The 49,363-nt window shown below is 70.0% G+C and carries 42 protein-coding genes and 2 pseudogenes; 18 read left to right on the forward strand and 26 right to left on the reverse strand.

What is annotated here, in order from left to right:
* Positions 1–3,508: nSTAND1 domain-containing NTPase (locus tag ACFPZ3_RS10085; protein ID WP_379513727.1), on the reverse strand; the 3,508-nt coding region annotated here is incomplete at its 3' end.
* Between the two features lie 365 nt (positions 3,509–3,873).
* On the opposite strand from ACFPZ3_RS10085, the gene rox reads away from it, so the two are divergent.
* Entirely contained in the window at positions 3,874–5,412 is a 1,539-nt protein-coding gene (rox, locus tag ACFPZ3_RS10090) for a rifampin monooxygenase (RefSeq protein WP_379513728.1), read from the forward strand.
* A gap of 114 nt (positions 5,413–5,526) precedes the next feature.
* Here rox and ACFPZ3_RS10095 read toward each other — a convergent pair whose 3' ends face one another.
* The 3 genes from ACFPZ3_RS10095 to ACFPZ3_RS10105 all read right to left on the reverse strand — a co-directional run bounded on the left by ACFPZ3_RS10095 (position 5,527) and on the right by ACFPZ3_RS10105 (position 10,798).
* On the reverse strand, positions 5,527–6,084 hold the full coding sequence (locus ACFPZ3_RS10095; RefSeq protein WP_379513729.1) for a dihydrofolate reductase family protein: 558 nt from the start codon (positions 6,082–6,084) through the stop codon (positions 5,527–5,529).
* A gap of 47 nt (positions 6,085–6,131) precedes the next feature.
* Entirely contained in the window at positions 6,132–7,088 is a 957-nt protein-coding gene (locus tag ACFPZ3_RS10100; RefSeq protein ID WP_379513730.1) for a sigma-70 family RNA polymerase sigma factor, read from the reverse strand.
* A 110-nt stretch (positions 7,089–7,198) separates the two neighbouring features.
* Entirely contained in the window at positions 7,199–10,798 is a 3,600-nt protein-coding gene (locus ACFPZ3_RS10105; RefSeq protein ID WP_379513731.1) for an nSTAND1 domain-containing NTPase, read from the reverse strand.
* Between the two features lie 549 nt (positions 10,799–11,347).
* On the opposite strand from ACFPZ3_RS10105, the gene ACFPZ3_RS10110 reads away from it, so the two are divergent.
* Together ACFPZ3_RS10110 and ACFPZ3_RS10115 are read left to right on the forward strand one after the other, a co-directional pair.
* Positions 11,348–11,671, forward strand: coding sequence for a hypothetical protein (locus ACFPZ3_RS10110; RefSeq protein WP_379513732.1), 324 nt, complete (start codon positions 11,348–11,350; stop codon positions 11,669–11,671).
* An 82-nt stretch (positions 11,672–11,753) separates the two neighbouring features.
* On the forward strand, positions 11,754–12,167 hold the full coding sequence (locus ACFPZ3_RS10115) for a hypothetical protein (protein WP_379513733.1): 414 nt from the start codon (positions 11,754–11,756) through the stop codon (positions 12,165–12,167).
* 188 nt (positions 12,168–12,355) lie between these two features.
* Here ACFPZ3_RS10115 and ACFPZ3_RS10120 read toward each other — a convergent pair whose 3' ends face one another.
* On the reverse strand, positions 12,356–12,568 hold the full coding sequence (locus ACFPZ3_RS10120) for a hypothetical protein (protein ID WP_379513734.1): 213 nt from the start codon (positions 12,566–12,568) through the stop codon (positions 12,356–12,358).
* 509 nt (positions 12,569–13,077) lie between these two features.
* Here ACFPZ3_RS10120 and ACFPZ3_RS10125 point away from each other — a divergent pair.
* A complete protein-coding gene (locus tag ACFPZ3_RS10125) occupies positions 13,078–15,018 on the forward strand; it encodes an ABC transporter ATP-binding protein (RefSeq protein ID WP_379513735.1) in 1,941 nt (646 codons plus the stop codon).
* A complete protein-coding gene (locus ACFPZ3_RS10130; RefSeq protein ID WP_379513736.1) occupies positions 15,018–16,916 on the forward strand; it encodes an ABC transporter ATP-binding protein in 1,899 nt (632 codons plus the stop codon). Before ACFPZ3_RS10125 ends, ACFPZ3_RS10130 begins: the two co-directional genes overlap by 1 nt.
* Before the next feature lie 69 nt (positions 16,917–16,985).
* On the opposite strand, the gene ACFPZ3_RS10135 is transcribed toward ACFPZ3_RS10130, so the two are convergent.
* Positions 16,986–17,672 (reverse strand): alpha/beta fold hydrolase, encoded by a 687-nt coding sequence (locus ACFPZ3_RS10135; RefSeq protein WP_379513737.1) that lies wholly within the window; start codon positions 17,670–17,672, stop codon positions 16,986–16,988.
* A 485-nt stretch (positions 17,673–18,157) separates the two neighbouring features.
* Positions 18,158–19,072, reverse strand: a complete 915-nt coding sequence (locus ACFPZ3_RS10140; protein WP_379513738.1) for an alpha/beta hydrolase — start codon at positions 19,070–19,072, stop codon at positions 18,158–18,160.
* A gap of 110 nt (positions 19,073–19,182) precedes the next feature.
* Between ACFPZ3_RS10140 and ACFPZ3_RS10145 the strand changes: the two genes are divergently transcribed.
* Entirely contained in the window at positions 19,183–19,599 is a 417-nt protein-coding gene (locus ACFPZ3_RS10145; protein ID WP_379513739.1) for a MarR family winged helix-turn-helix transcriptional regulator, read from the forward strand.
* Positions 19,600–19,626: 27 nt separating this feature from the next.
* On the opposite strand, the pseudogene ACFPZ3_RS10150 reads toward ACFPZ3_RS10145, so the two are convergent.
* Both ACFPZ3_RS10150 and ACFPZ3_RS10155 read right to left on the reverse strand, forming a co-directional pair.
* A pseudogene (locus tag ACFPZ3_RS10150) lies at positions 19,627–19,737 on the reverse strand (aldehyde dehydrogenase family protein); the annotation flags it as partial.
* Between the two features lie 155 nt (positions 19,738–19,892).
* The gene (locus ACFPZ3_RS10155; protein WP_379513740.1) at positions 19,893–20,327 is read right to left on the reverse strand and encodes a hypothetical protein; all 435 of its coding nucleotides are present in this window, start codon (positions 20,325–20,327) and stop codon (positions 19,893–19,895) included.
* Between the two features lie 200 nt (positions 20,328–20,527).
* On the opposite strand from ACFPZ3_RS10155, the gene ACFPZ3_RS10160 reads away from it, so the two are divergent.
* Positions 20,528–20,803, forward strand: a complete 276-nt coding sequence (locus tag ACFPZ3_RS10160) for an MmyB family transcriptional regulator (RefSeq protein WP_379513741.1) — start codon at positions 20,528–20,530, stop codon at positions 20,801–20,803.
* Positions 20,804–20,879: 76 nt separating this feature from the next.
* Here ACFPZ3_RS10160 and ACFPZ3_RS10165 read toward each other — a convergent pair whose 3' ends face one another.
* Positions 20,880–21,452, reverse strand: coding sequence for an SbtR family transcriptional regulator (locus ACFPZ3_RS10165; protein WP_379513742.1), 573 nt, complete (start codon positions 21,450–21,452; stop codon positions 20,880–20,882).
* A 158-nt stretch (positions 21,453–21,610) separates the two neighbouring features.
* Here ACFPZ3_RS10165 and ACFPZ3_RS10170 point away from each other — a divergent pair, with 158 nt between their 5' ends.
* The 3 genes and pseudogenes from ACFPZ3_RS10170 (at position 21,611) to ACFPZ3_RS10180 (ending at position 23,224) form a co-directional block, all read left to right on the forward strand.
* Complete coding sequence (locus tag ACFPZ3_RS10170; RefSeq protein WP_379513743.1) at positions 21,611–21,973, forward strand: ester cyclase; 363 nt, start codon at positions 21,611–21,613, stop codon at positions 21,971–21,973.
* 50 nt (positions 21,974–22,023) lie between these two features.
* Positions 22,024–22,719: pseudogene (locus tag ACFPZ3_RS10175) on the forward strand (WD40 repeat domain-containing protein); the annotation flags it as partial.
* Between the two features lie 55 nt (positions 22,720–22,774).
* The gene (locus ACFPZ3_RS10180) at positions 22,775–23,224 is read left to right on the forward strand and encodes a WD40 repeat domain-containing protein (protein ID WP_379513744.1); all 450 of its coding nucleotides are present in this window, start codon (positions 22,775–22,777) and stop codon (positions 23,222–23,224) included.
* A 132-nt stretch (positions 23,225–23,356) separates the two neighbouring features.
* On the opposite strand, the gene ACFPZ3_RS10185 is transcribed toward ACFPZ3_RS10180, so the two are convergent.
* A complete protein-coding gene (locus ACFPZ3_RS10185; RefSeq protein WP_379513745.1) occupies positions 23,357–24,544 on the reverse strand; it encodes an FAD-dependent oxidoreductase in 1,188 nt (395 codons plus the stop codon).
* Between the two features lie 53 nt (positions 24,545–24,597).
* On the opposite strand from ACFPZ3_RS10185, the gene ACFPZ3_RS10190 reads away from it, so the two are divergent.
* Positions 24,598–25,290: a TetR/AcrR family transcriptional regulator gene (locus ACFPZ3_RS10190; RefSeq protein ID WP_379513746.1), complete on the forward strand. Its 693-nt coding sequence runs from the start codon at positions 24,598–24,600 to the stop codon at positions 25,288–25,290.
* A 102-nt stretch (positions 25,291–25,392) separates the two neighbouring features.
* Here ACFPZ3_RS10190 and ACFPZ3_RS10195 read toward each other — a convergent pair whose 3' ends face one another.
* Complete coding sequence (locus tag ACFPZ3_RS10195) at positions 25,393–26,295, reverse strand: helix-turn-helix transcriptional regulator (protein WP_379513747.1); 903 nt, start codon at positions 26,293–26,295, stop codon at positions 25,393–25,395.
* Positions 26,296–26,487: 192 nt separating this feature from the next.
* On the opposite strand from ACFPZ3_RS10195, the gene ACFPZ3_RS10200 reads away from it, so the two are divergent.
* Together ACFPZ3_RS10200 and ACFPZ3_RS10205 are read left to right on the forward strand one after the other, a co-directional pair.
* Positions 26,488–27,327 (forward strand): SDR family NAD(P)-dependent oxidoreductase, encoded by an 840-nt coding sequence (locus ACFPZ3_RS10200; protein ID WP_379513748.1) that lies wholly within the window; start codon positions 26,488–26,490, stop codon positions 27,325–27,327.
* Positions 27,328–27,599: 272 nt separating this feature from the next.
* The gene (locus tag ACFPZ3_RS10205; protein WP_379513749.1) at positions 27,600–28,034 is read left to right on the forward strand and encodes a hypothetical protein; all 435 of its coding nucleotides are present in this window, start codon (positions 27,600–27,602) and stop codon (positions 28,032–28,034) included.
* Positions 28,035–28,362: 328 nt separating this feature from the next.
* Here the strand turns inward: ACFPZ3_RS10205 and ACFPZ3_RS10210 are convergent, their stop codons facing one another.
* The 3 genes from ACFPZ3_RS10210 to ACFPZ3_RS10220 form a co-directional block, all read right to left on the reverse strand.
* Positions 28,363–29,235: an aminoglycoside phosphotransferase family protein gene (locus ACFPZ3_RS10210; RefSeq protein WP_379513750.1), complete on the reverse strand. Its 873-nt coding sequence runs from the start codon at positions 29,233–29,235 to the stop codon at positions 28,363–28,365.
* A gap of 66 nt (positions 29,236–29,301) precedes the next feature.
* Positions 29,302–30,513: an SGNH/GDSL hydrolase family protein gene (locus ACFPZ3_RS10215; protein WP_379513751.1), complete on the reverse strand. Its 1,212-nt coding sequence runs from the start codon at positions 30,511–30,513 to the stop codon at positions 29,302–29,304.
* Positions 30,514–30,524: 11 nt separating this feature from the next.
* A complete protein-coding gene (locus ACFPZ3_RS10220; RefSeq protein WP_379513752.1) occupies positions 30,525–31,070 on the reverse strand; it encodes a YceI family protein in 546 nt (181 codons plus the stop codon).
* Between the two features lie 96 nt (positions 31,071–31,166).
* Here ACFPZ3_RS10220 and ACFPZ3_RS10225 point away from each other — a divergent pair, with 96 nt between their 5' ends.
* Positions 31,167–31,643 carry a MarR family winged helix-turn-helix transcriptional regulator gene (locus tag ACFPZ3_RS10225; protein ID WP_379513753.1) on the forward strand — a complete coding sequence of 159 codons (477 nt, stop codon included), beginning with the start codon at positions 31,167–31,169 and terminating at the stop codon, positions 31,641–31,643.
* A gap of 16 nt (positions 31,644–31,659) precedes the next feature.
* Here ACFPZ3_RS10225 and ACFPZ3_RS10230 read toward each other — a convergent pair whose 3' ends face one another.
* Positions 31,660–32,907 carry a GNAT family N-acetyltransferase gene (locus ACFPZ3_RS10230; RefSeq protein WP_379513754.1) on the reverse strand — a complete coding sequence of 416 codons (1,248 nt, stop codon included), beginning with the start codon at positions 32,905–32,907 and terminating at the stop codon, positions 31,660–31,662.
* A 67-nt stretch (positions 32,908–32,974) separates the two neighbouring features.
* Here ACFPZ3_RS10230 and ACFPZ3_RS10235 point away from each other — a divergent pair, with 67 nt between their 5' ends.
* From ACFPZ3_RS10235 to ACFPZ3_RS10245, 3 genes are all read left to right on the forward strand, one after another.
* Positions 32,975–35,725, forward strand: a complete 2,751-nt coding sequence (locus tag ACFPZ3_RS10235; RefSeq protein WP_379513755.1) for a helix-turn-helix transcriptional regulator — start codon at positions 32,975–32,977, stop codon at positions 35,723–35,725.
* A gap of 77 nt (positions 35,726–35,802) precedes the next feature.
* Positions 35,803–36,651, forward strand: coding sequence for an oxidoreductase (locus ACFPZ3_RS10240; RefSeq protein ID WP_379513756.1), 849 nt, complete (start codon positions 35,803–35,805; stop codon positions 36,649–36,651).
* Positions 36,651–37,265 (forward strand): TetR/AcrR family transcriptional regulator, encoded by a 615-nt coding sequence (locus ACFPZ3_RS10245; RefSeq protein ID WP_379513757.1) that lies wholly within the window; start codon positions 36,651–36,653, stop codon positions 37,263–37,265. Before ACFPZ3_RS10240 ends, ACFPZ3_RS10245 begins: the two co-directional genes overlap by 1 nt.
* Before the next feature lie 48 nt (positions 37,266–37,313).
* Here the strand turns inward: ACFPZ3_RS10245 and ACFPZ3_RS10250 are convergent, their stop codons facing one another.
* The gene (locus ACFPZ3_RS10250; protein WP_379513758.1) at positions 37,314–38,462 is read right to left on the reverse strand and encodes an MFS transporter; all 1,149 of its coding nucleotides are present in this window, start codon (positions 38,460–38,462) and stop codon (positions 37,314–37,316) included.
* 287 nt (positions 38,463–38,749) lie between these two features.
* Between ACFPZ3_RS10250 and ACFPZ3_RS10255 the strand changes: the two genes are divergently transcribed.
* On the forward strand, positions 38,750–39,094 hold the full coding sequence (locus tag ACFPZ3_RS10255; RefSeq protein ID WP_379513759.1) for a DUF1622 domain-containing protein: 345 nt from the start codon (positions 38,750–38,752) through the stop codon (positions 39,092–39,094).
* 50 nt (positions 39,095–39,144) lie between these two features.
* On the opposite strand, the gene ACFPZ3_RS10260 is transcribed toward ACFPZ3_RS10255, so the two are convergent.
* The 9 genes from ACFPZ3_RS10260 to ACFPZ3_RS10300 all read right to left on the reverse strand — a co-directional run.
* Positions 39,145–40,347 carry a hypothetical protein gene (locus ACFPZ3_RS10260; RefSeq protein WP_379513760.1) on the reverse strand — a complete coding sequence of 401 codons (1,203 nt, stop codon included), beginning with the start codon at positions 40,345–40,347 and terminating at the stop codon, positions 39,145–39,147.
* 95 nt (positions 40,348–40,442) lie between these two features.
* Positions 40,443–41,078: a DUF1345 domain-containing protein gene (locus ACFPZ3_RS10265; RefSeq protein WP_379513761.1), complete on the reverse strand. Its 636-nt coding sequence runs from the start codon at positions 41,076–41,078 to the stop codon at positions 40,443–40,445.
* A gap of 166 nt (positions 41,079–41,244) precedes the next feature.
* On the reverse strand, positions 41,245–42,054 hold the full coding sequence (locus tag ACFPZ3_RS10270) for a family 1 encapsulin nanocompartment shell protein (protein ID WP_379513762.1): 810 nt from the start codon (positions 42,052–42,054) through the stop codon (positions 41,245–41,247).
* A gap of 2 nt (positions 42,055–42,056) precedes the next feature.
* Positions 42,057–43,070 (reverse strand): Dyp-type peroxidase, encoded by a 1,014-nt coding sequence (locus ACFPZ3_RS10275; RefSeq protein WP_379513763.1) that lies wholly within the window; start codon positions 43,068–43,070, stop codon positions 42,057–42,059.
* 84 nt (positions 43,071–43,154) lie between these two features.
* Positions 43,155–43,874 (reverse strand): VOC family protein, encoded by a 720-nt coding sequence (locus tag ACFPZ3_RS10280; protein ID WP_379513764.1) that lies wholly within the window; start codon positions 43,872–43,874, stop codon positions 43,155–43,157.
* A gap of 57 nt (positions 43,875–43,931) precedes the next feature.
* Complete coding sequence (locus ACFPZ3_RS10285; protein ID WP_379513765.1) at positions 43,932–46,271, reverse strand: FdhF/YdeP family oxidoreductase; 2,340 nt, start codon at positions 46,269–46,271, stop codon at positions 43,932–43,934.
* A 27-nt stretch (positions 46,272–46,298) separates the two neighbouring features.
* Positions 46,299–46,814 (reverse strand): SRPBCC family protein, encoded by a 516-nt coding sequence (locus ACFPZ3_RS10290; protein WP_379513766.1) that lies wholly within the window; start codon positions 46,812–46,814, stop codon positions 46,299–46,301.
* 107 nt (positions 46,815–46,921) lie between these two features.
* Positions 46,922–48,418, reverse strand: a complete 1,497-nt coding sequence (locus tag ACFPZ3_RS10295; protein ID WP_379513767.1) for a sodium:solute symporter family protein — start codon at positions 48,416–48,418, stop codon at positions 46,922–46,924.
* A gap of 92 nt (positions 48,419–48,510) precedes the next feature.
* Positions 48,511–49,363, reverse strand: an 853-nt coding sequence (locus ACFPZ3_RS10300) for a hypothetical protein (protein WP_379513768.1), incomplete at its 5' end; no start/stop codon positions are given.

Raw genomic sequence — 49,363 nt, forward strand, 5'->3', positions numbered from 1 at the left:
CGACGTCCCACAGTCGCAGCGTGCCGTCGCCGGTGCCGACCGCGAGCATCGACTCGTCAGGGGAGAACGCCAGCGCGGTGACCGCCCTGCGCCGACCCGAACCGCCCGTGGCGGACGCGCCGAGCACGCCGACGCGGCGCTTGACGGCACCGTCCCAAAGGACGGTCTTGCCCGAGTCGTCGCCCGCGGCCAGGTAACGGCCGCCGGGGCTGAACGCCTGCGCCTGACCGGGGCCGGGACTGGTCGAGGGAGGATTCTTCGCTCCCGTCCGCACATCCACGACATCGCCGATCGACGTGACGGCGAGCCGCCGGCCGGGGTGGAGGGCGAGCCGGTGCGCGGTGACGCCGGGCAGCGTCCTGGTGACAGTGCGGGTGCGCAGGTCCCAGATCTTCGCCGCCCCCAGCTCGGGTCCCTGGGCGACCAGCAGCGAGGTGTCGTCAGGAGCGAAGGCGATCGCTCCGGGCATCGCCAGTCCCCGCTCACTTTCCCCATCCTTGACCACGAGCGTGTCCGTGGTGCGTCCGCCGGCCACGTCCCACAGCGAAACCCGGACCGGCAGCTCGGGGTGATCTGTCGGGGCGGCGCCGAAGGCGAGCGTCCGCCCGTCCGAGGCGAAGGCCAGCAGGACCGAGCAGCTCGGCATGTCCGGCGGATGCGGGCAGGGGATCTGCGGCAGATCGACGCGCGGCCCGCCGGACAGCGGCCGGTGCAGCCGCAGCCGCACGCCCTGCGGCTCCTTGAGCTCGTACGCGAGCGCCAGCAGGTCACCGTCCGGGCTGAACACGGCCTTGTGGATCACGTCCTCCTCCCACCGGGAGGTGAGGGCCGGGCCCGCGTCGAGCGTGCGCACGGTGGCCGGCCAGGCCCTGCCGGTGCCGCTCAGGTACCGGATACGGCCGGCCCGCGGGTCGACGCGGAGATCGGCCACCTGCTCGCCCATGAGGGAATGCCGGACGACGGGCTGCTCGGGCCACGAGACCCGCCACACCAGCAGGTCGAGCCCGTCGGCGGCGGCCAGGAACGTCCCGTCGGCGCTGAACCCGATCTCCTTGACGTCCCGCTGGGCGATGGACGCCACTTCCGCGCCCGACGCGAGGTCCCACAGGCGGACCGCCTCCTCGGAGACGACCGCGAGGCGCCGGCCGTCCGGGGTGAAGCGCACGAGCTCGTACTGGCACTGCCGCCGGTTCACGACTGGCGCCCAGGGCGTGTCCATCCTGCGGCGGGCCCGCACGTCCCACACCTGCAACCGCTGCCCGGGAACGCACAGCGTCAGGTACCGGTCGTCCGGGCTGAGGGTGGCGTCCGGAAAGCCCGCATCGGTGTAATCCCGCTTCTCGCCCTGGCCGCGCAGCATGGCAGGCCCGATGTCCCACGTCGACATCAGCGTCGACGGCGCCTTCCGGGGAACTCTCACCTCCAGGAGTTCCCGCCGCCGGGCGAGATCCCACACCAGGATCCGGTACGTCGAGCCGGCGGCGTTGTAGCCGATGGCGCCGCGCCCGCTCACCCCCATCTCGAATCCGTCCTTCGCCGGCCCCAGCTCCCTGTCGTCGTGGCGGCCCGCGACCAGGTCCCACGACGACACCGCCAGGTCCTGACCCCACATGGGCAGCGTCCACGCGTCCCCCTTCCGTACCCCCACCAGCTCGTGGCCGTCCCCCAGCCCCGGCCAGAGCGCCGTCCTGCGGTGGGTGTCCAGGTCCCAGGTGGAGACCTGGCCGGCGCCCACGCTCACCAGGGTGCGGCCGTCGGCGCTGAGGTAGCGCATGGTGCCGGGCTCGCCGTCAGGGTCCATGAAGACGTCCTGCTGCCGTTGCTCGCCCGCCGCGAGCAGGGCCGAGCGGGTCTCGGGCAGGTCGGCCACCCGCCAGGCGGCCAGGCTGAGGCGCATCGCCGTGACCGGGTCGGTCTCGCGCAGGCTCTCCGCGACGCCGATGGCGCGGCGGGCGTCGGCCTCGCGCTGGCGGGTCCGGCTGGTCGTGTTCTGCTGCCAGGCCAGCAGGCCCGCCACCAGCGTCAGGGCGAGCAGCCCCGAGATCGCCGCCCTCCGCCGCGTACGGGAGCGCCGCTCGCCGTCCCTGGCGGCGACGCCGGCGGCGAGGAACTCGCGTTCCAGCGGAGTGAGCTCTTCCGCGGCGGTGAACTGCTCACAGGCGGCCGCCAGGCGCGCCCCGCGATACAGGCCGCCCGGGTCGCGATCGTGATCCCGCCAGGCGGTGGCCGCCTCGGTCAGGCGGCGCTGCAGCCGGATCCGCTCGCGGTCCTCCTCGATCCAGCCGCGTAACCGGGGCCAGGCCGTGAGCAGCGCCTCGTGCGCCAGATCCACCTGATCCTCGCCGAGGGTGACCAGGCGGGCCTCGGCCAGCCGTTCCAGCAGGGGTTGCGCGTCCTCGGTGGCCAGTTCCGCGCGATCGGCGGGACGGCGGGTGTCCTGGGCGTCATCGCCGGGGTTGACCAGGCGCAGCAGCAGGTGACGCAGCCGCTCCTGCTGCCGGGCGGTGAGCCCGGCGTAAAGGTCTTCCGAGGTACGGGCGATCGAGCCGTGGATGCCGCCGGAGGCCTCGTACGCGGCCAGGGCCAAGGTCCTGCTCCGGCGCCGCCGCCACGTCTCCAGCAGGGCGTGCGACATGAGCGGCAGGCCGCCGGGCTCCCCCTCGACCTCGGCGATGATCCGCGCCGTGAGCTCCCGCTCCACGACCAGACCGGCGCCGGCGGCCGGCCTGATGATCGCCTCCCGCAGCTCGGCGGCGCTCATGGGGCTCACCAGCACGGTGGCGTCGCGCGCCGCCTCGGCCAGCGCCCCGTGCCCGGCGCAGTGTCCGAAGAAGTCGGCCCGCACGGCGAGCACCACCCGTGACCCGCTCTCGTCCCGCGCGCGCTCCAGCAGGGCGTCGATGAACGCGCCGCGCGCCACCGGATCGACGCACAGCGTGAACACCTCCTCGAACTGATCCACGATGATCAGCTCCGCGCCGGGAAGCTCCCGCGGGGGCCTGGCGCCGGGCGTCAGCACCCGGATCGAACCGCCCAGGTACGGCACCAGCCCCGCGCGCAGCACCGAGGACTTGCCGCTCCCTGACGCCCCGGCCAGCAGCACCAGCCGATGGGCCCGGCTCAGCCCGGCCAGCCGCTCGACGAGCGCCGTACGGCCGAAGAAGCGCCCGTGATCCTCCACCTCGAACCGCGCCAGCCCCGGATACGGCGCCGGCGCGTCGTCCTGCTCGGCCGCCCTCTCCAGGGCCTCCCGGTCGGCGGCCTGCCAGCGGGCCCGCCACTCCTCGGCGTCGCCGCCGCACGCCTCGACGTAGGCCAGGGCCACGGGCAGCGACGGCAGCCGGTCACCGGCGGCTGCCTGCGCCAGGGTCGCGGGTGAATAGTGCGCGCGCCTGGCCATCGCCCGGTAGGTCAGGCCGCCCGCGTCCTGCCGGAGCTTGCGCAGCTCGGAGGCGAAGCGGGCGACGGGTCCCACCAGCGGATCCAGCGGCTGCTCACGACGTCCCAAGATTGCCCCCGATCAGTTGATCACGTCCGTGTCAGATACGGAGTGACCACACAGCCGAATACGGACCTCCCATGATCTGAAATTTCCCGGCATCTCACGAACTGGCAGAAGTCTCCACCAGCGCCACTCCGGATTCGCCCTGCAACCGCACGGGCCCGTTCGGAGTGATCACGTGGCCGGTAAAGGATTGGACGGGATGATGCCCGGGCTTGTAGCTTGCAGTTGATCGTGACACCGCCCGAGGAGGTGAGCCCCATGAACGCTGTATCGATGTGGGTGCTCCCCCTTGCCGTCACGGTCGGGCGATCGACGTAGGTGTCGCCGGGAGCGCCTCGCCAACAAGGCACTCCCGAAAGGCAACACCTATGCACTCTCAGCAGGTCACCGCCGAGCCGCCGTCGAACGACAGGGCCGAGCGTGACTCCACGGTGGGCGACGTCCCCGGAGTTCTCCGGTCACCGGCCGATCGCGCGTCCCGCACCTTCGATGTGATCATTGCCGGGTGCGGGCCGACCGGTGCGATGCTGGCCGCCGAGCTGCGGCTGCACGATGTGCGGGTACTCGTTCTGGAAAAGGAGACCGAGCCCAAGTCGTTCGTCCGCATAGTCGGTCTGCATATTCGCAGTCTCGAGCTGATGGCGATGCGCGGACTGCTGGATCGCGTTCTCCGGCATGGTAGACAGCGTCCGGCCGCCGGCTTCTTCGCCGCCATCCCCAAACCCGCGCCCAAGGGCCTGGATTCCGCGCACGCCTATCTGCTGGGCATCCCGCAGCCGGTCATCGAGCGTCTGCTCGAAGAACGTGCGATCGAACTGGGCGCGCAGGTCCGGCACGGTTGCGCGGTCGCCGGTTTCGAGCAGGGCGACGAGGGTGTGACCGTCGAGCTGGCCGACGGGGAACAACTGCGTTCGCGCTACCTCGTCGGCTGTGACGGCGCGCGCAGCACGGTGCGCAAGCTGCTCGGCGTCGGCTTCCCCGGCGAGCCCTCGCGGATCGAGACGCTGATGGGCGAGATGGAAGTGGGTGTACCGCAGGAGGAGATCGCCGCCAAGGTGGCCGAGCTCCGCGAGACCCACCAGCCATTCTGGCTCCGGCCCTTCGGTGAAGGGGTCCACAGCGTCGTGGTCCCCGCCGCGGGAGTCAGCGACCGCGCGGAACCGCCCACCCTCGAGGATTTCAAACAACAGTTGCGCGCCATCGCCGGAACCGATTTCGGCGTGCACTCCCCGCGCTGGATGTCCCGCTTCGGGGATGCCACCCGGCTGGCCGAACGTTATCGGGTCGGGCGGGTGCTGCTGGCCGGCGATGCGGCACACATCCATCCACCCACCGGCGGGCAGGGCCTCAACCTGGGCGTTCAGGACGCATTCAACCTCGGCTGGAAACTGGCCGCACAGATCCGCGGCTGGGCCCCGGAAACACTGCTGGACACCTACCAGGCCGAACGTCATCCGGTCGCCGCGGACGTGCTGGACAACACCCGCGCCCAGATGGAACTGCAGTCCACCGAACCGGGCCCGCGGGCCGTGCGCAGGCTGCTCACCGAACTGATGGACTTCGAGGAGGTGAACCGCCATCTGATCGAGAAGATCACCGCGATCGGCATCCGCTACGACTTCGGCGACGGCCCCGACCTGCTCGGCCGCCGCCTGCGCGACATCGACGTGAAACAGGGCAACCTCTACGGTCTGCTGCATCGCGGCCGCGGCCTGCTGCTGGACCGCACCGAACGCCTGACCGCCGGCGGCTGGTCAGACCGGGTCGATCACCTCGCGGATCCCACTGCGGAACTGGATGTTCCGTGCGTCCTGCTACGCCCTGACGGCCACGTCGCCTGGATCGGCGACGATCAGCAGGACCTGGACGTCCACCTCTCCCGCTGGTTCGGCGAGCCCGCCAACTGATTTCGCCTGAGCAGCGGCGGGCACGGTTTTCCAAGATCGAAAGGCCCGGCCTAGACCGGCCATCGGAAAACCGTGCCCGTGTCGCCGCCACGCATCAAGGCCAGGAAACCACAGTCATCGTGCCTCCCGCCCATACCGGGTCAGGACGGCGGCGCCGGCCGGTTCGGCCGACAGGCACTCCAGGTAAGCGGGTGGCCCACCCGCGGGAAAAAGCCGATCGCCGGAGCCGAGGATGGTGGGGAAGGTCAGCAGCCGGTATTCGTCGATCAGGTCCTCGGCCATCAGCGCATGGACGACGCTCAGGCTTCCGGTGATGACCACATCCCGCTGCTCGCGCTTGACGGCGTCGATGAGGTCGTCGTCGATGACCTGCGAGTTGGCCCAGGCTGAGGTGTCGATCAGCGTGCGGGAGGCGACCAGTTTCGGCACGGCGTTCATCCGCGAGGAGAACGGATCGTCGCGGCCCGGCCAGAGCCGGGAGAACAGCTGCCAAGTGCTCCGTCCCAGCAGCATGACGCCGTCGTCGAGGACGCTGCCGAGCCGGAACTTGTCCCCGGCGACCGTTTCGGGCCCGTGCCGGAACGCCCAGCCCCCGGCCGGTGTGCCGGCGGAGCCGTCCGGGTCGGACACGATCCCGTCCAGGGTGATGAACTCGATGACGATGACGCTCACGATGGGTGTCCCTTTCGTTCGATGCTCACCCGTACGTACCGGCGGCATCAGCCGGACTCATCGCAACCCGTCGAACATGTTGAAAAAATCTCCTGGGACAGGCCGAACGCCTCGAACACGCCGGGATCGGCGAAGACGACATTGCGCGCGATCCGGCCGCCGGTGACCGTGAAGACCTGCAGCGTGTGCAGACGATGCCCGCCACCGGGCTCAGGGGCGTACGCGGCCAGCGCGGGCTGGCCGTTGGCGGTGAGGCGCCTGAGGCTCCAGCCGGTCCCGCGCATGTCGAACACGCGACGCATGAACAGGCCGTAGTCGTGGCTCCCCCGGTACCACAGCGGCACGGGCGGCATCTCCAGGACGGCGTCGTCGGTGAGGAGCCGCACGAGTGCGGGGACGTCGGCCGTCTCGAACGCCCGCATGTACCGCTCGATCACCTCGCGCACCTTCGGGTCGTCCGGCTCGCCGACCTCGCTGACGTCCGTGGCCTCGCCCGCTTCGGCGAGGGCGGCGCGGGCCCGCTGCAGGGCGCTGTTGACGGCCGCAACCGTGGTGCTGAGCTGGACGGCCACCTCGGCGGCGCTGAATTCCAGAACCTCGCGCAGCACGAGCACGGCCCGCTGTCGCGGCGGCAGCGTCTGCATCGCCGCCACCAGCGCGAGCCGCATGTCGGCCCGTACCCCCACCTCGAACCGGGCGTCGGGAAACGGCTGCAGCCAGGGAATGTCGAAGGCCGGTGCGAGCGGCGCCCCGGGATCATCACTGGGCGTGCCCAGCCCGGACGGCAACGGCCGCCGCGCGCGGCCCTCCAGCGCGGTCAGGCAGACGTTTGTCGCGATCCGATACAGCCAGGTCCGCAACGACGCACGGGTGGTGTCGTACCGATCCCGGGCCTTCCACGCCCGCAGCATCGTCTCCTGCACATGGTCCTCAGCCTCGTGGAACGAACCCACCATCCGATAGCAGCACGCCACCAACTCGGCTCGATATGGCTCGAAATCCACCGCCCCATCATGGCGCACGCGACATCCCAACACGTCTGCGGGTGCGGATCACCCGGCCGAGGTCCTCGATGGCGCGGTAGGTCCGGAGCCTGGTGGTGGCCGTACTGTGATCAGTTTTTCGCCAGGCGCCGATCGACGCGGGCGAGCAGGTCGCCGACCGGCTCACAAGCGGTGCAGCGCCACAGGCGCACGGTGCCGTCCCCGTGCGCGGTGGCCAGCAGGCTGCCCTCGCGGGAGAACTCGATGCCCTCCACGGTGGCGGCGAAGCCGCCCACCGTCACGGGAGGGGTGGCCACGTCGGTGCGCCAGATGCGGGCGGTCCCGTCGTGCCCGGTTCCGGCCACCCAGCGGCCGTCGGGGCTGAAGGCGACGGACCACACCATGTTCTGGTGGCCGCGCAGCACCAGGGGCTCTCCTCCCCCGGCCATGGGCCAGACCCTGACGGTGCCGTCGGTGCCCGCGCTGGCCAGGCGCCGCCCGTCCGGACTGAACGCGACCGCCCATACGAGGCCCTGGTGGCCGCGCAGGATCAACGGGGGCACGTCACGGTGAGCGTCCCAGATCCGTACGGTGCCGTCTTGACCGCCGGTGGCCACCCGGCGGCCGTCCGGGTTGAAGGCGACGTAGCGGATCTGCTTGGGGTCCGCCCGCCGTACCAGCGGGAGCCGCGTGCCCGTGAGGTCCCAGATGCGCAGCGTGCCATCGAGGCCGGCGCTGGCCAGCCACCGGCCGTCCGGGCTGAAGGCGACGCTCCACGCCACACCCTCGTGGCCACGCAGCGCCGCGGGCTTCGCGCCACCGCCGGCGTCCACGACCTGTATCGTGCCGTCCGCACCGGCACTGGCCACGCGCTGCCCGTCACCGCTCACGGCCAGGCCCACCACCTCGTCATCGTGCCGGGTCAGCACGTGGTGCGTGCCGGCCGGCCAGTCCCAGCTCCGTACGGTGCCGTCCACACCGCCGCTGAACACCCGCCGCCCTTCGGGGGCGAACGCCGCCACCCACACCTCCTTCTCATGGCCGCGCAGCACCGAGACAAGACCCATGCCTCCCGGATCCCACACGCGGAGCGTTCCGTCGTCGCCCGCGGACACCAGCCTGGTCCCGTCGGCGCTGAACGCCGCGCCCCACACGACCCGTTCGTGGCCGCGCAGCACGAGCGGATCCCCGCTCCCCGTGGGGGACCAGACGCGGATCGTGGCGTCGTCGCTCGTGGTGGCCAGCCGGTGCCCGTCATGGCTGAAGGCCAGCCCCTCCACCGTGCCCTGGTGCCCGTGCAGCACGACGGGCGGCGTGGTCCCGTTGGCCTGCCACACACGGGCCGTGCCGTCGATGCTCACGCTCGCGAGCAGCCGCCCGTCGGGGCTGAACGCCACATTCTTGATCGCCGCCGTGTGCCCGCGCAGGACTCGGGGCTCGCCCCGTCCCGTCACGTCCCACAGGCGAATGGTCGCGTCATGGCCACCGCTGGCCAGTGTCCGCCCGTCCGGGCTGAACACCACGCTCGTGCTCTCCCCCTCGTGTCCGCGCAGGATCCGTGGGGTGCCCGCGCCGCCGGCGTCCCAGAGCCGGACCGTGCCGTCCTGACCCGCGCTGGCCAGACGTCGCCCGTCGGGGCTGAACGCCACGTTCCACACCGGGCCTTCGTGCCCGGTGAGGATCACGGGCGGGGCGCCGCCGGGCAGGGCCCAGATCCGGATCGTCGCATCGGTGCCCGGGACCGCCAGCGACCGCCCGTCCGGGCTGAACTTCGGGCTCAACGCCTCGCCACGATGCCCCCGGAACACGATCGGCTGCCCAGTAGACAGGCCGCCCGGGCTCCACGGCCAGACCCGGACCAGACCGTCGGCCGAGCTCGCGGCCAGACGGGTGCCGTCCGCGCTGAGGGCCACGCCCATCGCGCGTCCCAGCCCGGGAATCGTCGTCAGGAGGTGGTCTTCGACGATGCCCTGCCGCAGGACCGACTCGGCTTCGACCGTCGGCCACAGCCCGTACGCCCGTCGCGCGAGGCGCAGCCCGCGCTCGGGGTTCAGCTCCAGCTCGGCGCGCGCCTCGGCCGCGAGCTGGCGAGACAGTGCCACGTCACGCTGCTCCCGGGCCTGGCCGCCCTGGAACACGGCGACCGCGGCCAGCACGCTGACCACCACGGTCGTCACGACGAGCGCCGTCCCTGCCAGGCGGGTGCGCCGGCGCCGTCCGGCGGACTCGGCCGCCTCGCGGCGACTGCCCGCGTCGAGAAAATCACGTTCGAGGTCGTTGAGCGTTTCCACTGGATGCTCGTGTGAGCTGGAAAGGCGCGTCCCGCGATACAGGAACGCCTCGTCCCGGCCGTGCTCGTCCCACTCGGCGGCGGCCTCGGCGAGCCGCCGCTGGGCGTTGAGCCGCTCGCGGTCCTCCTCCAGCCAGGTGCGTAATCGGGGCCAGCCCCGGATCAGTGCCTCGTGCGCGATCGTCACGGTGCTCTGCTCGGCCACGACCAGCCGTGCCGCGATCAGCGTGTCCAGCACCTCGGCCGTGCGCCACCCCCGCCGGCTCGCCTCGAGCTCCGCGCGGGACGCTCGCCTGCGGGTGTCCTCGGTTCCGTCTCCTGGCATGGTCAACCGCAGGAACACGCCCCTGGCGATGCCCTGTCCGGCCGGGTCGAGCTCGCCGTGGACACGCTCGGCGGTCTGCGAGATCGCGCCGCGCAGACCGCCCGTCGCCCGGAACGCGGCCACGGTGAGCGAGGCTCCGGTACGGTGCCGCCAGGTCTCCAGAAGGGCGTGCGAGACCAGCGACAGCGCACCCACCTGCCCGCGCGCGTCGTCCACGATCAGATCCACCAGTTCGGTGTCGACCTTCACCCCCGCGTGCTGGGCAGGGCCGGTGATGACGGCGCGCAGATCGTCCTCCTCCATCGGCCCGATCAGCACCTGGTTGTCCTGTAACGCGGACACAAGTGCGGGATAAAGAGCGCAGTGACCGTAGAAGTCGGCCCGCACGCCCAGCACGACGTGCACCTGCGGTTCACGAGCGGCGGCCAGGAGCGCGACGACGAAACCGTGGCGCTCGCGCTCGTCATGGCAGAGGGTGAACGTCTCCTCGAACTGGTCGACGATGATCGCCAGGTGGCCTCCGTCCGCTCCGCTGCTCAGCATCTGGGCACACAGCGTGGGGATGGCGTCCGGGGAGGCGGCGAGCGCCTCGTGGACCGGGCCGGCCGCGATGCCCTGCGCATTCGCCAGCTGGATGGACAGGCGTCGGAGCGGCTGCTCGCCGGGGGTGAGGAAGATCACCAGCCATTCACCGCCGTCCCCGCCGGCGCCGGCTTCGCTGAGGGCCGGCAGCAGCCCCGCCCGCAGGACCGACGATTTCCCCGCTCCCGAGGGGCCGAACAACGCGAGAAAAGCGGAGCCGGCCAGTCGTTCGCGTAATTGGCGTATCAGACGTTCGCGTCCGAAGAACAGGGGCGCATCCTCCGGCCCGAACGGCGCCAATCCCCGATAAGGGGCCGTGTCTTCTCCCGGGGCGCCATCGGCCGGAGCGAGTGCGCCCATCAGGGCATGCCATCGGTTTTCCCACTCGTCGCGATCGCCGTCGCACGCCTCCACGTATGCGAGTGTGACCGCGAGACTCGGAACCACCACTCCCCCGGCCGCCTCCGACAGGGCCGTCACCGAGAAATGCGCGCGCCTGGCCAGCTGTCGATAACTGGGTTTTCCCGCCTTCACCCTCAGATTCCTGAGTTCGAACGCGAACCGATGAAGCGGATTGTTCTCCGGATCCAGCACACGCTCAGGACGTCCCATTGCCCTCGTCTTCCGGTGACAGTGAAGGTCAACGCCGTTACGAACTGCTATCAGAAAATTGCGTGCCGTGAGACAAGCTTGATCAGCATGCTGACGCCTGCACCCTGGCCCGTCAAATCATCAGACACACGGGGTTCTGGACAACATCTCGGGAGCGATCCTGCCCCAGGTCACGCTCCTTGGCCGGGCTGCGCGTTGTTTGTCCAGTCGATCTGCCCTCGCTGGACAACCAGGGGGTCCACTACAACAGGGATCGAGCCGGCGGAGCGGGGCAAGCCCAGCGATCCTCGGCTCGACCGGCCCGCACGACAGAGCGCGGTCCCTGACCCGCCGTCCCAAGAAAACCTACAGGACCTGCCGGCATCGTCAGCGAATTGTTCGTCCAGTCGTCCGCCATCCGCTGAACGACCGTCAGGGCGACAGCACAGTGAAAGCGCAGCAACGAATTCCACGACTCGGGAAAGAGGAGAAATGCGCAGACGAAACATCGCCCCGGCCCTCCTGACGCTGGCTCTCGGCGCGGCGACACTGGCCCTGGCCGCCCCGCCCGCCCAGGCGGCCACCGCCGCCGCCCCGCAGACGGTCACCCTTTCAGCCGCCTTATTAGCGAACAACTGCGGCTTCCGCACCTCGGCATACCCCAACAGTTACTGGGTCGCGAGCATTGCGGACTCGCAGTGCCGGGACTGCCCGCAGTGGGCGCAGGCCTACGAAATCCTCAATCCCTCCCGCGACTACTACTGCACCTACAACCCGAGCAACAGGCTGGTCGATCTGCACTGGCGACGCGGGTAAAGCGCACCTGCCGTTGTCGCCGCGATCTGAATGCTTCGCAGCACACGCCCACAGCGGATTTCACCACCGGATAGGGAGAGACATGATCATCCGATCAGTCCGGCGCCTCGCCGCCGTCACTGGGGCCTGCCTCCTGGGGGTCACACTGCTGACCGCGACCCCCGCGCATGCCGGCGTCCTCGGGGACGTCCGCAACGACCTGCCGTCCAGTTACACGGTCAAGATCGGCACGTTCGGCGGCGGCACGAGTACGTGCAAGACGTGGAACGCCGGATCACAACGCTGCTACCACTGGTGGCTGCCCAGCGGACGGGACGACGACGGGATCCGGCCCGGCATGGACACCGACGGCTTCATGGTCGAGCAACCCGTGCTCGTCGTACTGAGGACCGGGGTCGGGATCCACGTCGCCGCCTTCTCCTGGACGAAGATCAGCGACCTGGAGAGCGTCCGGTGTTCGCTGAGCCCGAGCGCGTCCTGTGTGATCAGTAGCTGACGCCGGCGGCTGCTGCCGACCAACCCGCACTTAAGGGGGCCAGTTCGGCCACCCCTGAGGCTTCGACGAAAGGCACCCATCGGACCGACGCGGCGCAGGCCCAAGCACTGCTGCGCCGGGTGCCGGTTTCTCCCAGTCGATGCCGGTGTCCTTGGTGCCGGGCGGCCGCCCGACACCAAGGACGGTCATCACCGCGGAGTGAGCAGCATGAGGCCGACCGCGTTCTTGGTCAGTCGCACCCGCTGCACCACCTTGGCCACCGGCGTGTCGGTGGTGGTGTCCAGTTCGCGGGCGAAGCTGGTGGTGCCGTTGTAGTGGTAGTTGTCGTGTGTGGCGTCGACCAGCCAGCGCTCGATCCTGACCCGCCTGCCGGAGAACAGCTCCGAGGGCAGATTCTCCACCGTGAGCGTGGTGTCGCGTAGACGTCACCACCCGTCTCGGCCTGGTAGTTCCAGTACATGACGGCCACCCGGCCGGAGTCGGCGTGCGCGAGGGCCGCCAGGCCGATTCCGTCGGTCTGGGCGGCTCCGGGACTGATCCGCATGTCGAGCCGCTCACCGTCCAGGCTGGGCTTGAGCATGCCCAGCATCACCACGACGTGGCCGAACGGCAGGCGGACACCGTCCAGGCCCTCTCCAGCAGCGTGGTGCGCACGATCTCCTCCCACAGCGCCGGGGTCTTGGCGACGCCGGGCGAGCTGATGATCAAATGCAGTCGGCTGCAGCTCACCCACCCAGATCGGGCCGTAAACACGAGCACGACCGCTGGTATACAACGGAGACCCTTTAGGGCTTATGTGGGCTGAACCTTAATGGATTGATCTTGGGTTTTCTGGGCCGATACGGTCGGGGCGCAGTGTTCGTGGCCGACAACAGCGTGGAGAACAGCCTGGTGAAGCCCTTCGGCTCCATTGCCCACCGACCGGAGTTCATCGCGTCGCGCGACTTCACCCCGGCCCGCGACCGTCGACACTCCACAACGCATGACTGAGCGGACGGTGCAGTCGGCCCCCAAGAACGTGACCATACGGTCGCTGAGGCGGCTACGGCCGTACTTGCGATCACATCGCTGGAAGCTTCGGACTGCAACGGCGCTTGCCGCACTGGCCTCCATCCTCGCGCTGGCGATGCCCCAGGTCCTCAAGTGGATCGTCGACGGCCCGGTGGCGCACCGCGAACCGTCGCAGGTGGTTCTCGGCGGCCTGGCATTGCTGCTTTTGGGAGTTACCGAGGCGCTGATCTTCGGTGTCCGGCGGCGGCTGATGGCCGCGCCCCTGGCCGACATCGAAGCGGGTATGCGCGCCGACTTCCATCGGCACACGCAGTGGCTGCCGATCGCGTCCCACGACGGCTGGCCCAGCGGGCAGCTGTTGTCCCGGGGGACTACAGACCTCCAGGTCATCCACACGTTCGTGTCCGGGCCGCGGACTTTCCTGCCGGTCCACGCGGCCACGCTCGGCATCGGCGCGGCGATTCTGATCTCCCAGCAGTGGCTGCTCGCCGTCATCGTGCTGGCGCCGATCCCCCTGCTGATCATCCTTTCCTACCGATTCGAATCCAGCTACGCGGAGGCGACCCGCCGGGCACAGGATCTGTCGGGTGATCTGACCACGGCAGTCCTCGAATCGGTGGCGGGCATCCGGGTGATCAAAGGCTTCCGCCGGAGCGAGGACTTGATCAACCGGTTCCGCAACCAGGTGCGGGGGGTACGTGAGGCCGAATTGCACAAGGCACGCCTGCTCGGCGACGCCTCGGCGCTCATCACCGCGCTGCAGGGGCTCGCGACGGCGTGCGCCCTGGTGCTGGGTGCGATCCAGGTCGCGCACGGGCACCTGTCGACCGGGTCGCTGGTGGCCTTTCTGGGGACCGCCGCCGTCTTGGGGCCAGCGGTCGGGCAGACAGGGCCGTTACTGGCCGGGTGCTACGACGGGGCAGCGGCCGCGAACCGGTTCTTCGAGGTGCTCGACGAACCGGTCGTGACCGAGACAAGACTTGAGATCGCTACAGCGGACAGGGCGGCCGATACCGGATCCAGCACTGACCCGCCCACCGCCACCGAACCTGACGACACACCCCGACGCCGAACCCAGGGTCCGGCCGAACTCGTCCTCGACGGAGTCTGCTTCCGCTATCCCGACGCCGCCCCTGACGGCCCGCCGGCCCTGAGTGACATCAATCTGCGGATCGCGCCCGGCGAGACGCTGGCCGTGGTCGGGGCTACCGGAAGTGGGAAGACCACGCTCGCCTCCCTGATCCCGCGGCTGTATGACCCCCTCGAAGGCCGCATCATGCTCGACGGCGTCGAGACCGCCAGTATGTCTCGCGCCGAGCTGCGCTCCATGGTGGCCATCGCGTTCGACGAGCCGGTCCTGTTCTCCGGGACCGTCATGGACAACGTCCTCATGGGAGCCGAGGCCGACGCTTCGGAGCTCGACAGCGCCCTGCGGTCCGCCCACGCCGACGAGTTCGTGTACGGGCTCGCCGAGGGCATCCGGACTCGGGTCGGGGAGAAGGGCATGTCATTGTCCGGTGGCCAGCGGCAACGGATTGCCCTGGCGCGGGTGATGGTCCGCCGCCCCCGGGTCGTCGTACTCGATGATCCGCTGTCGGCGCTGGACATGCGCACCGAGGCCCAGATCCAGGATGCGCTGCGGGAGGTGCTGGCCTCGACGACGGCTCTGGTGATCGCGCATCGGCCGTCGAGCGTACTGCTGGCCGACCGGGTCGCGATGCTGGCCGGCGGCCGGGTCGTCGCCGTCGGCACCCACGAGGAACTCCTGCGAACCAGCCCGGAGTACGCCGCGCTGATGACACCGATCGAGACGGCGGCCGATCGGGAGGAAGGGCCCTGATGCGCCCATCGACACCCTCACCGACACCCTCATCGACACCCGAGTCGGCGCGGCCACAGCTCGATGACTCCCCGATCGGCCCCGAGGACCCGGACGCGCTCGCCGCCGCGGCCGACTCCACCGGCGAACCGGTAGAGGCGTCGAAGGGCGCGTCGCGCCGGCTGCTGCGCTCGGTGCTGGGACCGAACATCCGGCGCCTGTGGCTGGCCGTGGTGGTCGTTCTGCTCCAGCAAGCGGCCGCGCTGGCCGGGCCGGTGTTCGTCACCGTCACCATCAACCGGGCGATCCCGGCACTGGGCGCCCATGACGCGGTGCCCCTGGTTGTCGTCGCCGTCGCCTACGGGTGCTGCGTCATCGTCGCCGCCGTCCTGCAGAACATGTTCATCCGGTTGTCCGTCACGGTTGGGCAGATCGTGGTCACCGGGCTCCGCACGCGCCTGTTTGCCCATATTCAGGCGCAGAGCGTGGAGTTCCATGAGGACCGTTCCTCCGGCACGCTGGCCTCCCGGGCCTCCAGCGACGTCGACGCAGTCCGTGGGCTGTTCGGCAGCGGTATCGACCAGATCGTGACCGCGGCAGTGTCCCTGTTCTACATCTCCTCAGTCCTGCTCGTGCTCGACTGGCAACTGGGCAGCGCTGCTCTGGCCGTGATGGCACCGGTTTACTGGTCGATGCGGTCATTCCGGAAGCGCTCGCTCCAGGTATATCGCCGGCGTTCGGCGGCTGCAGCCGCGGCAGCAGGTGACATGAGCGAGACATTCGCCGGCATCCGGACCGTGCAGGCTTTCTCCCGCGAACGCGCCAACGACAACCGGTTCGCAGGGCTCAACCAGCGGCACCGCAAGGAGAACCGGCAAGCCGCAATGGAAATGGCACGCTACGTCACCTCATCACGACTCGTCGCCAACATCGCCATCGCAGGGCTGGTTCTGTGGGGCGCACATCGTGTCGCCTCAGGCACGCTGGAACTGGGAACCTACGCCGGCATAGTGCTGTATCTGCGGGATCTTTACGACAAGCCACTCAGACTCGGGGGCGTCCTGGACGCCTACCAGTCCGCGGCGGCGTCGCTGGAGAAGATCGCGGTGCTGCTGGCGATCGAGCCGACCGTCGTCGAGCCCTCTCGGCCCGCACCCCTGCCCGTGCTTCCGGGACACTCCGTCGGGCGCCGGGTGGACTACGAACAGGTCACCTTGGCCTACCGCGACGGGCGTGAGGTGCTCCGCGACTTCAACCTCAGCATTCCCGCCGGGCAGACGATCGCTCTGATCGGACCCTCCGGCGGCGGAAAATCCACACTGGCCAAACTGCTGGCACGTTTCCACGATCCGACCAGCGGCCACGTACTCCTCGACGGGGTCGATCTCCGATCCATCTCGATGGCCGATCTCCGTGGCGGCGTGGCCCTGGTCCCGCAGGAGAGCTTCCTCTTCTCCGGCACTGTCGCGGAGAACATCGCGCTGGCACGTCCTGACGCCACACTGGAGGAGATCCGACGTGCTGCCGAAGCGACCGGAGCCCATCGTTTCATCGCGACGCTCCAAGACGGCTACCAGACCGACGTCGGCGACCGCGGCGGCCGTTTCTCGGCCGGTGAACAGCAGCTGATCGCCCTGGCTCGCGTGTTCCTCGTGAACCCGTCCGTCATCGTGCTGGACGAAGCCACCTCCGTCATCGACATCCCCAGCGAGCGCGCGGTGCGGAACGCGCTGCGCGCGGTGCTGCGGGAGCGAACGGCACTGGTCATCGCTCACCGGCCATCAACGATCCAGATCGCCGATCGTGTGCTGGTACTGGCTGACGGCCGCATCATCGAGGACTGCACGCCGGCCGAACTCACCAGCGATCTGGGCCTGCCGGCAAAGACCCGTGAGCTCTGGCCGCATAGCGACAGTTGAAGTGGTGCACATGCTGCGCGAAGGCACCCTGCTGCCGACCCGGCTGATCAGCGAGGGCCGGCAGTCGGGTCAGACCTCAGGGGCCGCGGCGGCCAGGAGCCGGGCGAGCTCGGCAGGCCGTGTGATCATGGGCCAGTGGCCCGAGTCGATGTCCACGAGGTCAAGGTGCTTGGCCTTGGCCAGCTCGGGCACGTCACCGGCGGCTATCCACTCCTGAGCCTGGGCGGGGGTGAACTCGGGGCACACGACGAGAACGGGTACGTCGAACCGTCGCTCATCCGTCATGCGTACCACGCCCTTCGTCACCCCGGCGGGGACGGCGATCGCCGCGGCCGTGAAGTCGCTCCTTGCATCCTCGCCGAGGTCAGCCGAGTCTGGTCCTTCGAACGGCCCCCAGCCCGGGAAGGGCATGACGCCGTCCTTCACCTCGAAGAAGTCGGCGTATGGCTGCCCGTCCGCGGCCGGGAAGCCGCCGATGAGCGCGACCTTGGCGACCCGCTCCGGGCGCGCGTCGGCGGCCAGCCAGGCCAGGGTGCAGGCGGCGGAATGCCCCACCACCATGGGCTTTCCTGACGCCGACTCCACGGCGGCGAGCACGGCTGCCACCTGATCGTCGAGAGTGGCCGAGACGGATCCGTCACCCTGTCCGGGCAGGGTGATCGGTACGGGGCGGTGGCCGAGCGCCTGAAGGGCGGGCACGACGTCGTCCCACGCGGATCCGTCGAGCCACAGGCCGGCGATGAGCAGGATATCCATGGTCAGTTCTTCTTTCTTCAGCGCGTTCCGGCGAGGACGAAACTCGGTCAGGACGTCAGGCTAGAACTGATTCCGGACGTTCTACTGCCTGTTCATGACGTGACCTCGTCATGTGCTCATGTGCCGGCCGACCTCGGTCCCGCCGCACGGGCTCTGCGCGCCATGGAGGCCACGGCACCGGGTGCTCAAACGCAGGCTCCGCCAGGAGCTGACCCGGCCATGGGTCGCCTGTTCCGGCGGATCGGCCCAATCAATTGCATGGCGGTGAGGCGGACACCAGTGTCACCATTCGGACGCTCGTCGCCTCGCCGGGCCGGATCGAGCTCGGTGTGGGAGTTGTCACAGCCCTCTCCGATCTAGACGGAGCCCGCAGTGACGGCGACAGCGTTTTTGTCAATCATGGTCCGGGAGTTCCTCGACCTGGACCTCGTTCTCACCGTGAGACGAACACGATGGCGTCGGCTTGGCCTGGGCGGCCCTTCGGCTTACAGGTGGTCTGAGTAGAAGTCGACGAGCCGATCGACGGCGGCATCGACGTACTCGGGCACGTCGTACATCTCGTAATGGCCGGCGCCTTCGACCACCATGAGATCGACCGGGTTGGGTGCCAGTTTCCACAGCTGCATGCCGGACTCGTAGGAGCCGGTGTTGCCGATGCGTCCGGCGAGGATGACCTGCAGCGGCTGGGTCATGAGCGGATCGACCAGGTGATAGGCGTCGTAGCCCAGCAGCAGCGAGTCGCCACGCGCGAGGCGGAGGTTCGTCGAGTGCTCGTTCCTGCCCCGCTGGGTGCGGTAGAAGGTGATTGCCTGGGTCGTGTCGATATCGGTCAGGCCGGCCGCGGCGGCGTCCTCCAAGGTGTCGGGCAGCCAGTTCACGCGGGTCAGCTCACCGGTGCGGGTTTCCTCGATGCGCGCGTCGGCCATGGTGTCGAGCGCGACCACCGAGCCGTCCGGCTGGAAGCTGCGGAACGACGTGCCGATGTTGCCAGGAACGACCGTGCCGACTGCCTTGATGCGGTGGTCCGTGCGGGCGGTGTGCACCGCGTAGCCGCCGCCGGCGCAGATGCCGAGGACGCCGATGCGGTGCGGGTCGATGCCGGGGATCGTGCTGAGCGTGTCAATCGCGTAGGAGATGTCCTCACCGCGGCGGTACGGGTCTTCGAGGTCGCGAGGCTCTCCGCCGCTCTGCCCCTGGTGGGCCGGGTCGAACACGAGCGCCGCGATCCCCTGGGCGGCGAGGCGGGATGCGTAGTTCGCGCCGATCTGCTCCTTCACGCTGCTGCCAGGCGTCGAGAGCACCACGGCATGCAGCGGCGCGGCATCCTCGACGTCGTCGGGCAGGTGGAGGTCGGCCGCGAGCTCGATCGGCCCGCGCGGGATCGTGATGTGCTGAAGCACCTAATGGCACCTTTCGCATAGGGTTTGTTCGATCGCTGGACCAGTTCAAAGTGAACATTAGTACAATGTGGAACTAGTTCAGAACTGTACCACCTGGAGAAGGGGCTCGCGTGTCGGTTGACGCCGCACAGCTGTGGACGCTGAACCATCGCCTGCTGACCGTCGTGCTGGACGCCTGCAGCGCCGAGCTGGCCGAGCTGGGACTGGAGGCGAAGGAGTTCTTCGTGCTCGCCGAGGTCGCCGCGTCGCCGTACCCGGCCGAGCTGGCGGCCAGGCTGGTGATCCCCAAGGCGAGCGTGACGGTCTACGTGCGCAACCTCGTCGCCAAGGGGTTCATGCGACGTGAGATCGACGACGCGGACCTGCGGCGACACCGGCTCGTACTCACTGACGAGGGCGAGGCGGCGCGGGACCGCGCGCTCGCATCGCTCGCGGCGGAGTTCGACGGCAGGTTGGCCACGATCGCGCCTCGCGATCGCGCCGAGCTGCACCGGATCCTCCTGGCCTTGCTCGAGCCCGCACAGTAGGACCCTCTGCTGATCGGACACACCGGCGCGCAGACCGTGGGGCGTTCGGTTCGAGAGGTCGATGGCCTCTTGGATCGATTCGTGGGGCTGGATCACCAGCACGGGCCCGAAGATCGCGTCGGTCACGAGAACCGAGTGGGGCGGGACGTCGGAGTCCCCAACGTGACGTAGAGGTCATCGATGCCGGCGTCGCGTCTGTCAACAGTGCGATATCTCGTCTGTTCCTGGTCAGGCGCGGCGAGGCTGTGGTTCCTGGACCCGCAATCGCCCGGTGGTTTGTCGGCTTGAGCCGGTCAGTCGCCGACCTGGGCGCGTGGCCTGCCCGATGCGAGGTGGGGGTCGCTGCTCTCGGCGATGCCACTCAGCACCTCGGAAGCGGCGAGCTCGTCGCGCGCGGCGAGCTGGTCGAAACCGCTGACGGCAGGGTAGATGTAGCGGCCCAGTGCGGCGATGAGGAGGGCTTCGATGGCGAGGATGGCCATCAGTACCGGGATGACCGGGTCGTAGGAGCCCAGCTCGTCATACCCCAGCCCGAGGAGCAGCGGCCCGAAGGCGCTACCGAGCAGGAACACGGCCTGGACCGGCCCGAGGATCCTGCCGAAGTTGCGGGTGCCGAGATACCGGGTGATGAGGAGCGCGAGCAGATCGCCCTCGATGCCGAACGCGACGCCGACGAAGGCGACCGCGACGACGGCGTTGCTGAACGGCGGGCGCAGGATACGACGCAATACATCGGGCCCGCCCGCAGCACGGGATACCGGTGGTTCACCGACCCCGCCGCCCGGAAGCTCTACGCGCCGGAAGAGCATCCGTTCCTCACCCGGATGTACGCCTCGGGGCTGCGCGAGCTCGTCACCCTCCGCGGTCCGAGCTCCCGAGCCGCGCACCTGGCCGACCTGCTCCTGGACTGCAGCGAGGAGTCCGGCGAGTGCGGCACGACCACGAGATCGGGATACGCCCCCACGACGTCAAACACTTCAACCACCCCGAGGTCGGCGCGCTGGAGCTGACCTGCCAGCGACTGGTCGACCCGGGCCAGGCCCACTCGCTGCTCGTCTACACCGCCACACCCGGCAGCGAGAGCTACGAGAAGCTGCAGGTGCTGTCCGTCATCGAACACAGACGCTCCGCTAAACCTTTGGGAACTCGCACGGCTGCCCGTCGACAGCGTCGACGATTTCCTGCTGATCGCAGGTCATTCTGATTCCGGGGAGGCCGTGGGGGTGGATGGTGGAGGGCCTTGGCTTGGTGAGGGGTGGAGCGGTGGTCGAAAGCCGTTGCTATCGGGGTTGGGGCCGTAGTCCATCGAGGATGATCTGGGCGATGTGTGCGGAGCGTTCGCGGCTGGTGTCCGCGTCGGCGTGCCGGATCGCGGCGAAGGCGCCGGCGACGATTGCCATCACCTCGTCGACTGTCACGTCACGGCGTACGACGCCGGCTCGATGGGCGCGATCGAGCAGGCGTGCGACCTGGTGCGTGAGGTCGGCGGCGGCGTCAGGAGCGGCGTTGCGGAGGTCGAACTCGGCGCCCGTGAGCGAGCTCTTCACCGCCGCGTTCTCAGCGCCCGAGGCCATCATCCGGGACAGCAGCGTGAACAGGGCGGCTGGATCGTCGGTGCCGGTGAGCGCTTCTCCCTCAATGACCAGTTGCCTGATCTGGTCGATCGCGACGGCGAGGTAGAGCGCTTCCTTGGTGGGGAAGTGCCGGTGGACGGTGCCTGGACCGACACCCGCCCGGCGGGCGATCTCGTCGAGCGAGATGCCGAGGCCCTGTGAGGCGAACAGCTGCTGCGCGGTCCGCAGTACCTGCTCACGATTGCGGCGCGCGTCAGCCCGCAGCCCCCGGTCGTTCACGGGAGCCGTCGGTAGCTCGGCAGGGGTGGGTTCAGGCGTTCGGCTGGACATCTCACCCCTAGCATAACCGGGGCGTCGCCCCGTATGCTGCCTCAGATAAGCGGGGCGACGCCCCGCTTATCTGAGTCCGCCCCACCGAACACGAGGAGGTCCCTTCGATGACCACACGCGAGGAAGCCAGCGCCCTGGTGCTGCGGATGCAGGAATGCTTCAACACCCGGCAGTTCGACCAGGCCGCCGACCTGTTCACCCCCGACTACCTCAACCACCCGCTTGGCGCCACCGGGTTCGAAGCGGGCAAGGAGGCCTGGAACCAGGTCGTTGCCCAGTTCCCGGCCATGCGCGTCGTCGCCGACGACATCTTGATCGACGGCGACAAGGTTGCCGTCCGCTCATCCGTTGAGGGGATGGCGGCCCCGGGCGGCGACGTCCGGTTCATGCTCATCGAGATCTTCCGCATCGACGGCGGCCGGCTCGCGGAGACCTGGGGCATCACCGAGGGCCCGGACCCACGTCGCTGAGGCCCCCGCGGTCTCGCAAGGTCCTCCGGCAGATCAGCCCCACCGCGCCGATGCCACCCGCATCAGAAGAGTCAGCCGCGACAAGACGAGCGCCGCGGCCCTGGGACGCTGGCAACGACGGCTCCGTACGGATCTGGGACACCACCCGTCCCCGCCGGCCGCGGGCGTTCGGACGGCCGCTCACGGCCGAGGCCGGCACGTGGATCAACGTGGTCTCCTTCAGCTCGGACGGCCGCCTGCTCGGGGTCGGCAGCGCGGACACGGCGCGGATCTGGGACGTGGCCACCGGGCGCGTCGTGAGCACCCTCCCCCACCCGGCGCCCGTGACCGCCGTTCAGTTCAGGGGCGGTGACCGCCTCGTCATCACCAACGGCGCCGACGGCGTCGCCAGGGTGTGGGACCTGCCCGGCCCGGTGATCGAAGCCGGCGAGCAACCGATCGACAACGTGATCTTCCGGCCCGGATCCACCTTGCTGGCCTCCGCCGCGGACGACATCAGGCTCTGGGAGGTGGCCGGACGCCGTCCCACGGCAGTGGGCCCGCCGCTGACCGCGCCCGCGCCCTTCGACCGGATGGGCGGCACGGTGGCCATCAGCCCGGACGGGCGCGCCCTGGCGGGAGGCACCCGGCTCGGCAACACCGTACTCGTCTGGGACATCACCGACCCGCTCCGGCCCGCACGCCGTGCGGCCTTGACCGGCCCGGCCGCCCTCATCGAAGGTGTGACCTTCAGCCCCGACGGCAGGCTGCTGGCGGCGGGAAGCAGGGACGGCACCGTGCGGCTGTGGGACGATGCGCTCGGTGGCCTTCAGCCACGACGGAAACCTGCTCGCGACGGGCAACGCGTCGGGGACCATCCGGTTGTGGCAGGTGATGCCCGGGACGCCGCCCACCCCCGTGGGTGCGCCCCTGACCGGACCGGATGGACGGATCTTCGCCATGGTCTTCGATCCGCGCGACGGCTCCCTGGCTGTGGGCACCGGAGCGGAGCAGATCTGGCTCTGGGACATCGCGGAGCCCACGCGTCCGCGGGCCCACGTCAAACTGGACGGCTCGGGGAAGAGCTACACCGAGCTGGCCTTCAGCGAGGACGGCAGCATGCTGGCCGGCGCGGGAGGCGACGTGCGGTTGTGGGAGGTGGACCCGGCGCGCGTCGCGGCCCGGATCTGCCGGGAGTCGGGTGACGTGATCACCGAGACGGAGTGGCACAAGCACGTGGCCGACGTCCCCTACCGGTCCCCCTGCCCGTGATGTTTCCGCAGCGCCACGGCCTCCACCCGACGGGTCTGCCCCACCTCCGACGGGCCCACGGTCCCGCTGGGCGGTTCTCAGATGACTGAAGGCGTGGCGAGCTGCTGGTGCTGGTGATCTCGCGTCAGGCAGTCAGGATGGCTGGACTTCGTCCCAGACGGCGATGGCTTCGGCGGGGTCCTGGCTCACGAGGCGTTCCAGACCGGCCGCGGTGATTTGCGCCCACTTGCCGGCCCGTGCCCACATCTGTTCTTCGAAGGCGCGGACGGCCTCGTCCAGATCGCCAGGGCCGGGGGCGGCGGCGACGGACTCGGCGAGTTCTGCGCCTTCCAGCATCGCGAGGTTCGCGCCCGCCCCCAAGGGGGGCATCAGGTGGGCGGCGTCGCCCAGGAGCGTCACCCCGGGGACGTGGGCCCAGGTGTGGGACACGGGCAGGACGTAGATGGGGCGGTGGGCGAAAGCGGTGCCGTGGCGGAGGAGGTCGAGGACGGGAGCGGCCCAGCCGTCGAACAGGGCCAGCAGGCTTGATCGCATGGCCTCGACGTCGGCCAGGTCCAGGCCCGCGTCCAGGCCCGCGTCCAGGCCCGCGTCCTGATTCATCAGGCCCAGATGCCGGTCCGGGTCCGTGTGCCAGTCCAGCGGCGCGCGGAAACGGGCGTACACCTTGACGTGGCCGCCGCTGTTGCGCTGGGCGACGAGGGAGCCGTTCACGCCGTACACGGCCATGGAACCGTCGCCGACCAGCCGGGCGAGGTCGGGGTGGCGGGTGTCGATGTCGTCGATGGAGGTCTCGACCGAGGTGACGCCGGTGTAGTGCGGCGTCGCGGACGAGACTGCCGGGCGGGTCCGGGACCAGGCGCCGTCCGCGCCGATCACGAGGTCGAACGTCTCCTGTCGCCCATCCGCGAAACGGACAAGCGCGCCATCCTCAGCCCCTGGCACCACCTCCGTCACGCCCCGCCCCCACTGGACGTCCAGGGGGTCGAGCAGCAGGTCGCGGAGTTGCCTTCGGTCGATCTCGGGATTGGCCCGGTCATCTGGACGGGGTCGCCAGTCGCGCAGGACGGTCCCGTCCGTGTCCAGGATGCGCATGGCCTGCCCCTCGGGACGGGACAGCGCATGGAACTCCGCCGCCAGCCCCGCCTTGTCCAGCGCGCGCTGGCCCAGCCCTTCCTGCAGGTCCAGCGTGCCGCCCGGGGGACGGGCGTCGGGGGAAGGATCGCGTTCGAGGACGGTGACGGGGTGACCGTGGCGGTGCAGGACGCGGGCGAAGGTAAGGCCGCCGGGGCCACCTCCGATTACCGCGATACGGTGTCTCATATCGATATACTGTATTTTACTATTACGATGTATCGCAACTGTACGATGTAACCATGACTGTGTGGGACCGGCCGGAGCCGCCGACTCGCCCTGCGCCGCTCGACCGGGAGCGAATCGTCGCCGCCGCCGTCGAGCTGGCCGACGAGGGCGGGCTGGAAGCGGTGTCGTTGCGCAAGGTCGCCGCCCGGCTGGACGTGGGCCCGATGCGGCTGTACGGATACATCTCCACCAAGGAGGAGCTGTTCGACCTCATGGTGGACGAGGTCTACGCCGAGATCCTGCCCGAGGAGCAGCCCGGTGACTGGCGGGAGGCGCTGGGCATCCTCGCCCACCGCACCAGGCAGGCCACCCTCCGTCACGAATGGCTGGCCGACCTGCTCGGCGGCCGTCCGACCCTGGGCCCGAACGCCCTCGCCGTGACCGAGGCCACGCTGGCCGCCCTCGACGGCCTGGCCGACCTCGACACCGTCATGCGCGCCGTGGAGACCGTCAGCGCCTACTTCACCGGCGCGATCAGGCGCGAGATCGCGAACCTGCGCGCCGAGCGCGCCACGGGCCTGTCCAAGCGCGACTGGCAGCGCGCCCACGGCCCGCACGTGAGGAGGATGCTGGCCACGGGCCGCTTCCCGGCGCTGGCCAAGGCCGTGCACGATGGCACGGAGGTGGACGCCGAGGTATCCTTCGCGACCGGCCTGGACTGGGTCCTCGACGCCGTGGCCGCCAAACTCGCCCGGCCGCCGGCGTGAGGCTCAGGATTTCCAGGTGACTTCCGCGGCACCGCCCCTACCTGCTCGACTGGTCAAAGGCAAGCTCCGAGGCCGGTCGCCCGGCGTGCCCCTGATTCCGCGTCATCTCGGGCGCTCTTCGGCTCTGTCCCTGGGGAGACGGCTGTCGGCTGCCGGCTCGTTCCACTGAGCGAGCAGGTGCAGCGCGGTCTCGGACGGGCTGCCGGGCTCGGTGTCGTAGATGAACAGCGTCTGGTCGGGGTCGTCGGCGGGGGTGAGGGCCTGGTAGGTGATGGTGAGGTCGCCGACGAGGGGATGGTGGTAGTCCTTGCTGCCGGTGGTGCGCTGGTGGACCTTGTTGTCGGACCAGTAGCGGCGGAATTCCCGGCTGTGGATGGACAGGTCGCCGACGAGGGCGCTGAGGGCCGGATCGTCGGGGTGGCGGCCGGCGTCGCGGCGGAGCATGGCGGCCGTGTCGGCGGCGACGGCGGCCCAGTTCCTGTACAGCTCGCGGGCGTGAGGGTCGAGGAAGACGAAGCGGGCCTGGTTGCGCTCGGCCGCGGGCAGGGCCCGGAAGTCGGTGATCAGACGTCCGGCGAGCCGGTTGTGGGCCAGGACGTCGAGGCGGCGGCCCAGGACGAAGGCGGGCCGGCGGGCCGTTTCCAGGGTCTCCAGCAGCCGCCAGGTGGCCGGGTGAAGGCGTTGCGGACGCGGCCGTCGTCTGCGCTGAGCGGGCCTGGGACGCGCGAGGAGGTGCAGGTGCTCGCGCTCGGCGTCGCCGAGGTGGAGGGCGGTGGCGAGCGCGTCGAGCACTTCGGGTGAGGCGCTGCGGCTGCGGCCTTGTTCCAGGCGGGTGTAGTAGTCCACGCTCACCCCGGCCAGCCTGGCCAGTTCCTCGCGCCGCAGTCCGGACACGCGGCGCCGGCCCAGGAGCGGCTCGTCCAGTCCGGCCTCGTGCGGGCTGAGCCGGCCGCGGGCCGAGCGCAGGAACTCCGCCAGCGGCGTGTTGATGTGCTCACGGTCCATACCACCCAGTGTCGCGCCTTCCCGCGGGACGGCGCCCCGCGAGGGTGGCCCAGTTTGTCCCCCGATGACTTGGGCCATTTTGCCGCCTGTTTTACCTGTTCAGAGCTGGTTTCGTGGAAGCCGGGGCAGGAAGCGGGGCACGCTCCCCGCGACCAGGTCCGATCTGCCCTCGGCAAACGAAAAGGAGTTCACATGTCCACGTGGTTCATCACCGGTGCTTCCCGGGGCCTCGGCCTGGAGATCGCTCGCGCCGCCGTGGCGGGTGGCGACGCCGTGGTCGCGGCGGCCCGTAACCCGGATGCCCTGCCCGAAGACCTCCAGCGGTCCGACCGGGTGCTCGGCGTCCGGCTCGACGTGACCAGCGGCGAGGAGATCACACGCGCCGTCGCGGCGGCCATCGAACGCTTCGGCGCCATCGATGTCCTGGTCAACAACGCGGGCCGGGGTCTGCTCGGCGCGCTGGAGGAGATCACCGACGCCGAGGCGCGTTCCCTGTTCGACCTCAACGTCTTCGCGTCGATCAACATGACCCGCGCGGTGCTGCCGGGCATGCGCGCCGCCGGCCACGGCAAGATCGTCAACATCGGGTCCCGCTCCGGATTCGAGGGCGAGCCCGGGGTGAGCATGTACAGCGCCTCGAAGTTCGCCGTCGCCGGCATCAGCGAAGCGCTGTCGGCGGAGCTGGCGCCGTTCGGGATCCAGAGCATGGTCGTCGAGCCCGGCGTCTTCCGTACCGACTTCCTCGACACCAGCTCCCTGTCCACCTCCGCGCACCGCATCGACGCCTACGACGGCACACCCGCCCACGCCACCCTGGACTGGATCGGCACCGCCAACCACACCCAGCTCGGCGACCCGGTCAAGGGCGCCGCCCTGATCTACGAGGTCACCAGTGGGGACAAGCTCCCCGGACATCTGGCCCTGGGCCGCGACGCGATCGAACGCCGGCTGGTCAAGATCCGCAGCCTTCAGGACGACCTCGCGGCCTGGCAGGACAAGTCCGCCGCCACGGCCTGCGACGACGCCGCCTGACCCCTGAGAAACGGAAAGCACCTCCAGTCATGACTTCCCTGCTCACCGGACAGCCGCTCGACAGCGGCTGCCGGCCATCGAGGCGCCCCGCAGCGACGGGCGGGCGCAGACGCCGGCGGATCTCATCGTGTGCAGGCGTGGACGGGCCTCCACCAAACCCGGGGCCAGGTGCCCCATCCTCAGCTGATCAATACGGCCCGGACTTTACTCTGATTTGGGACTATCTGTATGGTGCCATGGTCAAGGTCTGTCAGCACTCATGAGGTTGAACTATGAACTGCAAGAGGCTCGCGTCCTTTCTGCTCGGCTCCGCTACGGCCGCGGCCGTGCTGCTGACTCCGGGAGGGGCGGCCTCCGCACAGGTAGGCACCGCACAGGTAGGCACCGCACGAACCAGCACTGCCGCCGCCGCGACGGCGGCGGCCCGAGCCGGGGCTGAGCGTGACAGCGTCCGTTGCTCCAGGCCCAAGGGCAAGTGGGCGAACTACTCCTGGGGCGAGGGCAACACGTCCGTGACCATCTACTTCAACAATCACTGCAGCCACAAGGTCAGCGCCAAGATCACGTTCGTCAGGAAGGGCTCGGTCGGCGACAAGGCCACCAAGTACCGCTGCGTGACGGTCAACGCCCACACCAAGGGCAAGAAGAAGTTCTACGCCGCCGTCTACAAGCCGTCTTCCGTGACCCGGGTCGCACGCTGCAGCTGAGCCAGCCGCTCGCGCCGAGATCTAGCTAGTGCATGCGCCCCGCCCCGCCCCGCCGCCGATGTGAAGCAGGCTGCGGCTCGGCTGCCAGCCGTCCGATCACCTCCGCTTGCGACTTCGGAAAGTGACGCACAGGTGGCGGAAGGCGGTTGGTTTGGATCCGCCCCCTCCCCGTTGTCCAGGGCGGGCCGCAGATCGGCGGCCAGGGCGCCTTCCCGCAGGGACCGATCCCGGCCTGCTCGCCCGATGCCTCATGGCCGTGGCCAACGGCATCGCCGTTCAGGCCGCCGGCGGCGCCACCCGCGACGACCTCCACATGGCACGGTGACGGTCACAGCAGCGCCTGGGTGATCTGGCGGGAGGTCGTCTTCGCCACGTGGGGGTTGACGTGCGCGTAGGAGGTGAACGCGTTGAGGCCCGTGGACAACGCCCAGCCCTTTCCCCGCGCCCACGTCGCATCATCGACCCCCAGCGCCTCACGGAACACGGGGCGGATCTCCGCCCCGAGCAGCGTGTATGCGATCACCAGGTCGCACGCCGGGTCTCCCAAGCCCAGTCCCCCGAAGTCGATGACCGCGCTCAGCTTCCCGTTCACCGACAGCAGGTTCCCGGCGTGAAAATCGCCGTGGAACCACACCGGGGCGTGGCTCCACTCCGGTGCGGCCAGGGCCGCATCCCACACCGCGGTCAGTGCCGCCCGGTCGAACACCCCGTCAACCGCTTCGATCGCGGAACGGGTCGCCGCATCCCGGGCGTTCAACTCCTGCGGTGCCAGATCGCCGTGTGGGCCCGGCAGCAGTTCCTCCGCCGGCGGCAGGCCCCGCAGGGCGGCCAGGAACCCCGCCACCTCCACAGCCGTGACCTCCGGGTCTGCCAACCTGTCGTGGCGGGCCGCCTCGCCCGCCAGCCAGCGCGTCACCGACCATTGCCACGGATAACCGAATTCCGGCTCCCCCACCGCCACCGGCTCGGGCACCGGCAGCGGCAACCGATCCGCGATTCTGGGCAGCCACCGGCCGTCCTTCTCCGCCTGCCCCGCCGACCAGTCGCCGCGCGGCAGGCGCACCTGTAACCCCGTCCCCAGTCGGAAGATCGCGTGGTCCGATCCGCCCGGTACCACCTGCTTCAGCGGCAGATCCGCCCACTGCGGGAACCGCGTGGCGACCAGGCGGCGAACCAGATCAGTGTCAATGGAGGGCTTCATGGTTGTCTCCGCATCAGAAGTCGGATTGCCACGCCGGATCGGCGGTCCCGTTGGCGGGCTGGGGCGTCACAGGGCGTCGAGGTCGACGGCTTGTGCGATGGCGTCATAGCCTGCGTCGTTGAGGTGGATGCCGTCGCCCGAGTCGTATTCCGGGCGCAGTGAGTCGGTGTCGGCGGGCTGTCGGACGACGGCGTCGAAGTCGGCGACGTGGTCGTAGGCGCCGCCGCCGCGGATCCACTGGTTGACCTGGTCGCGTACGGCTTCGGCGGCCGGGCTGTAGGCCAGGTCGGAGCCCTTCATCGGCATGATGGTGGCGCCGATGACCTTCAGGCCGCGGGCGCGGGCGGCGTGGATCAGGCGCAGGTGACCGGCGATGATCTGGCTGCCGGTCGCCTGGTGAGGTTTGTTCCATTCGGCCAGGTCGTTGACGCCGTCCATGATGATGACGGTGCGGACGCCCGGTCGCTCCAGGACGTCGCGCTGGAAGCGGGCCAGCCCGTTCTGCCCATACTCAGGGGAGTCGGTGAGCAGGCGGTTGCCGCCGATACCGACGTTGACGACCCCGAGCGGGCGGGGGCGGGCGGCGAGGCGTTCTGCGAGCTGGTCCGGGTAGCGGTTGTCCGCGCCGATGGTGGAGCCGACGCCGTCGGTGAGGGAGTCGCCGAACAGGGCGACGCCGGCGTCGCGGGTGCCACCGCTGACCTGGACGCCGGTCAGGTAGTACCAGGAATTGCCGGCGCTGGTGAAGGCCGCGGGGCTGGGGTCAGTGAGGTGGTCGCCCTTGGCCAGGTAGGAGGAGGTCTGGGCGAAGTGGTGAAAGGTGGCCGGTCCGGTCGGCTGGGTGAAGCGCAGGGTGATGGCCAGGGTGTCCAGGTTTCGTACGCGGAGCCGTACCGGATCGCTGAGCTGTTCCCGGCCCGGCGGGATGACGACGCCGGGGCGGCCGCCGAAGGTGAGGGGCGATGCGGCGCCGGTGGCGGCGCCCTTCAGGGACTTCGCGGCGGCGGCCGCGTCGATCGTCAGCGGGGTCTTGCCATAGACGTTGGAGAGCTTGACCCGTACGGCGGTGCCGCCGGTGCTGAGGCGGACGATCTGCCGCAGCGTCTGGTTGGCGAAGCCCTCCTCGGACCGGTTGGGGCCGTAGTAGGAGGTGCCGGGGGTGGCCCATTGAGCGGCCGTACCCCAGGTCGTGGCCCAGGTGGGGGTGGCCACGGCCGGCGCGGCTCCCGCGCCGAGAGCCAGGACGGCGGCGGGGATGAGGGTCTTCAGGGTAGGCATGACGGGGTCTTTCAGGCGTTCTTGATGGCGGACAGGTCGAACTCGAGCGTGATCTTCTCGGAGATCATCACGCCGCCGGTCTCCAGGACGGCGTTGAAGTTGACGCCGTAGTCCTTGCGGTTGATCACGGTGCTGCCTTCGAAGCCGGCCCGGGTGAAGCCCTGGGCGTCGACGGCGGTGCCGGCGAACTCGAGCGGGAAGGTGATCTCGCGGGTGACGCCGCGGATGGTCAACTGGCCGGTCACCTCGAAGGCGTCGTCGTCGACGTGCTTGACGCCGGTGCTGGTGAAGGTGACGTGCGGGTGGGCCTCTGCGTCCAGGAAGTCGCCGGTGCGCAGGTGGGCGTCACGCTGAGGGTTACCGGTGTGCACGCCGGACGCGTCCAGCTTCACGTGGACGGTGGAGGCGGCCGGGTTGGCGGCGTCCAGAAAGGCGGTGGCCTCCACGACGGGGAAGCTGCCGCGCACCTTGGTGACCATCGCGTGGCGGGCGACGAAGCCGAAGCGGCTGTGGGCCGGGTCGATGGTGTAGGTGCCGGTGAGCTCGCTGGGGAACATGCTTGACTCCTTCGAGATTTACTCCAGTGCTGAAAGGTTTAGTGGGACAGTACATGGGGTTATTTCAGTGCGCAACATTTGCGTACGATGATCGGTATGACACGATGGCTCACCGACGACGAGCAGCGCGCCTGGCGGACCTTCGGCCTGGCCAGCCGCCTGCTGACCGACCGCCTGGAACGCGATCTGCTGGCCGCCGCTGACATGCCGCCCTCCTACTACGAGTTGCTCGTCCTGCTCTCGGAGGCACCCGAGCGCACGATGCGCATGAGCGAGCTGGCGCAGTGGACCAACTCCAAGCCCAGCCGCATCTCCCACGCGGTCAACAAACTCGAGGACAAGGGCTGGGTGCGCCGCGAGCACTGCGCGGACGACCGGCGGGGCTGGCTCGCCGTGCTGACCGACGAGGGGCAGGATGCCCTCCAGGAGGCGGCTCCCCGGCACGTGGCCAGTGTCCGCGAGCATGTGATCGATCTGCTCAGTCCCGAGCAGGTGCGACAGCTGGAGAAGATCAGCCAGATCCTCCTCGATCACCTGACCGGGCGAGACGATGTCCGGGATCGGGCGACGTGAGGGAAGCGGCGGCCCGTCAGAAGGCGGGGAAGGCCCAGCCCGAGGGGTGGAAGGGCTCGCGCTCGCCACGGAAGGCGAGCGAGGCGGCGGCGACCGCGCCGCGGCGCAGTTCCTCGACCCGGCCCGCGGCCGCCAGGGACGCCAGGGTGGTGCCGCCCAGGTAGGCCGCACCCAGTTCGGCGGAGGTCAGCCGCAGGTCGGGCCGGGCCCGGGTGCGTTCGCAGGTGACGGAGTCGCTGTCGGCCCGCAGGTGGTGGCGCCCCGCGTTCCACGGGCAGAACGTGTCCTGGACCTCCAGGACCAGGTCCAGCGAGGTCGAGTAGCGGCGTGCCGCCAGCGCCCGGTCGACGTCCACCAGGCGGACCCAGAGGTTGTCGATCACGGTGGTGCGGGCCGCACGCGGGTCGGCCAGCAGGTGCTTCAGCGGTTCGTCGACGGCGCCGTCGTAGGTGAGGCCAGCGTGCGCGTCGAGGTCGATGAGGTAACGCCACAGGGCGGCGTACGACTGCCTGGTGGTGGCCGCGACCTCGATGACCTGCACCAGCCGCGGCTTGGAGCGGTAGAAGGCGTAGCCGGTGACCTCGCCGCCGGGCTCCAGGTGGAAGGCGAAGCGCAGTGCCGTCCCGCCGTCGCGCACGCGCTCGCCGTCGGCCAGCCGGGCCTGCCAGAACTTCTCCGTACGGTCGACCCAGCCGACCGCGGTGCGGCGGGCGGTGTCGTAGACCTTCTCCAGCAGCGGCCGGGCCTCCTGGCGGCCGAGCAGGCGGATCGTTCCGTCGCCGAGATCGGTGCCGGGCCGCAGGGCCATGAGCCTCTTGTCCGCCTGGATCTCGGCCACGTGGCTGGCGATGCCGTACCCGAAGCGGCCGTAGATCGTGGCCTCGGCGGCGTTGAGCGCGGCGATCGGCTCGCCTCCTGATTCGTGCAGGTCGGTGAGCTGCTTGCGCATCATCGCGGTGAGGATGCCGCGCCGCCGGTGTGTGGGCAGGACCGCGACGAGCGTGATGCCGGCGACGGGCACAGAGACGGGCGCAGAGACCGGTGCTGCCGCGCCGGGGATCGTCATGACGCGGCCGTAGATCGACGCGCCGCCGACGATCTCCTCACCGTCGTAGGCGGCGATCGTGCGTTCCGGTTCGATGGAGGAGGCGGCGTTCCTGAGGCCGCCCTCGTACCAGTCCTGGCCGTAGGTCGTGGTGATCATGCGCGCCCACGCGTCGAGCTCGTGGGCGCCGATGGTCCGCAGCGGGTAGGTGGCTGTCATGCTTCGAGCGTGGCCGGGTAAACAGGCACCGCGCATCGGGCGATCTCTGTATTTATATGCTGGCGCCGTGGTGGCGGAGCGTGTGGTCAGTCCGGTGTTCGTCGGCCGGGGCGAGGAGCTGTCGGCGCTGGCGGCGGCCCTGGACATGGCAGTCGAGCAGGGGCCGGCGGTGGCTCTGGTGGCCGGGGAGGCCGGGATCGGCAAGTCGCGGCTGCTCGCGGAGTTCGCGCGATCCCTGGGTCCGGGGGTGCGGGTGGTCGGGGGCGCCTGCGCGGAGCTGGGCAGCGACGGCCTGCCGTACGCGCCGCTCGTGACGGTGCTGCGCAGGCTGATCAGGATCGAAGGGGTGCTGCCGGGGCCCTATCGCCAGCTGGCCCGCTGGTTCCCGGAGCTCGGCGAGGCGGGTGACGCGGAGGGCGGCAAGCACCGGCTGTATGAGGAGGTCCTGACGCTGGTCGAGCGGGTGGCCGCGGACCAGCCGGTCGTCGTCTCGATCGAGGACCTGCACTGGTCCGACGCCGCCACCCGCGAGTTGCTCGGCTTCCTGGCCAGGAACCTGACCCAGGCCGGCGTGCTCCTGGTGATCACCTACCGGCCGCAGGAAACGAGCGACGGGCCGCTGCTGTCCGAGCTCGCCCGCCACCAGCGCACGACCTCGCTGCGCCTGGACCGCCTGGATCGGCAGGGTGTGGGCCGGCAGCTGGCCGCGATCCTCGGCGCCGAGCCGGACTCGGCGGCCGTACGCCGCATCCACGAACGCAGCGACGGCAACCCGCTGTTCGTCGAGGCGCTCGCCCGCGCCGGTGAGCGGACTCCGGACAGCCTGCGCGACCTGCTGCTGTACGGCCCGCGGTCGCTGCCGGGCCCGGCTCGCGCCCTGCTGCGCATCGCTTCGGTGGCAGGCGGCAGGGTCGGCCACCGGCTGCTGGCGGAGGTGGCCGGGCAGGACGGGGCCGAGCTGGATGCCCTGCTGCGCGAGCTCGTCGGCCGCAGCCTGCTCCTCACGGCAGGCGACGGCTACGACTTCCGCCACGCCCTGATCCGGCACGCGGTGTATGAGGACCTGCTGCCCGGCGAGCGTGCGCGCCTGCACGCGTGCTACGCCGAGGCCCTGCGCGATTCCGGCGCCCACGCGGAGCTGGCCGCGTTCGCCTACGCCGCCGGGGACCGCGGGCCGGCCAGGTCCGCCGCCTACCTGGCCGCGGGCCAGGCGCGCGGGTCCTACGCCTACGAGGAGCAGGTCCGCATGCTCGACCAGGTCCTCGAACTCTGGGACCCGGAGGCACGGCTGGGCGCCGACAGGATCGACGTCCTGACCGGCGCCGCCGAGGCCTGCATGCTCAGCGGCGACTACGCTCGCGGCGTCGACTACGCCACCGCCGGGCTGGCCGCCGTGGACGAGCGGCGCGAGCCCGAGCGGGCCGCCCAGCTGCTGGAGCACCGGGGCAGGCTGCGGCACCGGCTGAACGCGACCGGCGTCTCCGACTGGGAACGAGCCCTGGAACTGCTGCCCGCCGCCCCCGGCAGCGTCCAGCGGGGGCGGCTGCTCGGGGTGCTGGCCATGGGCCTCCTGCCGGAGGTGGACAGGGCCCGCGAGCTGTTCGAGGAGGCACTCGGCATCGGCCGGCGCACCGGCGATGCCACGGTCACGATCCGCGGACTGCTGGGCGTCGGGTCCATGAAGCGCGACATCGGGATGCTGGCGGAGGCCCGCACGCTCGCCGAGCGGCTCGACAGCCACGACCTGCTCATGACCGTCCCGATGTACGAGGCCACGCTCCACACCAGAGCCGGCGACCAGCACCGCGCCATCGAGGCGGCCGGCGACGGCATCCGCCACGCCCGCCGGTACGGGCTGGGCCGCAGCCGTGGCACGGAGCTCGCCCGCTACGCCGGACACAGCCTGATCCTGGCCGGGCGGTGGGACGAGGCCGCCGCCGTTCTGGAGGAGAGCCTCCAGGAGGACCCGCCACCGCTGCCGCGGCAGGCCCTGCGCGCCCTCGCCGGCCACCTGTCGCTGCTGCGCGGGGATCTGGCCGCGGCGGCCGACGCGGCGGCGGCCGTGGAGCACGCCGGCAGCGGAAGCCTGTTCCCCCGTTACCAGCTGCTCTGCCTGCTCGCCGTCGCCCAGGGCGACCTGGAGCGGGCCGACCTGCTCCTGGACCGGGCGCTGGCCGATCCGGCGCTCACCCGGATCTACAGCAGCGACGCCCGGCCGGTCCTGGTCGCCGGCGCATTGGCGCAGCGGGCCCGGCTCGCGCACGGCGCGCCAGGCGATCAGGTCGCGGCACGGCAGGCCGAACTCGCCGCGGCCGATGCGGCGCTCGGCGTGGACGGGCGGCTCGACCGGGCCTGGCAGATCATGCTGCACGCGCTGATCGAGGACGACGGCTGGGACCAGGCGGTGGCCGCCTGGCGGGAACTGCGGCAGCCGTACGAGCTGGCGCTGAGCCTGTTCCACGGCGCGCGAGCCGCGCTGGCCGCGGGCGAGCGGCCCGGCGGAACGGCCCGTCTCAGGGAGGCCGCGCGGCTGGCCAGAGAGCTGGGCGCCGCGCCGCTGGCCCGGGAGATCGCCCTGCTCGGGCGGCCCCGGCCGGCCCAGGACGGGCTCACGGAGCGTGAGCGTGACGTGCTCAGGTTGATCGCCGAGGGCCTGAGCAACCGGCAGATCGCCGCCCGGCTGCACATCTCGCCGAGTACGGCGGGCGTGCACGTCTCCCACATCCTGACCAAACTGGGCGCGGCGACCCGCACGGAGGCGGCGGCCATCGCCTTCCGCGCGGGAACCGCCACGACGTCGCCGGAATCTACAGCATGACGATAAAAATCGACGTCATGTAGACTTTGAGGCGAGGGGGCGATCCAGCTCCTTTCGAGTCCTGTTCTGGAGGAGCAATGCGGAAGCAGAAGTGGCTCATCACCGGTGTCAGCACGGGCCTTGGGCGTGCCTTCGCCCAAGCCGCCCTGGCCGCGGGGCACACCGTCGTTGGAACGGTCCGCTCCGAGGAGGACCTGCGGGCCTTCGAAGGGCTCAAACCCGGGTACGCTCACGGCCGCATCCTGGATGTGACCGACGGCGACGCCGTCTCGGGTGCGGTCGCGGAGGTGGAGCAGAGCGTCGGCCCCTTGGATGTCGTCGTCGCCAACGCCGGTTACGGCCTGGAGGGCACCTTCGAGGAAACCCCGCTGGCCGAGGTGCGGCGGCAGTTCGAGGTCAACGTCTTCGGGGCGGTGGCCACCCTGCAGGCAGCACTCCCCCACATGCGCCGGCGCCGGCGCGGTCACCTGATGGCCGTCACCTCCATGGGCGGGCTCATGGCCGTGCCCGGCATGTCCGCCTACTGCGGCAGCAAGTTCGCCCTTGAAGGCATCCTCGAGGCACTGGGCAAGGAGGTCGCGCAGTTCGGGATCCACGTGACGGCGATCGAGCCCGGCTCCTTCCGCACCGACTGGGCCGGACGGTCCATGACCCGCGCGGCGCAGTCCATCGACGACTACGACGAGCTGTTCACCCCCATCCGTGAGGCGCGGCGTAAGGCGAGCGGGAACCAGCTGGGCAATCCGGCCAAGGCCGGGGAGGCCGTCGTGCACATCGCGTCGGTCGACCAGCCGCCGGCCCATCTCGTCCTGGGTTCGGACGCGCTGCGACTGGTCACCGCCGCGCGCGTGGCCGTGGACGAGGACATCCGCGCATGGGAGACGCTCTCCCGTACGACCGACTTCGCCGAGGGCGCTCAGCTCTGATGCCCGGCCACCACCCCGCGCGGAGCCGACGCACCACCGAACGCAAGGGCGATGTCCGGGAGCGGGCCATTCTGGACACCTGCGAAGCCCTGCTGGCGCAGAAGGGCTACGAAGCCATGACCGTCGGCGACATCGCCCAGGGCGCCGGCATCACACGCGGGGCCCTGTACTTCTACTTCGGCTCCAAGCAAGAAGTGGTCACGGCGCTCGTGGCCCGGACCGTTGAGCACCTGTGGGAGCGGTCCCGGGCCACCGCGGAGACCGACGAGCCGCGCCAGGCCATCGCAGCAGCCATGCGGCGGACGGTCGAGCTGTGGAACGAGCACGGCCTGGTCATGCGCATGGCGATCGACCTGTCGTTGACCGTGCCGGAGATCGGCGCGCTGTGGCGCCGTACAGCTGACTTGTTCATCACGGCCATCACCGCTGTTCTGGAACGAGCGGGCGTTCAGGCCGGCGCCGAACCAGAACAGGCGGCAGCGATGGCACGCGCGCTGTGCTGGATGATCGAGCGGACCTTCTACCATGCCTCGCAGGAGTCCAGCGAGAAGCTGCAGAAGGCATCTTCGACCTGCGAACACATCTGGCTGATCAGCGCCGGCGTGACCACCTGACGCATCCGGCATGGACGGTGAGGCCACAGGCGATCCGTTCGGGCCCGGTCACCTGGATGGGCCTTCGGCGGGGAGTTCGACGCGGCGGAAGATCCGCCACAGGGTCAGGTCGTAGAGGGTCTTGGCGGTCCCGGCGATGAGGAACGGCCAGGCCAGGCCGAGGGGCTGCAGCAGCCCGGCCAGCGCGGGACCGACCGGGCGGGTCAGGTAGCGGGCGGTGTTGGTGACGGCGGCCGTGGTGGTGCGCTCGGTGGGCGGGACCATGGCCATGACGTAGGCCTGGCGGGTGGGCACGTCCATCGAGGACAGGCAGGCGCGGGCCAGCAGCAGCCCCGCCGCCACCGGGAACCCCGGGGCGAAGGCGACGCCGATGAGCAGCAGGTTACTCGGCAGGTGGGTGAAGACCATCGTGTTCAGCAGCCCGATCCTGGCCGCGATGACCGGCGCGAGCAGGAAGGAGGCGGTCTGCAGGACGGCACAGCCCGCGAACAGCAGCCCGATGCTCGCCGTGTCAGCCTGGTAGTGGACGCCCAGCCAGTAGGCCAGATAGGCCTGCACGACGAATCCCCCGGCCAGGCTGTCCACGGCGAACAGCGCCGCCAGCCGGACCACGACCGGGCGGGGCCGGAGCGGCGCGGAGACCTGAACCGAGGTCACCTCGAGCGAGGCGGGCAGCCGCAGGACCAGCAGCGCACCGGCCACGCCCACGGCCAGCAACACCCCGCCGAGCAGCGACCGCGAGGGCGGGAACGCGCCCAGCAGCGCGCCGGCGGCCCCGGCGGTGGCAGCGACGGCGTTGTAGAGGCCGAAGCCGCGCACGGCCACGCCACTGCCGTCCAGCATGACCTGCTCCACGGTGGTGAACGGCCCGGACTCGACCACCTCGACCGACAGCGCGCCGGACAGGGCGGCCAGGCTCAGCAGCCACACCGGAGCTCCGACCGCGATCAGCGACCCGCACAGGGCCAGGGCCAGGTACAGCACGGCGTAGGAGCGGCGACGGCCGAACCGGTCGCCCCAGCGGGCCAGAGCGATGCTGGCCAGCGCTCCCCCGGCCATCACGGCGGCCAGCACGAGACCGACCCCGGCGGCCCGCAGCCCCTCGGCCCGCAGCAGCGTGGCGAGCTGGACGGCGGCCAGGCCGTACGCCAGACCGCGTAAGGCCTGCGCTGCGAAGATCAACCGGGCGGCACTCACGCGGGCTCCCTGCCGAGCCGCAGCCGGCGGTGGAAAAACTCGATGTCGGCCAGCTCCCAGATTCGATCTCGTCCGTTACCGAGGACTTTCGGACACGAAGATCGCTATACCGAAAACGTACGGTAACGGACCTACGCGGACCGCGTCCAGCATCCGTTTCGGTACGAACGATCGGCCGCTCTTTACCTGCCGTCTGACAATGTCGAGTTGTCTAGGAGGTGAGCCATGATTGATCGTATCGAGGCGCGCTCCCTGTCGGCCGCCGAGCTCGGCGGGCCGCTCCTGTGATGGTCAAGCAGCTCATTGAGGCGGCCGGTACGCTGCTCGACCTGTTCGGCGTGCTGGTCATCGTCGCGGGGACGATCATCGCGAGTGTTGCCTTCTGCGGCCGCGCGATACGGCGGCAAGCGGGCATCGCCTACCCCGCCTACCGCCAGGCGGTGGGGCGGACCACCCTGCTCGGCTTGGAGCTGCTCGTCGCCGGTGACATCATCAAAACGGTGGCGATCTCCCCCACCTTTCAGACCGTGGGCGTCCTGGCCGCCGTCGTGCTCGTCCGTACCTTCCTCAGCGTCTCGCTCCAGGTGGAGCTGGACGGCCGCTGGCCGTGGCACGGGCGGTTGCGGGGTTGACCAGCACTGCGGCCCGAACGCCCGTTCGGTGCGTCAGGGAGATGGGCGGCTCACAGGAGGATGCGCCGGTGCTTCGCCCGCTGAGGCGGGATCTGGACCCTGACCAGCTCTCGCATGGCGCGCAGGGCTCCCGTTCGCCGGGCCAGGGCGAAGGCCTGGCGGGCCGTCTCGACCGACTGCTCGCGTTCGTGGGCGTCGGCGTAGGCATGGGCCTTGCGGGCCAGCGCGTAGGCGGCGGCGTACGTCGGCAAGATCTTGGCGGGTGCCTGTTCCAGGAGTTCGATCGCGCCCCCGGCGCGGCCGAGTTCGACGAGGCACCCGGCACACAGGGTGTTGTGCGCCTCAGGTGAGCAGTCGAAGTGGTAGGGCGTGTCGTCCTCCGGCTCCGCGAGTGACTGGGCGGACTCCTCCAGCCGGCGAAGGCACATGTCGAGGTCTCCGGCGAGGGCGTGTCCCTGCGCTTCGTGATGCCGTGACAGCGCGTCCATCCGTGGCGGGAGGTGGCCGTGCTCCCGGGCGGCGACGGCCAGGTCAACGAGGTGGCCGGGGTCGTCCTCCGCGTCGGACAGACCGCTCCGCTGGGCGAGTGTGTAGGCCTCCAGGAGTGCGTCCGCCGCTTCATGTGCCTCGCGAATGGCCTCGTCCGACCAGGCCAGCGCCCCGTCAGGGTCGCCGTTCTCGTGGTGCATGCGGCTGATCTGTTCCGCGTTCTCCGCCGCGAGCAGGAGGAGGTCCCGCCTGACAGGCGAACCGGCGTCGCGGTGGAATTCCTCGATCCCGGCATGGACGGCCCGCAGGACATCGATCTGCTCGGCAGGCCGGAGGCCGGCCCGCGTGTACGCGTCGGTGATCGCCCGGAAGTAGCCGACCGTCGCGTCGTCGGCCCGCTGAGGCGCCTCGATCGCCCGGCCGGTGCGCTCCTCCTCCTCGGCCGTGAACGCGCCCGGCAACAGGGGGACGCCGGTCAGGTAGTGCCACAGCGTTGTCCCGGCGGCCTCGCCGACGAACAGCTCCGCCTCGTCCACGCCGAAAGCCCGGCAGAGCAGCTCCGCGTGCCGCTCGTCGGGCCGCTGCTCTCCGGACTCCCAGAACCGAATGGTCCGGGCGAGCGACTCCGGTGCGGGCAGCCGATCCCGCTCGGTCTCGTCCGTCACCTCCAGCAGCCGGGCTGCCAGCTCTCTCTGGCTCCACAGCCGCCCGCGGCGCAACACCCGTAGCCGGGCGGCCCAGATCGGAACAGCGACGTCAACCATTGGCCTGCCCTCCACCGTTGTGGCGACCATCGTCCCTTTCGTACCTATTTATTCCCATTATCCGCTCTATGTCACCTCGGGATGCCGAATCGCGCCTAGGGTCCGGTGACCATTCCGGCGACGAGGTTGATGGCGGTGGCGAGAATGCTGGTGCCGAAGACGTAGGACAACAGTGAGTGCCGCAGCACGACCGCACGGATCGTCGAACTTGAGACGTCGGTGTCGGACACCTGGTAGGTCATGCCGAGGTTGTAGCTGAAGTAGAAGAAGTCCCGGTACGCCGGCGGATGGTCCGAATTGAAGTCGATCCCGCCCGCGGCGGCGTAGTAGGCGTGGGCGTAGCGGGTCGCGTACATCAGATGCAGTGCGGCCCAGGCCACGAACACGCCGCAGAGCGCGATCGCGGCCGCGACGTGGCCGGTGTCGGACTCGCTGCGCAGGAGCAGCAGCACGATGGCGACCAGCCCGCACAGAGACGCCGCGACGACCACGAGTTCCTCGGTGACGGGCCGGAAGTCCTCACGCCGGACGTTGTCGTGCGTGGCCGTGGCGTCCATCGGCCACATCACCGCCCAGCCTGCCAGAACGAAGAGCAGTTCCGTCGCGGCGATACCGGCGAGAGCGCCCATGGAGGCGTCGGTCAGCAATCCGACGGTCACGCCGGCTACGATCCCCAGCGTCACCGCGCGCGCGAGGCGCGGCACGGCATCAAGCGGCAACCAGATGCTCATGCACCAACATCGTAGCCCCGTTGTCGCAGATCAGCCCGTTGGATGGCGGGTCCGAGCGGAAAGCAGCGGCGTCCAGCCGGCCCACGATCGGCGCGAACAACGACGGCGGCTTCCGCCCCTTCGCGAGGCATGAGAACACCGCCGGGTCCCTCAGGACCGGCAGGCGTCAGGCTTGGAGAGCGACGACGGCTTCGTCGGTGTAGGTGAGGAAGGTCAGGGTTTGGTGGAAGTACAGCTCGATGGTGGTGGCGTCGTGGCTGGTGTAGCCGATGGCCAGATCCTGGCCGAGGCGGAGCTCGAAGTCGCCGCCGCGGGTGGAGACCACGAACGCGCCCTTGAGGGCCGGTGCCCAGATCGGCTCTCCGTCCAGGATTCTGGTCAGATGGGCGACGATGGGGTAGCCGTGGTCGGAGGTCTCGCTGACCGCGGTGTAGGCCTCGGCTCCGAGCAGGAGTGCGTACGGCCCGTCGACACCGGCCAGCCGCAGCGACGTCAGGGCCCTGCTGATCGTGTCCGGGTAGTCGCGGGGTTCGGCCGGCAGTCTGAGCACCGGGTTGGAGCTGCGTGCGCGCAGCCCGTCGATGCCCGCGGCGACGTATCCGTCGAAGATGGTCTGGTCTTCCGCGTAGGCCATGGCGCGCGCGGCGTCCTTGACCGGCTGCCAGTCGGAGTTCTTCGATCCGCGTTCGACGTCGTCCACGGCCGCCCTGCTGACGGTGAACGGCACCCGCAACTCGACCAGCGGCTGCACCTGGCGCAGCCGCGCGGCGACGCCGGACGCGGGCGGCTCGATGTCGGACAGATGCCCGGTGCCGACGGCGGCCAGCTGCGGTCCCGCCGGGTCCGGTACGTCGACGACGCGCCGGCCCGCGACGTGGCGTCGGAAAGTGCGGCGGGCCTCCTCCTCGATCTCGGCCCACGCTTCCGGCGTGATCGGGGCGAGCTCGCGGTGCAGGTTGCTGACGGGTGTGGTCATGTTCAGGCTCCCTTGAGACTGCCGATGCGCAACGACCCGGCGTCGGCGCCGCCGGGGTCGGTCGCGTCGGTGGCCGGCACGCCGGTGACGGTCGCGTCGAGGTCGTCGAGGTCATCGAGGAAGTCGGCGCTCGGCACGAAGAACAAGCCGCCGGTGACGGCCGTGGAGAAGTCGAGGATGCGGTCGGTGTTGCCTGGGGGGTTGCCGATGAACATGTTGCGCAGCATCTGCTCGGTCACCGCGGGCGTGCGGGCGTAGCCGATGAAGTAGGTGCCGAACTCGCCTCTGCCGACGCTGCCGAACGGCATGTTGTCGCGTACGATCTGCCGCTCGACGCCGTCCTCGACGATGGTGTTGAGCGCGACGTGGGAGTCGGCGGGCTTGACGCCGTCGGGGAGCTCGACGTTGGCCATCTTCGTACGCCCGATGACGAGTTCCTGCTCCTCGACGGTCAGCGACTGCCAGGCCGCCAGGTCGTGCAGGTACTTCTGCACGATCACGTAGCTGCCGCCGCGGAAGCGCGGATCCTCCTCGCCGATGAACACGGCCTCGGCGGCGGCCCGGCCCTCGGGGCTCTCGCTGCCGTCGACGAAGCCGAGCAGGTCACGCTCGTCGAAGTATTTGAAGCCGTGCACCTCGTCGACGACCGTCACGGCGGGACACAGCTCAGTGATCAGCCGGGCCAGCTCGAAGCAGAGGTCCATGCGCCGGGCGCGCAGGTGGAAGAGCAGATCGCCCGGAGTGGCCGGCGCCTGGTGGCGGGGGCCGCGCAAAGCCTGGAAGGGATGCAGTTCGCTGGGCTTCGGGTCGTCGAACAGGCGGTCCCAGCCCGCGGAGCTGAAGCCGACGACGCAGGTGAGGTCGTCGTCGGGCGCGCGGAAGGCCACCGACCGGATCAGGCCCGGCAGGTCCTGGAGTGCCGCCCGGACGGCCGCCTCGCCACCGGGCGCCATGGTGGCCACGAGGAACACGGCCGCCCTCGCGGGTGGCCTGACAACGGGCTGAGTCGCGATCATCTGGCTCCCGCCGGCCTTCGAGCACGGGCTTCGAGCACGGACAACGTCAGGCTATCCGTCGTGGATCTCCGAACCCCCACTGGGTCAGCCGATCGACAGGCCGAAGGGGTTGCCCTGGGGGTCCTTGAGCCGCTTGCGCGCGTCGTCCCGGCCGGAGTCGACGGTGGCGCCCAGGCTTCTGGCTCTTTCCACCGCGTCCTGCTCATCCGCGACGCGGAACAGTGGCATGGCGTAGTCCTTGCCGTACAGGCCATGGTCGGCCATGCCGCCGATCCGCCGATGGTCATGGCTGAACACCGTGTAGTACGAGTCCGGCGCGCCTGGGTCCAGCTCGAAGGTCCAGCCGAAGCACTCGAAGTAGAACTCCTTGGTGGTGTCCACCACGGTGGTGCCGATCTCGAATCCGCCCAGCGCGCCCTCGACGATCTCGAGTGGCTGCTGCCGGTCGTCGGAGTAGAGGGTGAACGGGTTGCCCAGCGGATCGCGCAGTCTCGCGTAGACGATGCCCTGACCCTCTGGCGGGCCCGCTGCTGCCGACGGTGTCACCACCGTGGCGCCGGCCAGCTGGATCTTCCCCAGTTCCCCGGGCACATCGCGGGCGAGAATCGACAGGCTCAGCTCGTCGCCGGGGGTGAAGATCCCGCCCATCGGACGCGTCCCCTCGCGTGCGACGATCTCGGTGTACTCCGGTGAACGCGACTCGAACGTCCAGCCGAACAGCCCGCCGTAGAATCGCGCGAGGGTTTCGATGTCAGATGTGCCGATCTCAAACCATCCCACCATGCCCGGGGAAATGTCGCTCATGGTCGGTGCATCGCCTCATTCCGGCAACCGCTAACGACCACCCAGGTCAGCAGCCGGTCAATCTCGGCGCAGCACACTGTCGCCGGCGGACCGCTCCGCCCGGCCGCCCGACGGGCCGGTGGGTTCCAGCCGGACGACGATTCCCTTCGACGTCGGCTGGTTGCTGAACTCGGCGACGCTGTCCAGCGGCACCAGGATGTTGGTCTCCGGGTAGTAGGCGACGGCGGAGCCGCGGGTGGTGGGATAGGCGACCACGGCGAAGTCTTTCGCACGGCGCTCGGCGTCGGTCCACACGCTGACGAGGTCGACGCGCTCGCCTTCGGACAGCCCGAGTTCTCTCAGGTCGGCCGGGTTGACGAGGACGACCCGGCGGCTGCCGTGGATACCTCGGTACCGGTCGTTGAGCGTGTAGGGGATGGTGTTCCACTGGTCGTGGGAGCGCAGCGTCTGCAGCAGCAGGTGACCGTCGGGAACGCGCGGCATCTGCCCGGTGTTGCGGGTGAAGAGCGCCTTGCCCTGCGGCGTGGGGAACACTCCCTCGTTGACCGGGTTCGGGAGGGTGATGCCGCCGGGACGGGCCACCCGCCGGTTGAAGTCGTGCAGTCCTGGCACGATGCGGGAGACGCGGTCACGGATGGTGCCGTAGTCGGCCTCGAACTGCGTCCAAGGGATGTCCGCCGTGCCGTCGAGGGTCCGGCGGGCGAGGCGGCACAGGATGGCGACCTCGCTGAGCAGGTGCTTGGAGGCCGGCTTGAGGTGCCCACGGGAGGTGTGCACCTCGCTCATCGAGTTCTCCACGGTGACGAACTGCTCCCCGTCGGCCTGGATGTCGCGTTCGGTACGGCCGAGGGTCGGCAGGATGAGTGCGGTCCGGCCGCAGACGGTGTGGGACCGGTTGAGCTTGGTGGAGATGTGGGCGGTGAGGCGGCACCGGCGCATGGCCTCCTCGGTGACGGCGCTGTCCGGCGCGGCTCGGACGAAGTTGCCCGCCAGAGCGAGGAAGAACGTGACGCGGCCCTCGCGCATCGCCCGGATCGAGTTCACCGAGTCCAGGCCGTGGGCACGAGGCGGGTCGAAACCGAACTCCTGCTGAAGTGCGTCCAGGAATGAGTCCGGCATCTGCTCCCAGATGCCCATCGTGCGATCGCCTTGCACGTTGCTGTGCCCGCGTACCGGACAGACTCCGGTTCCCGCCCTGCCGAGGTTTCCGCGCAACATCAGGAAGTTCACGATCTCCCGGATGGTGGCGACGCCATGCCTGTGCTGCGTCACTCCCATCGCCCAGCAGACGATGACGCGCCGGCTGCGCAGGACTTCGTCGCGAACCTGCTCGATCTCCTCGCGGGCCAGCCCGGTGGCGCTGAGGACATCCGTCCACGCGATGGCGCGGACGTGCTGGGAGAAGTCCTCGAAGCCGCTGGTGCGGGACTGGATGAAGTCGTGGTCCAGGACCTGGCCGGGGCGGGCGTCCTCCGCCTCCAGCAGGAGACGGTTGAGGCCGTGGAACAGCGCGAGGTCGCCGCCGGACCTGATGTGCAGGAAACGATCGGCGATCTTGACGCCCGATCCGAGCACCCCGTTCACCTGCTGCGGATTCTTGAACCGCAGCAGCCCGGCCTCAGGAAGCGGGTTGACCGCGACGATTCGGGCGCCGTTCCGCTTGGCCTGCTCCAGCGCGGAAAGTTGCCGCGGATGGTTGGTCCCGGGATTCTGGCCCACCAGGAAGATCAGGTCGGCGTGGTGAAGGTCGTGCAGACTGACCGTTCCCTTGCCGGTGCCCAGGGTCTCGTGCAAGGCGAAGCCGCTGGATTCGTGGCACATGTTGCTGCAGTCGGGCAGGTTGTTGGTGCCGAACGCCCTGGCGAAGAGCTGCAGGACGAAGGCGGCCTCGTTGCTCGCCCGGCCTGAGGTGTAGAAGACCGCCTCATCGGGGGAGTCGAGTGCGGTCAACTCCTGGGAGAGCAGCCCGAAGGCGTCGTCCCATCTGATCGGCTCGTAGTGGTCAGAGCCCGGCCGTTTGACCATCGGCTCGGTGAGCCGCCCCTGCTGGTTCAGCCACAGGTCGGAGCGCCGGCCCAGCTCGGAGACCCGGTGCCGGCGGAAGAAGTCGGCGGTGACGCGCCGCGTCGTCGCCTCGTCGTTGATGTGCTTGGCGCCGTTCTCACAGTACTCGTTGCGGTGCCTGTGATCTGGGGAGGGATCGGCCCAGGCGCAGCCGGGACAGTCGATGCCCGCCACCTGGTTCATGGTCAGGAGCGTCACCGCGGCTCGCCGCGGTGAGGTCTCCTCGATCGAGTACTCCAGCGCGTGCACCACCGCGGGCACCCCCGCCGCCCATTTCTTCGGCGGGGTCACGGTCAGCGACTCTTCCGGCTCGTCCTCCGGTGTTCTACGCATCAGGTCGTCCTGTTCTGAATCTTCGGGTCAGCCCACGGGCCAGGTGGGCACCCGGCACCTCGGCGGGTCCGCTTCGGCCTGGACGCGCCCATCGCGGATGGTCCCGCGCCAGGCCCCGCACTCCTCCCCGAGCCTTTCCATGAACTCCCTGAAACGCCGAAGTTCACGCCGGACCACACGGCGCGTGATTCCGGTGCCGCTCATGAGGACGTGCACACCGCCGAGCGGCTCGGTCTGCATCCGCACGGTGACCGAGCTGCCGCCCGACGCGGTGGACCGGAACGTCACCTCGCCCCGATGGCGAGGACGGCCCTCCAGGCTGCGCCAGACCACATGCGAGTCCGGCCGCTGCTCCACGATCTCCGCCTCGAACTCACGCCGTATCGGGCCGAAGCCGATGACCCAGCGGGTGATCGTGGGCCTGATCTGGTCGACCCGCTTCACCGTGGTCATGAACCGCGGAAAACTCTTGAACTGGGTCCACTGGTTGTACGCGGTATGCACCGGGACCGCGATTTCCACCATCTCTTCGATAGCGCGCATGAGTCGCCCGTCATTTGAGGCACTGCGATATCCGCGATCGTAAGATGAGGCGCCTTTGTGACTCCATCCGCAAACGTGACGATGTAGGCAAATTCCCGACCAAGGGCTCAGGACGAAGGGGCCTCCGCGGCCTCGGGGTGTTCGGCGTTCAGGGAGTCGATCAGGGCGTCGGCCTCCGGGTTGCGGACCGGGGCGATCAGGCCGATGAGGACGAACATCACCAGGGAGGACAGCACCGGCGTGGCCACCTCCACCGTCTGGGTCTGGCCGGGGAAGACATACTTCACGACGGCGAAGACCACGAGGCCGGTCGCCCAGGAGCCGATCGCGGCCGCGGGGCCGCAGCGGCGGAACGCCGGCAGCATGCCCAGCAACATCGGGATGGCGATCGGGCCGACCAGGGCACCGAACCAGAGGATCAGCAGGCCCAGCACACCGCCGAAGCTGTCCACGCTGAGCGCGATGCCCATCGACAGCGCGATGAACAGGAACGTGGAGACGCGGCCGGCCAGCAGTTCGGACTTGGAGGAGAGCTGGTGGGCGCGCTTCCAGACCGCGGGGATGATGTCCCTGATCACGACCGAGGAGATCGCGTTGGCGTCGGAGGAGGTCATCGCCATCGTGTGGGCGAACATGCCGGCGAGCACGAGGCCGATGAGGCCGCCGGGGAGCAGCTGCTGGGTCAGGAGGGCGTACGACTGGTCGGGTTCGGCGAGGTTGGGCAGCAGGATGGGGGCGGCCCACATCGGGAAGAACAGGCCGAGGGGCCAGAAGAGGTACAGGGCCGCGGAGAAGAGGGCGGCGCGCCTGGCCGAGTCGCCCGTCGGGGCCGCGATGAAGCGCTGGGCGAGGTTCCAGGTGCCGCCGTTGTAGGAGAGCGTGTTGATCAGCAGGTACACCATGATGAAGCCCACGGTGTACTTGTCGTTGAAGGGCTGGCCGTGGCCTTCGGGGAGCCGGTCCCAGAGGGTCCAGATCGAGGACACGCCGCCGAGCTGGGCCAGGACCGCGACGAACATGGTGATTCCGGCGATGAGCTGGATGATGAACTGGCCGAGGTCGGTGAGCGCGTCGGCCCACAGGCCGCCGATCGTCGAGTAGATCAGCGTGACGCCGCCGGTGAGCAGGACGCCCCAGGCGATCGGCACGCCCGCGAACACCTGGAGCAGCAGCGCGGTCGCCGCCCACTTGGCGCCCACGTCGAAAACCTTGAGCGCGGTGCCGCTCCACGCGAGCACCTGCTGCGCAGGAACGTTGTAGCGGGTCGCCAGGTATTCCAGCGGTGAGATGATCCCGAGCCGCTGCCGCAGCCGTGGCCAGCGCGGCGCGAACAGCCACGATCCGATCAGCATGGCGAACGTGATGCCGATCGCCCACCAGACGTACAGGGTGAAACCGGCGGTGTAGGCGATGGCCGCGTAGCCGACGAAGACCGCTGAGCTGTAGCCCGACATGTGGTGGGAGATACCGGACAGCCACCAGGGCATCTTGCCGCCGGCGGTGAAGAAGTCCCTGGCGTCTCGGATGCGGGATTTCGCCCAGATGCCGATGGCGATCATGACGAGGAAATAGGCGCAGATCACTAGCCAGTCGAGAAAGCCCATGAGGTCTCCCAGGTCGGGGGTGGGGAGCGGGTGGAGATAGAGGTCGGGGAACCGGGAGTGGCGGGGTCAGCCGTGGTGGACGGGGGCGCCGATCACGTCGCCCCCGCGAGCGACTTGGCGGCGGCCATGACCAGGCGGGCGGCGTCGGGCGTGAACGCGGCACGCAGCCCGTAGGCCCGGTGGGCCTCGTGGATCTCGTACCCGCCCGCGTCGTAGTGCGTCTCCGGATAGGGCAGGTAGCCGGGCACCCCGCCGGTGTAGCCGGCGACGAGCAGTCCGGGATCGCCGAGTGCGGCGCGCAGCTCCACGGCGAACTCGGCGAAGGGCTCGCAGGGCAGGAAGACCAGCGGCACGCCGCCCCACCGATGCACGGCGACCTGGACCTCGATCGTGGCCGGGCCGGTGTCGGCGAGCTGGGCCAGAGCCCACCCCACCCACATCCCGCCGGCTTCGTCCGCCAGGGCGCGCAGCTCGTCGGGGGTGAGGGGGTCGCCGAGCGGCAGCTCGACGCGTGTGGCGGCCACCGACACAGGTCCGGTGGCCGGGTCCGTGGCCGCGGCGAGCGCGGCCCGGCCGACCTGGGTTCCGATGCGCCCGGCGGCCTCGAAGGTCCTGCCGGGGCGGGGCTCGGTGCCGCGCAGGCTGTCGACCGCGGTGTGCCCGGTGTTGAGCTGGCCGCAGCAGCCCTGCAGGAACATGGCCACGCCGCCGATCGCGGACTCCAGGTGCCGGCGCGCGTAGCCCGGCCAGTCCGCGGTGAGCTCCAGGTTGTCGGGGCCGAGCGTCACCGGGTGGCAGGCGTAGGAGAACACGGTGGCGACGGGCTCGCCGTTCTCGCGCTCCAGCCGTACGACGGGGACCGCGGGGTCGGTGAGGGTGCCGCCACGCCGGTTGGTCGCGACGCCGTGGAGGGTGCCGTGACCACGGCGGAGCACGGCGGGCGCG

It is taken from the genome of Nonomuraea insulae (assembly GCF_042656245.1).

What these genes read in the sequence shown, in the direction of transcription:
- ACFPZ3_RS10200 (WP_379513748.1), top strand. Translation starts at nt 26,488, where the DNA reads ATGTCCACGTGGTTCATCACCGGTGCTTCCCGGGGCCTCGGCCTGGAG.
- ACFPZ3_RS10210 (WP_379513750.1), bottom strand. Translation starts at nt 29,235, where the DNA reads ATGAAGCCCTCCATTGACACTGATCTGGTTCGCCGCCTGGTCGCCACG.
- ACFPZ3_RS10110 (WP_379513732.1), top strand. Translation starts at nt 11,348, where the DNA reads ATGCGCAGACGAAACATCGCCCCGGCCCTCCTGACGCTGGCTCTCGGC.
- ACFPZ3_RS10170 (WP_379513743.1), top strand. Translation starts at nt 21,611, where the DNA reads ATGACCACACGCGAGGAAGCCAGCGCCCTGGTGCTGCGGATGCAGGAA.
- ACFPZ3_RS10280 (WP_379513764.1), bottom strand. Translation starts at nt 43,874, where the DNA reads ATGAGCGACATTTCCCCGGGCATGGTGGGATGGTTTGAGATCGGCACA.
- ACFPZ3_RS10265 (WP_379513761.1), bottom strand. Translation starts at nt 41,078, where the DNA reads ATGAGCATCTGGTTGCCGCTTGATGCCGTGCCGCGCCTCGCGCGCGCG.
- ACFPZ3_RS10270 (WP_379513762.1), bottom strand. Translation starts at nt 42,054, where the DNA reads ATGACCACACCCGTCAGCAACCTGCACCGCGAGCTCGCCCCGATCACG.
- ACFPZ3_RS10245 (WP_379513757.1), top strand. Translation starts at nt 36,651, where the DNA reads ATGCCCGGCCACCACCCCGCGCGGAGCCGACGCACCACCGAACGCAAG.
- ACFPZ3_RS10260 (WP_379513760.1), bottom strand. Translation starts at nt 40,347, where the DNA reads ATGGTTGACGTCGCTGTTCCGATCTGGGCCGCCCGGCTACGGGTGTTG.
- ACFPZ3_RS10135 (WP_379513737.1), bottom strand. Translation starts at nt 17,672, where the DNA reads ATGGATATCCTGCTCATCGCCGGCCTGTGGCTCGACGGATCCGCGTGG.
- ACFPZ3_RS10255 (WP_379513759.1), top strand. Translation starts at nt 38,750, where the DNA reads ATGGTCAAGCAGCTCATTGAGGCGGCCGGTACGCTGCTCGACCTGTTC.
- ACFPZ3_RS10275 (WP_379513763.1), bottom strand. Translation starts at nt 43,070, where the DNA reads ATGATCGCGACTCAGCCCGTTGTCAGGCCACCCGCGAGGGCGGCCGTG.
- ACFPZ3_RS10295 (WP_379513767.1), bottom strand. Translation starts at nt 48,418, where the DNA reads ATGGGCTTTCTCGACTGGCTAGTGATCTGCGCCTATTTCCTCGTCATG.
- ACFPZ3_RS10220 (WP_379513752.1), bottom strand. Translation starts at nt 31,070, where the DNA reads ATGTTCCCCAGCGAGCTCACCGGCACCTACACCATCGACCCGGCCCAC.
- ACFPZ3_RS10215 (WP_379513751.1), bottom strand. Translation starts at nt 30,513, where the DNA reads ATGCCTACCCTGAAGACCCTCATCCCCGCCGCCGTCCTGGCTCTCGGC.
- ACFPZ3_RS10185 (WP_379513745.1), bottom strand. Translation starts at nt 24,544, where the DNA reads ATGAGACACCGTATCGCGGTAATCGGAGGTGGCCCCGGCGGCCTTACC.
- rox (WP_379513728.1), top strand. Translation starts at nt 3,874, where the DNA reads ATGCACTCTCAGCAGGTCACCGCCGAGCCGCCGTCGAACGACAGGGCC.
- ACFPZ3_RS10240 (WP_379513756.1), top strand. Translation starts at nt 35,803, where the DNA reads ATGCGGAAGCAGAAGTGGCTCATCACCGGTGTCAGCACGGGCCTTGGG.
- ACFPZ3_RS10115 (WP_379513733.1), top strand. Translation starts at nt 11,754, where the DNA reads ATGATCATCCGATCAGTCCGGCGCCTCGCCGCCGTCACTGGGGCCTGC.
- ACFPZ3_RS10285 (WP_379513765.1), bottom strand. Translation starts at nt 46,271, where the DNA reads ATGCGTAGAACACCGGAGGACGAGCCGGAAGAGTCGCTGACCGTGACC.
- ACFPZ3_RS10290 (WP_379513766.1), bottom strand. Translation starts at nt 46,814, where the DNA reads ATGCGCGCTATCGAAGAGATGGTGGAAATCGCGGTCCCGGTGCATACC.
- ACFPZ3_RS10130 (WP_379513736.1), top strand. Translation starts at nt 15,018, where the DNA reads ATGCGCCCATCGACACCCTCACCGACACCCTCATCGACACCCGAGTCG.
- ACFPZ3_RS10205 (WP_379513749.1), top strand. Translation starts at nt 27,600, where the DNA reads ATGAACTGCAAGAGGCTCGCGTCCTTTCTGCTCGGCTCCGCTACGGCC.
- ACFPZ3_RS10225 (WP_379513753.1), top strand. Translation starts at nt 31,167, where the DNA reads ATGACACGATGGCTCACCGACGACGAGCAGCGCGCCTGGCGGACCTTC.
- ACFPZ3_RS10230 (WP_379513754.1), bottom strand. Translation starts at nt 32,907, where the DNA reads ATGACAGCCACCTACCCGCTGCGGACCATCGGCGCCCACGAGCTCGAC.
- ACFPZ3_RS10190 (WP_379513746.1), top strand. Translation starts at nt 24,598, where the DNA reads ATGACTGTGTGGGACCGGCCGGAGCCGCCGACTCGCCCTGCGCCGCTC.
- ACFPZ3_RS10195 (WP_379513747.1), bottom strand. Translation starts at nt 26,295, where the DNA reads ATGGACCGTGAGCACATCAACACGCCGCTGGCGGAGTTCCTGCGCTCG.